We start from the raw sequence: 55,285 nt of genomic DNA on the forward strand, positions 1-55,285 counted from the left end.
GCCGGGCGGGCGGGCGGCAGCGGCGCGCTGGGAGGCGGCGCGATCACGTCAGGTTCTTCCGCCGCCGGGGCTGGCGCCGCCGCGGCCGGAGCGGGAACGCCCGGGGCACCGGGCTGGGCCGCATGGGCCGGATCAGGCTGGGTCACCAGCATGCCGAAGGGGCCCGTGCGCGGCGGCGGTCCCCCGGTCATGCCGCGGTTGCGCGCGTTGCGCTCCCACACCGGAGTATATTTGCTGACGAGGCTGGCGTAGCGCCCCTCGTTCATGTTGGCGATGATGTGCGTCGGATCGCCGAAGATCGCGGCCTGCGGACAATAGCTCACCGTGCAGCCGGAGAAATCCACCAGCGCGGAAGCGACGAGGCCGTAGGGGTCCTGCTCCAGCGGCCGACGCCAGGCGATGATCCGCTCGGTCAGGTAGTCGGCCTTGCGGCGGCGCACGAATTCGAAGGCGTCCTCGACCAGCGCCATGCGGGCGCGCACCATGGCGCGGGCGGCGGCCACCGTGTCCGGCCGCTCGAACAACACCGCCTCGCACACCCCCGTCAGGGATGGATCGGCGCCGATGCAGCCGAGGGCCGGCGCCTGCGCGGCTGCGGAATCAAGGCCGGCGGCGCGGGATTCCAGCGAGCGCGCTTCCGAGATGGCGGCAGCCTGGATGATCTGCTTGACCATGGCGCTGCCCACCGACAGGCCACCCAGCAGGATGCCGATGAGCACGAGCAGGGTCAGCGGGTTTTCATTGGGCTCCGACCGCACGAACAGCACGAAGACGAACACCGCCCCGATGACCATGGCCGCGAGCACGACCCAGCCCGGCACATCGAAATTGCTGTTCAGAATGCTGAGCGTCCGGTTCATCCATTCCAGCATGACGCCCTCCGCGACGCAGCCCTTGGGACGCGGGCGAACGCCTGCGTCCCTGTTCCGGTTCCCGCCCCCACGATACGCCTACGGCTGCCGGTCGGGGCGCGGATCATTGTCCGGTCCGCCGCACAAAGGCAACGCGGCGCACCGGCGCGCAATTCCCATGGTAAAGGAAAACCCGTTCCCCGGCCGCGAAGCCGCCCGGTGTTCCCGGCGGCTGCGTTCAGTGGGGCCGAAGCGCGGAGGCGTCGAAGCCTCCGTAGAGATAGATCACCGCGACAGCGACCAGAAAGACAGCAAGCGCAGTGCGCGCGACGCCCCAGCAGGAGCGGCGATGGGCATAACCTTGGCTGAGATCCATGATGGATAGCGGCTCTTTCGACGAGTCCCCGCGGCACGACGAGCGTCCCGCAACGCAACATTCATTAAGAATTTATGAACGTCCCGGCAAGCCCTGCGTCATGCTTCCTGCGAACGGCTCGCATGCGAGAGCCGGGACTGCCGCAATCCACAGGCCGCCGGATCGGGAGGCGCCGGGTTTGCCCATGCGAAAATGCGCGCAGATGGGGTAGGACTTCCCCATGACCGAGAGCCGCCCCTCCGATTCGACCGCCAGCCCTTCCCCTCTGCCCGACGATGAGGCCGCCGCGGCGCTGCTCCTGCGTCTCGCGGGCGAGGCCGGGCCGGGCAAGAGCATCGGCCCCATGGATGCGGCGCTGGCGCTGATGCCGAAGGACGAATGGCAGCGGGCGCTGCCGGTGGTGCGCCGCGTCGCCGTCCGCCTCGCGCTGGAGGGCCGGCTGATGATCTATCGCAAGGGCAAGGCGGTGGACCCGGCCGATTTCCGCGGCGTCTACCGCATCGGCCTGCCGCGCGACGAATAGCTTACGGCGCCGGAAACAGCGCGCTGGTCTTGCCCGAGAGATAGTAGGCGACGAGACCCACCCACTCCTTGATCGACACATCCGCCATGTCGAGTCCGACCGCCGTGCGCGAGAAGGTCTCGTTGAGCTGGTTCGGGCCGGCGGTACGGAAATCGACGGGATAGGGGATCACGTCGAAGCCCACCTTACGGAAGCAGCCGACCGCACGCGGCATGTGGAACGCGCTCGTCACCAGCAGCCAGCGCTCGCCCGGCTTGGGCGTCAGCAATTCCTTGGCAAACTCCGCATTTTCCGCGGTGTTGCGGGATTTCACCTCGTATTCCACACGGTCCGGGGCGATGCCGAGGTCCGGCAGCGTCATCTGCATCATCCGCGCCTCCGAAGCGACGCCGTCGGAGAACAGCTGTCCGCTGCCGCCGATGAACGCGAGGCGCGCCTCCGGGTGCTTCCGCGCCAGGGCGCCGAAAGCAATGGCCCGCTCCCCGGCATTGGCGAAGGCGGGGACGCCGCGCGCCAGCCCCACCTCCGGCACCTCCGCCCCGCCCAGGAGGACCACGCCGGTGATCGGCTCATCGCCCCGGTAGATGGGAAAGCGCTCCTCCAGCGGGTTGAGGAGATAATTGGACACCGGCGAGAAGCCCAGCACCCCCCAGCCGACAATGGAAACGGCGAGAAGCCCCAGTCCCCACCGCCGCCCGCTGGCGAGCGCCAGAAAGAGGCCGAGGCCGCCAAGCAGCATCAGCAGGTTGGACGGCGCGACGAGGAACCAGAACATCTTGGAGGCGGCGAAAAACGAATCCATTCCACCCTCTGGGAGCGCCCCGTGGCGCCGGTCAGGCCAGCTCCACCACCTTGCCTTCGCGCAGGGTGACGCGCCGGTCCATGCGGGCGGCGAGGTCGAGATTGTGGGTGGCGATCAAGGCCGCCACCCCGGTGGCCCGCACCAGCTCCGACATGGCGCCGAACACGTGGTCGGATGTCTTGGGATCGAGGTTGCCCGTGGGCTCGTCCGCCAGCAGCAGCCGCGGCGCGTTGGCGAGCGCGCGGGCGATGGCGACGCGCTGCTGCTCACCGCCCGACAGTTCCGAGGGGCGATGCGTCAGGCGTGCGCCGAGGCCGAGATAGGAGAGCAGCTCCTTGGCCCGCGTCTCCGATTCCTTCTTGGCGAGGCCGCGGATCATCTGCGGCATGGCCACGTTCTCCAGCGCCGTGAACTCGGGCAGGAGATGATGGAACTGGTAGACGAAGCCGATGGAGAGCCGGCGGATGCGCGTGCGCTCGGCATCCGGCAGGCGGGCGGTGGGCGCGCCGTCGATGAACACCTCTCCGGCGTCCGAATGCTCCAGCAGTCCGGCGATGTGCAGCAGGGTGGATTTTCCGGAGCCGGACGGCGCCACGAGGGCCACCGATTGCCCCTGGGCGATGCCGAGGTCGGCACCGCGCAGGATTTCCAGCGCCCCCTGCCCCTGCGCATAGCGCCGTACGACGCCGGCCAAAGCCAGCGCGAACTGGGGACGGGAGCCGGTGCCGGGGCCGCGGCCGCGACCTTCGGGCGGGGTGGGCATGTCCATCACTCGTACCTCAGGGCTTCCACCGGATCGAGCCGGGCGGCCCGCCAGGACGGATAGAGCGTGGCCAGGAACGAGAGCGCCATTGCCATCAGCACCACGGAGGAGGTTTCGCCGAAATTCATCTGCGCCGGAAGGCGGGACAAATAATAGAGCTCGGGCGAGAACAGCTCCGTGGCGGTGAGCCAGGAGATGAACTGTCGGATGCTCTCGATGTTGAGGCACACGATCACGCCGAGCAGCAGGCCCGAGAGCGTCCCCACCACGCCGATGGAGGCGCCGGTGATGAAGAAGATGCGCATGATGGAGCCCTGCGTCGCGCCCATGGTGCGCAGGATGGCGATGTCGTGCCCCTTGTCCTTCACGAGCATGATGAGGCCGGAGACGATGTTGAGCGCCGCCACCAGCACGATCAGCGTGAGGATCAGGAACATCACGTTCCGCTCCACCTGCAGCGCGCCGAAGAAGGTGGCGTTCCGCACCCGCCAGTCCACGAGATAGACCGGCCGCTCCGCCGCGCTCTGGATGGCGGCACGCAGTTCGCCCACGTCGTCGGGATTGTCGAGGTAGACCTCGATGGCGTTCACGTCGCCGTTGCGGTTGAAATAGGCCTGCGCCTCCGGCAGCGGCATGAAGACGAAGGCGCTGTCGTATTCCGACATGCCCACCTCGAACACCGCGGCGATCTTGTAGACCTTGATGCGGGGAGAGGTGCCCATGGGCGTGACCGCGCCGCGCGGGGCGACGAGGGTGATGTTATCGCCCGCACGCAGGGACAATTGGTCGGCGAGGCGCTTGCCGATGGCGATGCCCTGCCCCTGGTCGAAATTCTCCAGCGTGCCCTGGCGGATGTTGTGGGCGACAGACGGCAGGCCGCGCAAGTCCTTCTCCGCCATGCCGCGCACCAGCACGCCCGAGGCGCCGAAGGGCGATGAGGCGAGCGCCTGCCCTTCCACCAGAGGCACGGCGATGCGGATGCCGTTGAGCGCGGCGATGCGCTGGGCCACCGCCTTGTAATCGGTGAGCGGCGATTCCAGCGGCTGCACCAGCACGTGGCCGTTGAGGCCGAGGATCTTGCCCAGCAGCTCCTGCCGGAAGCCGTTCATCACCGCCATGACGATGATGAGCGTCGCCACCCCCAGCATGATGCCGAGGAAGGAGAAGCCGGCGATGACGGAGATAAAGCCCTCCTTGCGGCGGGCCCTGAGATAACGCAACGACAGCATCCACTCGAACGGCGCGAAGGGGCGCGTACCGGTGGTGTCCCCGCCTGCCCTCGCCGCCGCCGCATGGGTTGCCGTCATGCCTTCAGCCTCTCCACAATGTCGCTCGGGGCGATCAGCTCGCGCGAGCCGTCCACCCGGCGCTTCAGTTCCACCTTGCCCTCGGCGAGGCTCTTCGGCCCGACCAGGATCTGCCACGGCAGGCCGATGAGATCGGCGGTAGCAAACTTGGCGCCAGCGCGCTCCTCGGTGTCGTCGTACAGCACGTCGTAGCCGGCAGCGGTCAATTCCGCGTAAAGGGCGCCGCAGGCCGCCTCGGTCGCGCTGTCCCCGACCTTGAGGTTCAGGATGCCCACCTGGAAGGGCGCGACCGCGTCCGGCCAGATGATGCCGTTCTCATCGTGAGACGCCTCGATCATGGCCGCCACGAGGCGCGAGGGGCCGATGCCGTAGGAGCCCATGTGGATGGTGTGCTCCTTGCCGTCCGGGCCGAGCACCTTGGCGCCGAAGGGCTCGGAATATTTGGTGCCGAAATAGAAGATGTGGCCCACCTCGATGCCGCGCGCGGCGAGACGGCGGTCTTCCGGGATGGCCTCGAAGGCGGCCGTGTCGTGCTTCTCGGAGGTCGCGGCATAAAGCTGCGTCCAGCGGTCGAACACGCCCTGGAGGCCGGCGGGATCGTCGAAGTTCACGTCCGCGGGGGGCGGCGCCATGTCGAGATAGTCGCCATGGCAGAACACCTCGCTCTCGCCGGTGGAGGCGAGGATGATGAACTCGTGGGAGAGGTTGCCGCCGATCGGTCCCGTGTCCGCCACCATCGGAATCGCTTTCAGGCCCATGCGGGCGAAGGTGCGCAGATAAGCGACGAACATCTTGTTGTAGGAATGGCGGGCGCCGGCCGCGTCGAGATCGAAGGAATAGGCGTCCTTCATCAGGAACTCGCGCGAGCGGTAGACGCCGAAGCGCGGGCGCACCTCGTCCCGGAATTTCCACTGGATGTGGTAGAGGTTGAGGGGCAGCGCCTTGTACGACTTCACATAGGCGCGGACGATCTCGGTGATCATCTCCTCGTTGGTGGGGCCGAACAGCATCTCGCGGTCGTGCCGGTCGCGGATGCGCAGCATCTCCTTGCCGTAGTCGTCATAGCGGCCGCTCTCGCGCCAGAGGTCCGCCGACTGGATGGTCGGCATCAGCATCTCGATGGCGCCGGCGCGATTCTGCTCCTCGCGGATGATGTTGCAGACCTTGTTCAGCACGCGCAGGCCGAACGGCAGCCAGGCGTAGATGCCGGCCGATTCCTGCCGGATCATGCCGGCGCGCAGCATCAGCCGGTGCGAGACGATCTCCGCCTCCTTGGGCACCTCGCGCAGAATGGGAAGGAAATAGCGGGACAGTCGCATCGGGTGGCTCGGACTTTTCGTGCGGAGGGAAATCAGGCTGGCGGGAGTGAAAGCGGAAGGGCGGCCAAAACACAAGGGCAGTGGCGCGAATGCGGTGCCATGCAACCATATTGCGACGCAGCGAACGACTTATTGCGGCGCAAGGATGACAAACGACAGATTCTTGTTCTATTTTCCCCCCGCACAAGAAAGGGGACCGTCACCGGCCGGCCAGACGGCGGTGAATGCGGTTCAGGTCTCGGGAGGAGAGGTAAGAAAAAGCCGACCGACGGCCGCCTTTAATGGCGCATACGGAATCGGCATCACGGATTGGCCGCGCAGCCCCCAAAGCGGACTTAGATCTGCAGGCAGCGCTGGAGCCGTGGATTAAAAAAGGCGAGGCCCGCTCGGGGCCTCGCCTTTTTCTTTTGGGGCTTGGCGGTCGCACGACGAGACCTCTCCGCATCACTGATCGTCATCCCCGCCTTGTGCGGGGGATCCACGGTTCGGCCGGGGCGGCTCTTTCCATGATGCACCGGACGAACGGCAAGGTGGATCGCCCGGACGAGCCAGGCGATGACGGCGAATCTGTGCGCTAATAATTCTCCCAGAGCCCAGGGCTGGCGATCTCCGCGAGGTTTCCGTCCGGATCCCGGAAATAGAGGCTCGTGGAGCCCTTCGGCCAATGCACCTCGCCCTCGATGGCAACACCGTGCGCGGTGAGGTGCGCGCGCCAGCGTTCCATGTCGGCGGCTTCGGCGGAAAAGGCGAAGTGCAGGCGGCCGGCGCCATCGTGCGGGGGAATCGCGCCGCCGAAGGGCAACGCGATGGCCGCGTCGGCCGATCCGCGCAGGAACAGCAAAAGCACGGTGCCGCCGACCGGATAGGCGGCGAAACGCGCATCGGCCAGCATGGGCACGAGGCCAAGCACGCCTTCGTAGAAGCCGCGCGCCCGGTCGAGGTCGTCAACATAGAGGCCGGTTTCCAGCACCCGGCCGAGGGGCGGCGCGGTGCGCGCGGTCCCCTGCCCGTCAGGCATGACGCGGGCTCACCACAAGTTGAGCGTGGCGCGGGCTTCCTCGGACATGCGGCCCTGGTCCCACGGCGGATCGAAGGTGATGTCCACCTTCACGTCCGAGATGCCGGGCACGGCCGCGACGGCGCTCTCCACCATGCCGGGCAGTTCGGCGGCGGCGGGGCAGTTCGGCGTGGTGAGCGTCATCTCGACAGCAACGGTGCGGGCATCCGAGATATCGACCTTGTAGATCAGGCCAAGCTCGTAGATGTCCACCGGGATTTCGGGATCGTAGACCGTCTTGAGGGCGATCACGATGTCGTCGGTGAGCCGCGCAAGCTCCGCCTCCGGGATCGGAGACTGAATCTGCGGCTGGTTCGGCGCCTCGATCGACTTGGTATCGGTCATGCGAACAAATCCTGCGCCTTGACGAGGGCGTCAAAGAGACGGTCCACGTCGGCGCGCGTGTTGTAAAGAGCAAACGATGCGCGGCATGTCGCTGTCGCACCATATCGGGCCAAAAGCGGCTGTGCGCAATGGGTGCCGGCCCGTACCGCGACACCGTAGCGGTCGATGATGGTGGCCACGTCGTGGGGATGGGCGCCCTTCATCTCGAAGGAAATGATGGCGCCCTTGTCCGCCGCCGTGCCGATAATCCGCAGGGAATTCAACGCCCTCAAGCGCTCGTGGGCATAGGCCGAGAGATCGTGCTCGTGGGCGGCGATGCGCTCGCGGCCGATGGACTGGACATATTCCATTGCAGCGCCAAGGCCGATGGCCTGAACGATTGGAGGTGTTCCAGCCTCGAAACGGTGCGGAGGTACCCCGTATGTGACGGTCTCCTCCGTCACCTCGCGGATCATCTCGCCGCCGCCCTCATAAGGCGGCATGGCCTCCAGCAGTTCCTTCCTGCCGTAGAGCAGGCCGATGCCGGTGGGGGCATAGAGCTTGTGGCCGGTGACGGCGTAGAAATCGACGTCGAGGTCGCGCACGTCCACCGGCATGTGGACGATGGCCTGGCAGCCATCCACCACCACCTTGGCGCCCACCGCATGGGCCGCCGCCGCGATCTCCTTGATGGGCGTCACCGTGCCCAGCACGTTGGACATGTGGGTGATGGCGACGATCTTGGTGCGCGGACCGAGCAGCGCCTTGAAGGCGTCGAGGTCGAAGGAGCCATCCTCCCGCACCGGCGCCCACTTGATGACGGCGCCCTTGCGCTCGCGCAGGAAGTGCCACGGCACGATGTTGGAATGGTGCTCCATGATGGAGAGCACGATCTCGTCGCCCGGCTCGATGGACTGGCCGAGGGAGGAGGCCACCGTGTTGATGGCGCCGGTGCCGGAACGGGTGAAAATGATCTCGTCGATGCTGCCGGCGTTCAGGAAGGCGCGCGCCGTCTCGCGGGCATGCTCGAACGCCTCGGTGGCGGCGTTGGCGAGATAGTGGAGGCCGCGATGGACGTTGGAATATTCCCGCTCATAGGCGGTCACCATGCGGTCGATGACCTGCCGCGGCTTCTGCGCCGAGGCGGCATTGTCGAGATAGGTGAGCGGATGGCCGTTCACCTCCAGCGACAGGGCCGGAAAGTCCGCGCGCACCCGCTCCACGTCGAAGGAGCCATTGGCGACGGCGGGGTGGGGCTGGGTCATGGCCAAATCCTTCTGGCAACACTCTCAATGAAACGGCGTATCGCCCTCATCGGCCAACGGGAGCCTGGGGCGCACGAACCTTTTGTCGCTGTCACCCTCCGGCTTGTCCGGAGGGTCCACTCATCCGCTGGTCCCGGCGGCGGGGTGGATCCCCCGCACAAGGCGGGGGATGGCGGGGCGCGGAGGCGGTTTCAGCAGCGACGGCCTACGCCGCCCGCTTCTCCAGCCACCCGCTGATCCGCTCGATCAGCAGGTCGCGCAGGTCCGCATTCTCCACATATTCCACCGCCTCGCCGAGGAAGGCCTGGATGAGGAGCATCTCGGCTTCCTTCTCCGGCAGGCCGCGCGAGCGCAGGTAGAACAGCATGGAGCGGTCGAGGGCTCCGGCGGTGGCACCGTGGCCGCACTGGACATCGTCCGCGAAGATTTCCAGCTCCGGCTTGTTGTCCATCTCGGCGCGGTCGGAGAGGAGGAGCGACTGGCTCATCATCCGCCCGTCGGTCTTCTGGGCGGCGCGGCGCACCACGATCTTGCCCTGGAACACGCCGTGGGCGTCGTCGGCGAGCACGGTCTTGAACAGCTCGCGGCTCTCGCCCCCCGCCACCGCATGATCGATGACAAGGGTCGTGTCCGAATGCTGGCGGCCACGGGCGAGGGTCGCGCCGCGGATACCGGCATGGGCGCCTGTGCCCTCGAAGCGGCCATAGACGTTGTAGCGCGCCAGCGCCGCGCCCTGGGCGAGGGCGAACAGGTTCAGCTTCGCCTCGCGTCCCAGCTCCAGCATGAGGGTGCCGAAGTGGAAGGCGGCGTCGCCCTCCTCCTGGATGCGCACGAGGTTCACGACCGCACCGTCGCCCACCACCAGCTCCACCGCGTGGTTGGATTGGTAGGTAACGCCATCACGCCCGGCGAAGGACTCCACCAGCGTCACCTCGGCGCCTTCGCCCACCACCACGACAGTGCGGGTGAAGCCGGAGACGGCTTCGCCGCCCGGAAAGGCATGGGCGATGTGAACCGGCCGCGCCGCCTTCGCCCCGGCATCCACGCGGAGCGCGACGCCCTCGCCGAGGAAGCCGGTGTTGAGGGCCAGCGGCCCGTCATAGCGGCTCGGCGACAGGGCATTGATGCGATCAGCGAGCGGATCGCCGGCAGCGATGGCGGTGTCCAGCGGCAAGGCGGTGACACCTTCCGACAGCGCCGCGAAGTCCGAGCCGGCGCGGGAGAGCACGCCGTTCACGAACAGGATGCGCCCGGCATTGGGCACGGCCGGCACGAATGGCGCAGCTTCCAGATCCTCCACCGTGCCCGGCGCGGGGGCGCGATTGGGGACCTCGCGGATGGCGGCGCGCAGGTCGGTGTACTTCCACTCTTCCACACGGCGGCTGGGCAGGCCGTGGGAGAGGAAGGCATCGCGGGCGGCGCGGCGCAGCTCGGCGATACGCCCCTGCCCCGCCTCGGTGGCGATCGACGCCTCGAGCGCGGCGGCGATGGCCTCTTCCGCCGCCGTTCGGGCGGGTCGGACGTTGATGGTCATGGTGCCGTCCTTCACGCCGCGTCCTGCGCGTAGGCCGCGTAGCCCGACTCTTCCAGCTCCAGCGCCAGCTCCGGCCCGCCGGAGCGGACGATGCGGCCCTTGTGCATCACGTGCACCACATCCGGCACGATATGGTCGAGCAGGCGCTGATAATGGGTGATGACCAGCATGGAGCGCTTAGGGCTGCGCAGCGCATTCACGCCGTGAGACACCACCTTGAGCGCGTCGATGTCGAGGCCGGAATCGGTCTCATCCAGAATGCAGAGCTTGGGCTCCAGCAGGGTCATCTGGAGGATTTCGTTGCGCTTCTTCTCGCCGCCCGAAAAGCCGACATTGACGCCGCGCCGGAGCATGTCCTGCGAGATGCCGAGGTCCGGCGCCTTCGCGCGCACCAGCTTCAGGAAGTCGGGGGTGGAGATTTCCTCCTCGCCGCGCGCCTTGCGCTGGGCGTTCATGGCCGCGCGCAGGAAGGTCATGTTGGCGACGCCGGGGATCTCGATGGGATACTGGAAGGCGAGGAAGACACCCGCTGCCGCCCGCGCGCTGGCGTCGAGCGCGAGCAGGTCCGCGCCGTCGAAGCTCACGCTGCCGTCCGTCACCTCATAATCGGGCTTGCCGGAGAGGACGTAGGAGAGCGTGGACTTGCCGGAGCCGTTCGGCCCCATGATGGCATGCACCTCGCCATCCGGGATGGTGAGGTCGAGGCCCTTGAGAATCTCGTTCTCGCCGATGCGGGCGTGGAGATTGCGGATTTCGAGCATGGTCGGTCCTTGAAATGTCGATCCGCGCGGCTGCGCCCCGAAGGACGCGCTGCGCGAGAAAGGGGGAGGCCGGCGGCGCGCCGGCCGGTTCGTCAGCCCACCGAGCCTTCCAGGCTCACGGCGATCAGCTTCTGCGCCTCGACCGCGAACTCCATGGGCAGTTGCTGGAGCACGTCGCGCACGAAGCCGTTGACGATGAGCGCCACCGCCTCCTCCTGCGAGAGCCCGCGCTGGAGGCAGTAGAACAGCTGGTCCTCGGAGATTTTGGAGGTGGTCGCCTCGTGCTCGAACTGGGCCGAGGCGTTCTTGGCCTCCATGTAGGGCACGGTGTGCGCCCCGCAGAGATCGCCGATGAGGAGCGAGTCGCAGTTGGTGAAGTTGCGCGCGCCGGTGGCCTTGCGATGGGCGGACACCAGTCCGCGATAGGTGTTGTCCGAGTGCCCGGCGGCGATGCCCTTGGAGATGATCCGGCTCGACGTGTTCTTGCCGAGGTGGATCATCTTCGTCCCCGAATCCACCTGCTGGTGGCCGTTGGAGATGGCGATGGAATAGAACTCGCCCTGCGAGTTGTCGCCGCGCAGGATGCAGCTCGGGTACTTCCAGGTGATGGCCGAGCCGGTCTCCACCTGCGTCCAGGAGATCTTGGAATTGTCACCCCGGCAGTCGCCGCGCTTGGTGACGAAATTGTAGATGCCGCCCTTGCCGTCCTTGTCGCCGGGATACCAGTTCTGGACGGTGGAATACTTGATCTCCGCATCCTTCAGCGCCACCAGCTCGACGACCGCCGCATGCAGCTGGTTCTCGTCACGCTGGGGGGCGGTGCAGCCTTCCAGATAGCTCACATAGGCACCTTCATCGGCGATGATGAGGGTGCGCTCGAACTGGCCGGTGTTGCGCTCGTTGATGCGGAAATAGGTGGACAGTTCCATCGGGCAGCGCACGCCCTTCGGCACATAAACGAAGGAGCCGTCCGAGAAGACCGCAGAATTGAGCGTGGCGTAGAAATTGTCGGACACGGGGACCACCGAGCCGAGATACTTCTTCACCAGCTCGGGATGCTCGCGGATGGCTTCCGAGATGGGCATGAAGATCACGCCCGCCTTGGCCAGCTCCTCCTTGAAGGTGGTGGCGACCGACACACTGTCGAACACCGCGTCCACCGCCACCTTCGAGCCGCCCTCGCGCTGGATGCCGAGCAGCGCGTCGCGCTCGCGCAGGGGGATGCCGAGCTTCTCGTAGGTCTTGAGGATTTCCGGGTCGATCTCGTCGATGGACTTCGGCGCCGCTTTGGGGGCCGAGTAATAATAATAGTCCTGGAAATCGATTCTGGGGTAGCTCACCCGCGCCCAGGTGGGCTCTTCCATGGTGAGCCAGCGCCGGTAGGCGTCGAGCCGCCATTCCAGCATCCACTCGGGTTCGTTCTTCCGGGCGGAGATATAGCGAACGGTGTCTTCCGACAGGCCCTTGGGGGCCTTCTCGCTCTCGATGTCGGTGACGAAACCGTACTTGTACTGATCCACGTCGATCGCGCGGACGCGTTCGACGGTCTCCTGAACCGCAGGCATCTCTCTTCTCCTCTCCCACGCGGGGTCAAGGCCCGCGGGTCAAGTCCGTGTGCCGCACATGATGCGCGGCGTAATTCCCCTAACCGCGCAAAGCGCGGCTTAATCCGCTATGCCGCGCGTGAAGCGCGGCTTCTCAGCTGCGGCACGGCCTTTTTCAAGGCTTCGACCGCGGCATCCACATGCTCGATGGTGCTCGACCAGCCGAGCGACAGGCGAATGGCGCCCGCCGCCTCATCTTCCGGCAGTCCCATGGCGAGCAGCACCTGCGAGGCGCCGACCTTGCCGGACGAGCAGGCCGAGCCGGCACTGATGCTTACGTGGGCGAGGTCCAGCGCGATCACCAGTGTCTCGGCCCGAAGTCCGGCGAATGTGACCATGGTGGTGTTGGGCAGGCGATCGGCGCCCGCGCCCACGACCCTCGTACCGGGAACGCCCGCCAGCACCGCCCGTTCCAGACGGTCGCGCAGCACGGCAAGCCGATCCGCCTCGGCGGCAAGCGCTGCTTTCACGGCGGTTGCCGCCGCGCCGAAGCCGACGATGGCCGGCCCGTTCTCGGTGCCCGCGCGCCGGTTGCGCTCCTGCCCGCCGCCGGAGAGCAGCGGCGCGGTGCGATGGTCAGGTCCCGCCGCCACCAGCGCGCCCACGCCGGGGGGGCCGCCGATCTTGTGGGCGGAGAGGGCCAGGAAGTCGGCGCCGAGCGCCGCCATGTCCAGCGGGATGCGGCCGGCGGCCTGCACCGCGTCGCAGAAGACAATGCCGTCCGCCTCGTGCATCAGCCGCGCCGCCTCGGCCACGGGCTGGATCACGCCGGTCTCGTTGTTCGCCGCCATCACCGCCAGCATCGCGCGCCGGCCGGCGGCGCGGTGGCGGGCCAGCGCCTCGGCCAGCGCGGCGAGATCGAGCCGTCCCTCGCCGTCCACCGGCAGGATTTCCAAGGCGTCGGAGGGGAAACGATGGCCCTTGAGCACGGCCGGATGCTCGACGGCGCTTGCGAGCAGCACATCGCAGCGCTTGGCCCGTCCGGCGCTCTCGACTGAGGAATGCAGCGCCAGCGCCGCCGCCTCGGTGGCGCCGGACGTGAAGACCACGCCCCGGACAGGCGCTCCCGCCAACGCCGCGACGGCCGCGCGAGCGGCCTCGATGCGGGCGCGCGCGGCGCGGCCTTCAGCGTGGACGGAAGACGCATTACCGCCCGCATCCAGCGCGGCGACCAGCGCGGCGCGGGCCTCGGGCCGAAGGGGGCTCGTGGCGTTGTGATCGAGATAGGCGCGGCGAGGCACCGGCGGGCGGGAAGCGATGGTCGCCTCAACCGTGCCCGCGATGGTACCCATCTGCCGTGACGCGTCGCCCGCGCTCATCTCCGCCTCCCGGCCGCATGTGCCAAACGCACCCGCGACCCGTGCCAGGCTTGCAATTGCCGGCGATCTCCGTCATAGGTCAAACTTCACCCGTTCTCACAACGCAGCGCCCCTCGGTTCGCGCAGCCGCCGGGAACAAATTAGAATTATTCTAAATAGATAGGTCTCGCGCGTCCGTTAGTCAAGCATTACCGTTCCGGCGTCAAGTCGACAGGGGTCATGCTGACGGGTTCCCGCGCCGGACCCGTCGTCCTATAGGACGGAACGGGCGCGCCGCGCGTCATTGCTACCCAGAGGTTGCAGACTTCCATGCCAGAAGTGATCTTCCCCGGCGAAAAGGGGCGCCTCGAAGGCCGCTACCAGCCCGCCAAGACCCGCAACGCGCCCATCGCCATTATTCTTCATCCGCACCCGCAGTTCGGCGGGACGATGAACAATCCGGTCGTGTACAATCTGTACTACCAGTTCGTGAACCGCGGCTTCTCGGTGCTGCGCTTCAACTTCCGGGGCGTCGGCCGCTCGCAGGGCTCGTTCGACCATGGCCAGGGCGAACTTTCGGACGCCGCCGCCGCGCTCGACTGGGCGCAGTCGGTGAACCCGGACGCCCGCGCCTGCTGGATCGCCGGTTTCTCCTTCGGCGCCTGGATCGGCATGCAGCTGCTGATGCGCCGTCCGGAGGTCGAGGGCTTTATCTCCATCGCCGCGCCGGCGAACCTCTACGACTTCTCCTTCCTCGCCCCCTGCCCCTCCTCCGGCCTGTTCGTCCATGGCGACAAGGATGCGGTGGTGCCCACCTCGGCGGTGCAGACGCTGGTGGAGAAGCTGAAGACCCAGAAGGGCATCGTCATCGAGCAGCAGGTGGTGCCCGGCGCCAACCACTTCTTCGACGGCAAGACCGAGGATCTGATGGGCGTGGTCGGCACCTATCTCGACAAGCGCCTGCCCGGCACCCGCAAGGACAGCGCCGCCTGATTTCGGCTCATTCCGCTTGAACGGCGCGCTTCGGCGCGCCGTTTTTGTTTGGGGGGTGGGTCTGGAGCCAACCGTGCTCCCTCTCCCCTTGCGGGAGAGGGCTGGGGTGAGGGGTATTTCTCCGCTCGCCCAACACTGCGAGGACCGGGCACCAGCCCCCTCACCCCCAACCCCTCTCCCGCAAGGGGAGAGGGGAGGCACAGGCCCCTCACGGCCGGAACAGAACTCCACCCGTCATCGGCGCGGCCACCCCGGTGGTGGTCGGAAACGTCAGCGGCAGGCCCCGCAGCGAGCGCGCGGCGAGATAGCCGAAGGCGTGGGCCTCCAGCGCATCGCCGGACCACCCCACCCGATCGGCCGTCCGCACCTCTGCCCCCAAGCGCTCCGCCAGCATGGCGAGCAGCGTCGGATTGCGCGCGCCGCCCCCCGCGACGATCCACACCGCCGGAGGCCGCGGCAGGAACGGCACGATGGCCGCGACCGTCGCCGCCGTGAGCGCCGTCAGCGTCGCCGCGCCATCCTCGACGGACAGGCCCGCCAGCCCCATCCGCTCCCCGACCGCCCGCCGAAAGGCGTTGCGATCCAGCGACTTGGGTGGCGGCAGTTGGAAGAACGGGTCGGCCAGCACCGCCGCGACGCGCTCCTCATCCACTCGTCCGGCGGCAGCCGCGCGGCCATCTGCGTCGAAGGGGACGCCCGTCCGCTCCTTCAGGAAATCGTCGATCAGGGCATTGCCCGGCCCGGTGTCGCAGGCGATAGGCGGAGCAGCCCCATCAATGACCGTGACATTGGCGACCCCACCCACATTCAGCACCGCCACCGGCTGCGGCAGGGTGAGCCGCCGCACCAGTGCCTGATGGAACACCGGCACCAGCGGCGCCCCCTGCCCGCCCGCCGCCACATCCGCTGCGCGGAAATCCGCCACCACTGGGATGCCCAGCGCGGAGGCGAGGCGCTGGCCCTCGCCGATCTGGACGGTGAGGCGCGCATCGGGCCGGTGGATGACCGTCTGGCCGTGGAAGCCCACGAGGTCGATGTCGCCGGGGGTGAGCCGCAGGGGCTCCAGCAGCGCCCGCACCGCTTCGGCATGAAGATCGGTGATGCGCCGCTCGGCCTCCGCCAGCGCGCCCGGCCTATCGTCCCGATGGTTCACGCCCCGCGCATCTTCCATGGCGGTGACGAGGAGCGCGCGGGTTTCGGCGTCAATGGGGCGGGTGATGGCGGAGCCGAGCCAGGCGACGCTTTCCCCGTCGGTCTCGATCAGGGCGGCGTCGATGCCGTCCATGGAGGTGCCGCTCATCAGCCCGACGACACGCATATCCGCCCCCTCGCCTCACGCACATGCATTCTTACGCCGGACCTGATACACCACCGCTCCTTTCCGGCGCGTGAGCGCCAGCCTCAAGCCTCGATTTGTGTGATGACTTCTCCTTCCTTCCGCTCCGACTTCCTGCGCACGCTTCACGAGCGCGGCTATATCCACCAGTGCTCGGACCTCGAGCGCCTCGATGCCAAGGCCGCGGAAGGACCCATCACCGCCTATATCGGCTTCGACGCCACCGCATCGAGCCTGCATGCGGGGCACCTGCTCTCCATCATGATGCTGCGCACCCTCCAGCGCACCGGCCACCGGCCGATCGCGCTCATGGGCGGCGGCACCACCAAGATCGGCGACCCGTCCGGCAAGGACACACAGCGCCAGATGCTCACCGATGAGCAGATCAACGCCAACATCGCCTCCATCCGCAAGGTCTTCGCGCGCTTCCTCGATTTCGACGGCGGCGCGATCATGGAGAACAATGCGGGCTGGCTGGACGAGCTGAAATACATCCCCCTCCTGCGCGAGGTGGGGCCGCATTTCACCATCAACCGCATGCTGACGTTCGATTCGGTGAAGCTGCGCCTGGAGCGCGAGCAGCCGCTCACCTTCCTCGAATTCAACTACATGATCCTGCAGGCCTATGACTTCGTGGAGCTGAACCGGCGCCACGGCTGCATGCTGCAGATGGGCGGCTCCGACCAGTGGGGCAACATCGTCAACGGCATGGAGCTGGGCCGCCGCATGCACGGCGCCGACCTCTTCGCACTGACGACCCCGCTGCTCACCACCTCTTCCGGCGCCAAGATGGGCAAGACCGCCGGCGGCGCCGTGTGGCTCGATGCCGACCTTCTGAGCCCCTACGAGTACTGGCAGTATTGGCGCAATGCGGGCGATGCGGATGTGGAGCGCTTCCTGAAGCTCTTCACCGAGCTGCCGCTGGATGAGATCGCCCGCCTCGCCGCCCTTCAGGGGCAGGAGATCAACATCGCCAAGGAGGTGCTCGCCACCGAGGCGACCGCGCTCCTGCACGGCCGCGAGGCCGCCGAGAAGGCGAAGGAGACGGCCCGTACCACCTTCGAGCAGGGCGCTCTGGCCGTGGACCTGCCCACCGTCGAGCTGCCCCGCGCGAAGCTGGAGGCGGGCCTTCCCGTTGCCAACGCCTTCGTGGAGGCCGGCCTCGTAGCCTCCACCAGCGAGGCGCGCCGCCAGATCAAGGGCGGGGGCCTGCGCGTGAACGACGCCGTTGTGACCGACGAGAAGGCGGTGATCGACCTTGCCGCGCTCACCCCCGAGGGCGTGGTGAAGCTCTCCATGGGCAAGAAGAAGCATGTACTGCTGAAGCCGGTGTGAGGCGCGGGGCCACGCTCTCTTGCCTCGGCCGACTGGAGCGGAGCGGAAGGAGAGCCGTGGCCCAGCGCAACATGACGCCGAAGGCGGCCTTATCCCTTCGGCGTCGCAGTGGATTGCCGGCTTCGCCGACCTTTCCCCTGGACCCCGGCTCGGCGCTCCGGCTGCGCCGTCGCTGGTCCGGGGAACACGTCCTCCCTCCTTCGGCCACAAAGGCCCGCCAAAGACCCGGCGTTGACGGCCCCGTCGCGCTGCCGTAAGCGCACGCCCTTCGCACAGCCACCTGTTTCAACGCATTTTCGTTACGCGAACCGGTACCCCCCTTCGCTGGAAAATGCTTCAGAAAGAACCTGCCTCCCCATGGCCGAGCCCGCGCCGCGCATCTCCTTCGTCTCCCTCGGCTGCCCGAAGGCGCTGGTGGACAGTGAGCGCATCGTCACGCGCCTGCGCGCCGAGGGTTACGAGCTGACGAAGACCCATCAGGGCGCGGACCTCGTCATCGTCAACACCTGCGGCTTCCTCGACAGCGCCAAGGCGGAGAGCCTGTCCGCCATCGGCGAGGCGCTGGCGGAAAATGGCAAGGTCGTCGTCACCGGCTGCATGGGCGCCGAGCCCGAGCAGATCCGCGAGGTGCACCCCAGCGTCCTCGCCATCACCGGCCCGCAGCAGTACGAGAGCGTGCTCGCCGCCGTTCACGAGGCGGTGCCGCCGCAGCACGATCCGTTCCTCGATCTCGTGCCCGAGCAGGGCGTGAAGCTCACGCCCCGGCACTATGCCTATCTGAAGATCTCCGAAGGCTGCTCCAACCGCTGCACCTTCTGCATCATCCCCCAGCTGCGCGGCGACCTCGTCTCCCGCCCCGCCGCCGACGTGCTGCGCGAGGCCGAGAAGCTGGTGAAGGCGGGCGTGAAGGAACTGCTCGTCATCTCGCAGGACACCTCCGCTTATGGCGTCGACCTGCGCTACGCGCCAAGCCAGTGGGGCGACAAGGAAGTGGCGACCCGCTTCCTCGATCTCGCGTCGGCGCTGGGCGACCTCGGCGCCTGGGTGCGCCTGCACTATGTCTATCCCTATCCGCACGTGGATGCGGTGATGGAGCTGATGGCCGCCGGCAAGGTGCTGCCCTATCTGGACATTCCCTTCCAGCACGCGAGTCCCACCGTGCTGAGGCGCATGAAGCGCCCGGCCTCCCAGGAAAAGACCCTCGCCCGCATCCAGGCGTGGCGGGCGGCGGTGCCGGACCTGACGCTCCGCTCCACCTTCATCGTCGGCTTCCCCGGCGAGACCGAGGCGGAGTTCGAGGAGTTGCTCGCCTTCATGGAAGAGGCCGAGATCGACCGCGCGGGCGCCTTCAAGTTCGAGCCGGTGCGCGGGGCGGATGCCAATGCCCTTCCCGATCCGGTGCCGGACGAGGTGAAGCAGGACCGCTACGACCGCTTCATGCGCACCCAGCAGAAGGTCTCGGCGCGGCGCCTGAAGAAGAAGGTCGGCACCCGCCAGCAGGTCATCATCGACTCCGTGTCGCCCGAAGGCGCCATCGGCCGCACCAAGGGCGATGCGCCGGAGATCGACGGCACGGTGAAGGTCTTCTCCCGCCGCCCGCTGCGCGTGGGTGAGATCGCCACGGTGAAGATCGAGGCCGCCGGGCCTTACGACCTCACCGGCACGGCCGTGGGTTTCTGACCCGGACTGAACCGGGAGCCGGCCGGGCTCCCTCTCCCCTTGCGGGAGAGGGCTGGGGTGAGGGGTGTTTGCCCCGTTGCCCTACCAACCGGAGAAACGGCACCAGCCCCCTCACCCGTCTCGCGGCTGCGCCGCGATCCACCCTCTCCCGCAAGGGGAGAGGGAAGAAGGGAGAGGGCCGCCCCTCACCACGTCGCCTTGAAATTCCGGTAGAGCCGCTCCGCTGCCGCCGCGAAAACCGGCATCCGCTCCTTTGTCGCGGCCTCCAGCAGCGCCTGCCCGCCGGCGCCGGTGATGGCCTCCAGGGCGCAGCGGTATTCGGGAATCACGCCCCATTCGGGCACCGTCGCGTCGGTCAGCTCCACATGATACTGGATGCCGAACGCCTTTTCCCCCACCTGCAGCGCCTGAATGGCGCAATGCTCGTTCTCGGCCAGCGTCACCCCGCCCGGCGGCAGGGCCAGCACGGCGGCGCCATGCCACTGGAGGGTCGGGAAGGTAGGGGCGAGCCCCTTGAACAGGGGGGATTCGCGCCCGGCCGCCGTCAGCGACACGTCCGTGACGCCCACCTCCGGCCGGGGCATGAGGCCGACCTTGCCGCCGAGCGCATCGGCGAGCAGCTGGTGGCCGAGGCAGACGCCGAGATAGGGCTTGCCGGTGGCCATCCAGTCGCGGATGGCGGCCTTCTCGGCGACGAGCCAAGGCAGTTCCTCCTCTTGCCACACGTCCATGGGGCCGCCGAACACCATCAGGGCGTCATAGTCGTCGAAGGCCGGGATGGTCTCGCCCTCATCCAGCTCCACGGCATCCCATTGGACGCCATCGGCACGCATGAAGTCGCGGAAGCGGCCGGGGTGCTCGCAGGCGACATGCTGGAAGACCAGGACTTTCACGAACATTCTCCATGGACGACGCGGCTGTGGCGATGATCGCGCGTGCGGTGGCTGGTGCCCTGATAAGACCAGCCGCGCCACGGCCCGGCAACAGGTTTTCCCCCCAGGCAGATCGCGATTGCGAGTTAGTTGCGCTAAAGAGTTCGGCCCGCGGGTTTACCGCGCTCCTGCGAAGCCGCTATCAGAGGCGCGATCGGGGAGTAGCCACCGCCTGGGAGATGCACCGGGGCGGGGTCGTGCCAACAGGCTTGCGCGAGACTGCGCATGGCGCGACCAGCCGAAGTTTTCGGCCCGGCGAGACCGTGACGCACCGGTTCGCGCGCGGACGGGCCGGATGCGCCAGGGTTCCCAAGCCTCCTCTTCCGCTGGATATATCCATGTCACCCGCCACGATCCTCGTGCTCGCCCTGAGCATGTCCGTCGATGCCTTCGCCGTCAGCGTCGGCCGCGGCGCCGCCGTGGGCCGCCCGCGATTCGCCGAGGCCCTGCGCACCGGCATGGTGTTCGGCCTTGTCGAGGCTGCCACGCCGGTGATCGGCTGGGCGGCGGGGCTTGCCGCCAGCAGTTATGTGGAAGCGGTGGATCACTGGATCGCCTTCGCATTGCTCGGCGGCGTCGGCCTGCACATGCTGGCCTCCGCCTTCACCACGCGGGACGAGGCGGCGCCGCGCGGGCGCTCGCTGCCGGTGCTGCTGGCCACGGCCTTCGGCACCAGCATCGATGCCATGGCGGTGGGCGTCTCGCTCGCCTTCCTCGATGTGAACATCTGGATCACCGCCGCCGCCATCGGCCTCACCACCTTCATCATGTCGTCGGGCGGCATGCTGATCGGGCGCCTCGTGGGCGAGCGTCTCGGGCGGGTGGCGGAGGTGGTCGCGGGCCTCGCCCTGGTCGCCCTCGGTGCGACGATTCTCGTCGAGCACCTCTCCGCCTGAGGGCGAAAAGCGCCGCTGGCGTTGACTCGACACGCTTTCGCGACTAAGAACCCGCCACCTTGCGGGCCGGAAGTGGCCCGCTTGGCGTTTCACGCACCCGTGGCTTCGCAAGGCAGCGCGCCGGGCGAGCCTGTCGGCGAAACGGTCCGGAACCTCTTGGTTCCCAAGCCATTTCGCAGAGGAGGGGCGCGATCCAAACCCGAACGAACCAACAGGGATTCGCGTTACATGAGCAAGCGCATTGCGGCCAAGCACAAGATCGATCGCCGTATGGGCGAGAACATCTGGGGCCGCCCCAAGAGCCCGGTGAACCGTCGTGAGTACGGTCCCGGCCAGCACGGCCAGCGCCGCAAGGGCAAGCTGTCCGACTTCGGCGTGCAGCTGCGCGCCAAGCAGAAGCTGAAGGGCTATTACGGCTCCATCGGCGAGAAGCAGTTCCACAAGGTGTATGTCGAGGCCTCGCGCCTCAAGGGCGACACCGGCGCCAACCTCATCGGCCTGCTGGAGCGCCGCCTGGACGCGGTGGTCTACCGCGCCAAGTTCGTGCCCACCATCTTCGCCGCCCGCCAGTTCGTCTCCCACGGCCACGTGAAGGTGAACGGCAAGCGCGTGAACATCCCGTCCTACCTCGTCAAGGTGGATGACGTGATCGAGGTGAAGGAAGCCTCCCGCCAGCTCGCCATCGTGATCGAGGCGCAGCAGCTCGCCGAGCGTGACGTGCCCGACTACATCGAGCTCGACACCCACAAGCTCACCGCGCGCTTCGCCCGCATCCCGGAGCTGAACGAGGTACCCTACCCGGTTCAGATGGAACCGAACCTCGTGGTCGAGTTCTACTCGCGCTGATCCGGCGCGGGACCCGAAAAAGAAAAGGCCGCCCGGTGGGCGGCCTTTTTGTTTGGCCCGCCGCGTCGCGGGACGCGGCGGGAGACCCTGTGCGGGCTCAGCTGCCGGACTTCACCTCGGCCGCGGCGGCGGCGAGGAACTCGTCCATGTTGCGGCGGATCTGGTGGTCGGAGACGTCCACCTGCTTGGCGTCGAAGTCGGCGCGCAGCTTGCGGAACACGTCCTCGTCACCGGCTTCCTGCAGGTCGGCCTCGACGACGGACTTGGCGTAGGCAAGAGCCTCCTCGCCGGCGAGACCGAGCTTCTCGGCGGCCCACAGGCCGAGCTTCTTGTTCCGGCGGGCGAGCGCCCGGAACCGCGTCTCCTCGTCGAGCGCGAAAGCCTTTTCGAAACCTTCCTCGCGCTTGTCGAACGTGGTCATGGCACCCCTCTTCCTGCGAATGGGCGGCCGGCGGCCGGCCTGATCTGTTTGCGCGGATATGGCTGATTTGGGTTGCCGCTGCACTCACGCAAGGGCAGCCATCGTCCGCACGCGCGCCTTGAATATCCCCCGCCTCATATTAGATCAACGGCAGTGAGGCGCCGTGCCCCCTCCCGGCCATGCGACCTGATGGCCGCCCGGCCTCTTCAAGGGGATGGCGCGGGTGGGCGCATCGGGACGCGCGTTGTATCCAGCCGTCCAATCGGCTAGTGTCCGATCGGGCTTGGGATGTCCTTGAAACAGACATCCCCGGTCCAGCCGAGGAGCGTCACCCGAACGGAGCCTTGGCAAACCCATGGATTTCCTCAATCAGCGGTATATTCCCATGAGCCGCCGCCGCCGAATCTACGAAGGCAAGGCGAAAGTCCTCTATGAAGGACCCGAGCCCGGCACACTCATTCAGCACTTCAAGGACGATGCCACGGCCTTCAATGCGAAGAAGCACGATGTCATCGACGGCAAAGGTGTGCTGAACAACCGGATTTCGGAGTACATCTTCTCCCGGCTGAACGACATCGGGGTGCCGACCCACTTCATCCGCCGCTTGAACATGCGCGAGCAGCTCATCCGGGAAGTGGAGATCATCCCCCTCGAGATCGTGGTGCGCAACGTCGCCGCCGGCTCCATCTCGACCCGCCTCGGGATCGAGGAGGGCACCCAGCTGCCGCGCTCGATCATCGAGTTCTATTACAAGAACGACGCGCTCAACGACCCGATGGTGTCGGAAGAGCACATCACCGCGTTCGGCTGGGCCACCACCCAGGAAATCGACGACATCATCGCGCTCGCGATCCGCGTCAACGACTTCCTGTCCGGCCTCTTCCTCGGCGCCGGCATCCGTCTCATCGACTTCAAGATGGAATGCGGCCGCCTGTGGGAGAACGACATGATGCGGATCGTGGTCGCTGACGAGATCAGCCCCGATTCGTGCCGGCTCTGGGACATCAAGTCCAACGACAAGATGGACAAGGACCGCTTCCGCCGCGACATGGGCGGCCTCGTGGAGGCCTACACCGAGGTTGCGCGCCGGCTCGGAATCCTGATGGAGAACGATCCGACGCAGGGCAAGGGCCCCGTCCTCGTGAAGTGACGCGTCAATTCGGGTGGGGGCGTTGTTTCCCCTACCCGAAAAGTGCTAGGCGGGGGCCGGATCGGCCCCCGTTTTGCGTTGCCGGGCCCTGTGCGGGCCAGGCGGTGCCCGGCGGCGGGCAAGCAACAGCGCGGGCGCAAGCGCGTGCCATGAAGGCGAGGTTTCCATGAAGGCCCGAGTGATCGTCACCCTCAAGTCGGCGGTGCTCGACCCGCAGGGCAAGGCCATCGAAGGCGCGCTGCGGTCGCTGGGTGTGGCCGGCGTGCAGAGCGTGCGGCAGGGGAAGGTGTTCGACGTGGAGCTGGCCGGCAACGACCGCGCCGCCGCCGAGGGCGCCCTCAAGGAAGCCTGCGACAAGCTCCTCGCCAACACCGTGATCGAGACCTACAAGGTCGAATTCGCCGAGTGACGTGCGAAGGATGTTATAGTCTGGCGGCCGCTTCAGGGAGCAAGGCCGCCGAGAGGGCATGATGGCCGAGATCACCAACGAGCTTCTCATCGAGGTTCCGAAGTCGATCCCGCAGGGCGCGGCCCTCGGCGCGCGGGTCCTTGAGGCTCGCAAGGGGCTTGGGGCTCGCCAAAGGCTTGAGGCTCGCGAAGAGGTGATCGCCCGGCGCGATCCCCGACAGGCCTTCGGGCAGGACATGAACACCATATACGGCATGCACGCGGGCCGTGACGCGCGGCTCGCTCGCATCGAACGCAGGCTCGGCCTCGTCGGCATCCACTGAGAGATCATGAAACCAGCCGTCATCCTCTTCCCCGGCTCCAATCGTGAGCAGGACGCCGTGCGCGCGCTGCGGCTCGTCTCCGGCGCCAAGCCCCAGGTGGTCTGGCACGCCGAGCACGAGCTGCCCAAGGGCACCGACCTCGTGGTCCTGCCCGGTGGCTTCTCCTACGGCGATTACCTGCGCTGCGGCGCCATCGCCGCGCGGGCGAACATCATGGAGGCCGTGCGCGCCCATGCCGCTCGCGGCGGTCTGGTGCTCGGCATCTGCAACGGCTTCCAGATCCTGTGCGAGGCGGGGCTGCTGCCCGGCGTGCTGGTGCGCAACGCCCGCCTGCGCTTCGTCTGCCGAGAGGTGCTGCTGCGCGTGGAGCGGGCCGACACCCCCTTCACCAAGGCCTATCGCAAGGGCGAGCTGATCCGCATCCCGGTGGCCCACGGCGAAGGCAATTATACCGCCGACGAGGCCACCATCGCCCGCATCGAGGGCGAAGGCCGCGTCGCCTTCCGCTACGCCCGGCCCGACAGCCGGATCGACGAGACGGACGGCCCCAACGGCGCCATCAACGGGATCGCCGGTATCTATTCCGAGAAGTTCAACGTGCTCGGCATGATGCCCCACCCGGAAAACTACATCGAGCCGGAGATCGGCCCCACCGACGGACGCGGCCTCTTCGAGAGCCTCGCCGGCGCCCTCAAGGCGGCGTGAGCCGCGGCCTCAATTCGGATCGACGCCCGTGAACCTCATTCCCAACACCCCCCGCATCACGCCGGAACTCGTCGCCGAGCACGGTCTGAAGCCGGAGGAGTACGATCACTTCGTGAAGCTGATCGGCCGTGAGCCGACCATCACGGAGCTCGGCATCGTCTCCGCCATGTGGAACGAGCACTGCTCGTACAAGTCCTCCAAGGTCTGGCTGCGCACCCTGCCCACCACCGGCAAGCGCGTCATCCAGGGGCCGGGCGAGAATGCCGGCGTGGTGGACATCGGCGATGGCCTCGCCGTCGTGTTCAAGATGGAGAGCCACAACCACCCCTCCTTCATCGAGCCCTATCAGGGCGCGGGGACGGGCGTGGGCGGCATCCTGCGCGACGTGTTCACCATGGGCGCACGGCCCATCGCGGCGCTCAATGCCCTGCGTTTCGGCGACTGCCACAACCTGAAGACCCGCCGCCTTTTGGCCGGCGTGGTGGCCGGCATCGGTGGCTATGGCAATTCCTTCGGCGTGCCCACGGTGGGCGGCTCGGTGGGCTTCCACAAGCGCTACAACGGCAACATCCTCGTCAACGCCATGGCCGTCGGCCTCGCGAAGACGGACGAGATCTTCTACGCGGCGGCCACCGGCGTCGGCCGGGCCATCGTCTATCTCGGCTCCAAGACCGGCCGCGACGGCATCCACGGCGCCACCATGGCCTCGGCCGAGTTCGGTGCCGACGCCGAGGAGAAGCGCCCGACCGTGCAGGTCGGCGACCCCTTCGCCGAGAAGCTGCTGCTGGAAGCCTGCCTCGAGATCATGCAGGCGGGCTGCGTGGTGGCGATCCAGGACATGGGCGCCGCCGGCCTCACCTGCTCCGCCGTCGAGATGGGCGCCAAGGGCGACCTGGGCGTGGAGCTGAACCTCGACGCCGTGCCCTGCCGCGAAACCGGCATGACCGCGTACGAGATGATGCTGTCGGAGAGCCAGGAGCGCATGCTCATGGTGATCGCCGACGGCAAGGAGGCGGAAGCCGAGGCCATCTTCAAGAAGTGGGGCCTCGACTTCGCCATCGTCGGCCACACCACCGACACCCTGCGCTTCGTGGTGAAGCACAAGGGCCTCGTGGAAGCCGACCTCCCCATCAAGGAGCTGGGCGACGAGGCGCCTGAATACCGCCGTCCCTATGAGGAGCCGGCCCAGCGCCCCGAGATCCTGCCCGCGGACGTGCGCACCACCGCCTCGGTGGCGGACGCGCTGGAGCGGCTCATCGCCTCGCCGGACCTGTGCTCCAAGCGCTGGGTGTGGGAGCAGTACGACCACCTGATCCTCGGCAACACCGTGCAGCGCCCCGGCGGCGATGCCGCCGTGGTGCGTGTGAACGACGGGCCGAAGGCCCTCGCCATGACCACGGACGTGACGCCCCGCTATTGCGAGGCCGGCCCCTTCGAGGGCGGCAAGCAGGCGGTGGCCGAGGCGTGGCGCAACCTGACCGCCGTGGGCGCCACCCCCATCGCCGTCACCGACAATCTGAACTTCGGCAATCCCGAAAAGCCGGAGATCATGGGGCAGTTCGTGGCCTGCGTGAAAGGCATCGGCGCGGCCTGCGAGGCGCTGGACTTCCCGGTCGTCTCCGGCAACGTCAGCCTCTACAACGAGACCAATGGCAAGGCGATCCTGCCCACCCCGACCATCGGCGGCGTCGGCCTGATCGAGGATCTCGACCAGACCATGACCTTGAACTTCAAGGCGGCGGGCGAGCCGGTGCTGCTCATCGGCAAGACCAAGGGCTGGCTGGGCGCCTCCGCGTTCCTCGCCACCGTGTGCGAGCGTGAGGAAGGGGCCCCGCCCCCGGTCGATCTCATCGCCGAGAAGCGCAACGGCGACTTCGTGCGCAACCTCATCCGCGATGGCGTCGCCACCGCCGTGCATGACGTCTCCGACGGCGGCCTGCTCGTGGCGCTGGCCGAGATGGCCATGGCCAGCGGCATCGGCGTCTCGCTGGAAGACGCCCCGGACGGCATGGACCCCTATGCGTGGTGGTTCGGCGAGGATCAGGCGCGCTATGTGGTCACGGTCGCGTCCGGCCAGGGCGCCGAGGTGATCCACAAGGCGGAGATGGCGGGCGTGCCGATCATGAAGATCGGCAAGACCGGCGGCGACCGCTTGATCGTTCCGGACGACCGCTCGATAGTCGTAGAATCGCTGAAGGATCGGCACGAGACGTGGCTGCCCATCTATATGGGCGCTTCGTCCTGACGCTTTCGTGCACAGCAAGGACGTTTCGACCATGCCCATGAATGCCCGCGACATCGAGCAGCTCATCAAGGATGCGCTGCCCGACGCGACCGTGGTGATCGAGGATCTGGCCGGGGATGGCGACCACTACGCCGCCCGCATCGTCTCGGCCTCGTTCCGCGGCAAGAGCCGGGTGCAGCAGCACCAGATGGTCTATGCCGCCCTCAAGGGGAACATGGGCGGCGTGCTGCACGCGCTCGCCCTGCAGACCTCCGCACCCGCCGAATAGGCGGGCCTCCTCTCCTCCCCGCGCCTCGCGTGCGCCGCACCATTGGGGCGTCCCAACACGCGCCTGTGCAAGCGTGTCGCCCCCGGTGCCCTTGCGCTTTGGGCCGCTTGGGCCGATCTTTATGGGCGGAAGGCCGCTGTTCTGGCCGCAGACATTGGATTTGAGACCATGGGCATTCGTGACGATATCGACGCCATCGTGAAGTCCGGCGATGTGGTGCTGTTCATGAAGGGCACGCCGCAGTTCCCGCAGTGCGGCTTCTCCGGCCAGGTGGTGCAGATTCTCGACCACGTGGGCGTCCCCTTCAAGGGCGTGAACGTGCTTGAGAACGACATGATCCGCCAGGGCATCAAGGACTACGCCAACTGGCCGACCATTCCCCAGCTCTACATCAAGGGCGAGTTCGTGGGCGGCTGCGACATCGTCCGCGAGATGTTCCAGTCGGGCGAGCTGATCCCCCTGCTGGAAGAGAAGGGCGTCGCCATCCGCGACCGCGCCATCGGCTGATTCTGGCCGCGTGAGCGCACCGCCATCGGCACCTGAGGCGGCCTTGCCGCCCACTCCGCTCCCGCCGCCGCAAGCGGCGGGCTGGGGGCTCAAGTTCGCCATGGCCTTCGGACTGCTGGCAGATGCCGGCGTCGTCATCCTGCTCATCGCCATTTCCGGCTTCGTCTTCGGCGGGCCGGAAGGCGCGCGCGGCGAGATTCACGCCGTGATGGGATGGGCCGGCGCGGTGGCGACCTTCGTCATTCCGCCTGCGCTCGGTCTCTGGTTCTGGCGGCGCGGCCGGCCCGATGTGGGCGTTGCGCTCGCATGGCTTCCGCCGCTCGCTGCACTGGCCGCCTTGGCCTTCGGGCTGCTCTAAATCCCCTTGCACGGCCAAAAAGCCGGCGGCACGACGCCGCCGGCGCTTTTGCTTGCGAGTCTCAGGCGAGGCCCTTCTGCCGCTTGGCCGCCGTCAGCGTGTTCTGCAGCAGGCAGGCGATGGTCATGGGCCCGACGCCGCCGGGAACCGGGGTGATGAGGCCGGCGATGCCCTGCGCTTCCGCATAGGCCACGTCGCCCACGAGGCGGGTCTTGCCGTCGTCCTTCGGCACCCGGTTGATGCCCACGTCAATCACCGTGGCGCCGGGCTTGATCCAGTCGCCCCGCACCATTTCCGGCCGGCCCACCGCCGCCACCAGGATGTCCGCCGTGCGGCATTCGCCCGGCAGGTCGCGGGTGCGCGAATGGGCGATGGTGACGGTGCAGTCTTCCTTCAGCAGCAGCTGCGCCGCCGGCTTGCCGACGATATTCGAGCGGCCGACCACCACCGCCTTGAGGCCGGACAGGCTGCCGAGGTGGTGCTTGAGCAGCATGATGCAGCCGAGCGGCGTGCACGGCACCAGCGCGTCGAGGCCCACCGCGAGGCGGCCGGCATTCACCACATGGAAGCCGTCTACATCCTTGGCGGGATCGATGGCGGCGATGACCTTGTTGGCGTCGATCTGCGCCGGCAGCGGCAGCTGGACGAGGATGCCGTGCACGGCAGGATCGGCGTTCAGCTTCGCCACAAGGGCGAGAACGTCCGCCTCCGGGGTGTCGGCGGCGAGCTTGTACTCGAAGGAGGCCATGCCGGCCTCGGCCGTCTGGGCCGCCTTGTTGCGCACATAGACCTGGCTGGCGGGGTCCTCGCCCACCAGAACCACGGCGAGGCCGGGGGTGAGGCCGGCGCTGGCCTTGAGGCCGGCAACCTCCTCGGCGATGCGGGCGCGCAGGCCGGCCGCGAAGGCCTTGCCGTCGATGGGTTTGGTCTCGATCACGAAGCACCCCCAGAAATCATCGGGAGCCCGGCGCTGGGCGGCGCGGCTCCGCTCGCTGTTCGGCAATTCCCCGTCCTTGTCGGCAGGCGGGGCGGCTGAGGCAAGAGCAAAAGCATGCCGGAACGCCGCAGCTGTGGTGCTTACAGCGCGCATATGTTTCTTGTAAAGAAAATTGTCTTATCTGACGGAAAGGCTCGGCCTACCCCGCGCCGCCCGCCTTGGCCCGCAACATCCCGTCCGGCAGCGCCTCATCCTGCCGGCGCAGCATGTCGATGGCGGCGGCAATGGGCAGCGGCGGGGCGAACAGGTAGCCTTGCGCGGTCGGCATGCCGATCTCGCGCAGGAAGCGCAGTTGCTCCCGCGTCTCCACCCCTTCCGCCGTCACGTTGATGCGCAGCGACTGGGCGAGCTTGAGCTTGTGCTCGATCACCGCTGCGACGTCCGGATCGCTGCAGGCCTTCACCATGAAGGAGCGGTCGATCTTGATGCGGGTGACGGGGAAGCGGCTCACATGGTGCAGGGAGGCATAGCCGGTGCCGTAATCGTCGAGCGCGACGCCGACCCCCTGCTCCCGCAGCGCCTCGAACGTGCGGCTCAGCTCCGCCGAGCTGTTGAGCACGATGGTTTCCGGCACCTCGATCTCCAGCCGTGCGGGATCGAAGCCCGTCTCCTTGAGGATGGCGCCGATCTGCTGGGCGAAATCCGCCGACCGCATGGTGGAGGGCGCGATGTTGACCGAGATGGACATGCCCGGCAGCGCCGCGGCCTCCATGCAGGCGCGGCGCAGGCCATACAGGTCGAGCCCGCCGATGATGTGCATCTCCTCGGCCATGGCGATGAACTGGGCCGGCAGCAGGCGGCCGAGCTTGGGGTGGTCCCACCGCAGCAGGGTCTCGAAGCCGACCACGCGCCCGCTCGCCACGTCCACCTGCGGCTGGTAGGTGATGACCAGCTCGCCCCGCTCCAGCGCCCCGCCGAGGGCGGTCTCGATCTCGCGGCGGGCGTTGCGCTCGCTCTCGAGCTGGGTCTCGAAGCGGCAGAGGGTATCGCCGCCGCTGTCCTTCGCCCGATAGAGGGCGATGTCCGCCCGGCGCATGAGATCGCTGGCCGTGGCGGCATCCTGTGGCGCCTCGGCGACGCCGATGGAGGCGGAGACGCGCAGTTCGCCGGCTCCGTCCGGCACCGGAGGCCTCAGCGCCGCCTGAAGGCGATCGAGCAGCACGTCGATCTCGCCCGCGTTCGCGGCCGGAAAGAACGCGACGAACTCATCCCCGCCGAACCGCCCCACCACGCCGCGATCGCCGATGGTCAGGGCAACGCGGGTCGCCACCGCCTTCAGCAGCAGGTCGCCGGCGCCGTGGCCGGCGGTGTCGTTGATGAGCTTGAAGTCGTCGAGGTCGATGAACAGCAGCACCAGCCGCGCATCAGGAGCGCGGCCGGCAAGGGCGGATTCCAGCGCCTCGATGAAATAGCCGCGATTGAAGAGGCCGGTGAGGTAGTCGCGGGAAGCCATCTCGCGGGCCTGCGCCTCGCTCGCGGCCAGCGCCGCGGCGACCCGCAGCGCGCGGAACATCATGACGAGGAAGGTTACGGAGAGCAGCGTGGTGAGCACCGCGAGCGCCGGCAGGGCATTGCGCAGCAGGCTGCGGCCGGGCTGTGCGCCGCGCCAGGCCAGTTCCGCCTCGGTGCCGTCGAAGAGATTGGGGACCGCCGTGCCGACGCGGTCGGGATGGTTGGTGGCGGTACGGCCGGTGCGCAGCTGCACGTCGTGCAGGTGGGCGGGCGCGGCGAGGCTTTGCAGCAGCGAATCGTCCAGCAGGTCCACCGTCACCGCCGCCAGCGGCTGCGGGGCCTGGATGTCGTCCGCACGCTCCGAGAAGGGGCGCACCACGAGGATGCCCGCGCCGTCCTTGCTGGCGACGAGGCCGGCGCGGCCGGCGCGGCCCTCCGCCAGCGCCCGCGTGATGGCCGGGCGAATCCACGCAAAGGCCTTCTGCTCCCCCGTCTTCCCGTTCTCGGACGAATAGAGCAGGTTCCCCTTGGCATCGATGATGTAGACGAACTCCAGCCCGAACCCGTCGTTCAGCCGCCGCCCGAAGCGCTCGTGCAGGCGCGCGATGTCGCCGCTGGCGAGCTGGCCGAGCACCTGCCGCTCGTCCTCCGAGGTCGCCATGGCCTGCTGGATGAGTTCCTCGTGGGCGTGGAGCGCGGCGAGCAGCGCAAGCCGCTCGCGCATCCCCGCCTTCTCGTCCTGCTTCATGCCGGCATAGACGAAGACGCCCACGAGCCCGGCCACCAGGAGCGCGAGCGCGCCGAGCCCGGCCAGGAGCGAACGGTGGACGTGACGGCCGGACGGGCGAGAAATGGCGATGCCTCCCTGGAACGCGGTCCAGAAATGTTGCTCCACCGCAGAGCCGCAGATGGCGCCGCTCGGCAGAAAATGCGGCGGTGTCTGCCGGATTTATCTCTATGTCCGATAGATTTGCACCTTGCGCAAGGTCGTTTCGACCTTCTCCAATCTGCGCAGCCGACCGGCGAGCGAGCAACCATCAGGGCTCAACCAGGGGGACGTCATTCCGTTGCGGCGCCACGAATACTGCCGCCCCCCAACCGGCGGGACGGCCTTGCCCCTCAGGCATTCACCTTGCAGTGCAGCACCTTGCACTGCACGCACCGGGCACGGGCGGCACAAAGCAAGGCCGCCCGGCTGATGATGTCTCAGCCGGGCGGCGAAGTATTCCCCAAGGTTAAGCCCCGGCGGCGCTCAGCCGGCCGCGGGCACCAGGAAGCGGTCGGCATCGGCGCGGGTGGCGACGATCTCGGTGAGTTCGTTGACACCTGTCGTGAGCAGCACGCGCTCCACCTGCGGATCGCAGTTGAACAGCACCAGCGTGCCGCCGCGCTTGTGCAGCGACTTGGCGTTGGCGAGGATCAGCCGGATGCCGATGGAGGCGAGGAAGGTCACGCCCGCCATGTCCACCAGGGCCACATGGGCGTGGCTCACCAGGGCGCTGAAGGTGTTCTCGATTTCCGCGGCGCCGGCGATGTCCATGCGGCCGGCGAGGGAAACGAGGATCTGCCCGGAATCGAGCGGAGTGGAGTCGAGTTTCATGGCGGTCCGCCGTGGTTCGCTGGGCCGTGCACCCGGAACCAATGCGGTTCCGGGTTATCCGGCTCCTCTTCCCACCCTGTCTTTACAGTTTTGTGACAACGGCCCGGACCAGCTTCCCGCCCCGGCGGCGTCTGCCGCGCGGTCAGCCGAGGGCGGCAAGGCGGGCGTCCAGCGCCTCCCCTTCGGGCAGGTCCGACACCGCTTCCACGGTGAGGCCACCCGCCGCGAGATGGCGCACCATGAGGAAGAAGCGGTCGGCGCGGCCTTCGCTCCTGGCGAGAGTGTCCACCCAGAGCCTGTCGAACGTATCGAGCACCGGCGCTAGCGGCTCCACGGGAAGCTGCTGGCCGGAATAGCGCGGGAACTTGTTGGTCAGCTTCTTCCAGTCGTCTTTCAATCCGTCGCGCAGCACGGGATCGGCCGTGAGGCGCGCATCGCGGCCGCCGCGCTCGTAGCTCGCGCGGGTTTCCATCAACGACAGCAGCAGCGCATTCGCCCGGCTCCGCAGCAGCGGCCGGAGCCGCTCCACGAACAGACGGCGCAACCAGCCCACGTATTCGGCATCGGCGAGGCCGATCTCATGGATGACCACCCCCGGCCCCGGAGCGAACCGCTCCGCGGCGGCTGCGAAGGGCTCCGCCGGCCAGTCCGCGGCGGGGCGGGACGTGAGCAGAAGGACGACGCCCCCCGGCAGCGCCGCAGCGGCCGGCAGGAGGGAGAGGGTGAGGTCGTCCGCCGCCTCGATCCCGTCGATGCACACAACGAGACGCTTCGCCCCCTGCCCTGCCGCGACGACGGCAAGGGCGGCGAGCCAGCCGGCAAACGCCTCCGGGCTTTCCGATGCGCCCGAAGCCTCGGGCGCGGGCAGGCCGTGCTCGGCCTCGAAGGCCGCCTTCAGGGCCTCCACGAGCGCGGCGGGACTCGCCTGTGCCGTGAGGCCGGCCGCGATGGCGCGGGCACCGCTGGAGATGGCGCTGTCGATCCCCTCCGCGCTGCCGTCCTTGCCCATCCGGCGCGCGATGATGCCGCGCACCAACTGGGTCTTTCCGGCGCCGCCCGGCATGCGGAGCCAGTAGACGCTACGATCGCAGCTCACGAGGAAGGAACGGAACGGCGTCCGCAGATGGGCCGGCGAGACGTAATCCCCGTCGCTATCGAGGGTGAGCGCGAACGGCGCTGCGGCGAACTTCTGGGCGGAAGGCTGCTGGGTCATAGGGGGCACCCGGGGCGAGAGCATGGACCGCCTTGCGGCCGCCCTCGATCCCGGCGGGTTTCGGCCAACGATCCAGATGGAGAAGCCTGAAGCATTTACCGTGCCCCGGCCGCCTCTTCGGGATCGCCTGCCCGACCTTCCGACCTCCGGCGTCAGCGCTTGGGACCGCCGCCGCTGAAATTGCTGGTGTGGCCTTCCTTCGTCGCTTGCGCGCGCCACGCCTTGGCCACCGCCTTCAGCTTCTGGTCGGGCGCGATGCGCGACACCATCTGCTCGGCGCGGGTGCTGCCGCACGAGGGGCAGACGGGCGTGTCGGACGACGAGATGAGGAGTTCGAACTCCTTGTCGCAATCGGGACAATGGAAATTGTAGAGCGGCACGCCGAGCCTCCTGTCCTGTTCCGGGGGCACGTCCGCGCGTCCGGCGCAAGTCCTTGAAAGACCACGCGCAAGCCGCTGCCGACGTGCTGCGGCGCCGCGCTGCCGCCGTCGCCCGGAGCGCGCGCCGGTCTCTCCCAAGCAGGAAGCGGGCCAGATGGCGGGGAGGCGTCCGTCAGCCCACGGTCTCGATGCCGAGCACCTTTTCCAGCACCCCGGCGGGGTCTTCATCCCCCATCAGGGAGGTGCCCATGAGGAGTGCCTTGGCGCCGGCCGCCCCCAGCCGCGCGCGATCCTCGGCGGTACCGAGGCCACCTTCTGCCACCACGAACGCCTTCTCCGGCGGAATGAGCGGCAGCAGCGCCTCGCAGGTGCCGGGCACGAGTTCGAAGGTGTGGATGTTGCGGTTGGTGACGCAGATGAAATCCGCCCCCGCCGCCAGCGCCGTCTCCACGTCCTGCGGGGTATGCACCTGAACCAGCACGTCAAGAGCGATGGAGGATGCGCGCTCGCGATAGGCGGCAAGATCCGGCCCGAGCAGCGCCGCCGACAGCACCACCGCATCCGCCCCGGCGAGGCGCGCCTCCAGGATCTGGTAGACGTCGTAGATGATATCCTGCGCGAGGATGGTGAGGTCCACCGCACCGCGCACGGTGGCGAGGTCCGAATAGGAACCGCGGAAGGACTGCCGCTCCACCGCCACCGAGAGGGCCGCCGCGCCCACCGCCTCGAAATCCTCGGCCAGCGCCTTGTAGGGCACCATGGTCTTCAGCGCCGGCTCGAACGGTGATCCGCCCTTCAATTCGCAGATGATGCCCGGCTTGCCGGTGGCCCGGAAGGCGGCGGCCAGCGCGCCGTGGAAGCCGCGCGTCATGGGCATCTCGCCCACCTTGCCCTGGATCTGGCCCAGCGAGCGGCGGGCCTTGGCCTTGGCGAGCTGATCGCGGCGCTGGAGGAGGAACGGCTTCAGCCGGCTGTTTTCGGGCAGGATCATGAAAGAACGTCCAGAGGCAAAGGTGAAAGGCAAAGGGGCAGGCGAAAGGAGACAGGCACGCGAACGGAGCAAAACGCTCCCGATGAATAAGCACCTACAGCTTCACAGATTTCGCGCGCTTTGGCCATGCCGCTTTCGCACCGCGGCAGAGGCGGCCGCGCGGTTGGCTCTTTCCTCTTGCAGCGCAACGCGCGATGATCCGCTCATTCTTAGCCGATCGAGTTTTTGAAGATGTTCACGCGCGTCTGCAAAGCGGAAACAGTTGCCGAAGGCGGCATGCGGCTGGTGATCGCCGACAGCCACCTCATCGTCCTCGCCTGGCCCGACAATGGGGAGATCCGCGCCTTCCAGGGCGTCTGTCCCCATTCGAACACGCCGCTCAACGAGGCCGAGTTCGACGGCACCGTCCTCACCTGCCCCCTCCATCACTGGACCTGGGACCTGAATTCCGGCGCCCCCGTCGAGCCGCAGGAAAGCGCGCTCGCGGAATATCCGGTGAAGGTGGAAGATGGCGTCGTCTATATCGACACGGAAGGCATAGAGCCCCTGTTCGCCGCGCCCTGAGAGCGCCGCAGCCCGCCCCAATAATCAGTCGAGGCGCCGCGCCGGGTGCATTGCCGGGGTGCGGCCGAAGCCGGAGTTCGACCCGTGACAGATGAGACCGCCGCCCAGACCGCCATCATCGTCGGCGCAGGCAAGGGGCTGTCCGCCTCCCTCGCCCGCCGCCTCGCCCGCGAGGGCTTCCGCATCGCCCTCGTGGCGCGCGACGTGGAGAAGCTCGCCCCCCTCATCGCCGAGACCGGCGCCCGCGCCTGGGCGGCCGATGCCCAGGATGCGGCCGCCGTCGAGGGCGTGTTCGCCGAGGTGGAAAAAGCCTTCGGACCGCCCGACCTCGTGGTGTTCAATGCCGCCATGCGCTATCGCGGCCCGGTGGAAGTGCTGGACCCGGCCGACGTGATGGACGCCTATTCCGTCGGCGCCTTCGCCGGCTTCCTCACCGCGCAGGCGGCGGCGCGGCGGATGCTGGCGCGGGGCAAGGGCTCGCTCTTCTTCACCGGCGCCACCGCCAGCGTGAAGGCCATGCCCCATTCGGTGCCCTTCTCCATGGCCAAGTTCGCCTTGCGCGCGCTGGCCCAGGGCCTCGCCCGCGAACTCGGGCCGCGCGGCATCCATGTGGCCCACTTCATCCTCGACGGCGGCATCGCCTCGTCCTGGGCGACGGCGGGGGAGCCTGGGCCGGCGGACAAGTGGCTCGATCCCGACGCCATCGCCGAGACCTATCTTGCCGTCCACCGCCAGCACCGCTCGGCCTGGACCTGTGAGCTGGACCTGCGGCCCTGGGTGGAGAAGTTCTGAGGCCCCCGCGTTAAGCCTGCCGGCGCCCGTGCATTGTGGCGGGCGGGGCGGCGTGCCATCTTCCGGTCCCAACGACGGGAGGATTTCGTGCCGCATTCCATGGTCAACGGCCGCCAGATCAAGGCCGGCCGCGCCCTGCTCGGCTGGTCGCGCAAGGATCTGGCCGAGCGCACCGGCGTGACCGCCGACACCGTGAAAGTGGTGGAGCAGGATGCCGTCACGCTGGAAGCCCTCTCCTCCACGCGCACCCGCCTGTGCGCCACGCTGGAGGCCGAAGGCATCGCCTTCCTGAACGGCGGCAGCATGGGCGTGCAGATCGTCCCCAGGGACGAAGGCATCCGCGCCCTGGACCTCAACGCCTCCAACGACGACTGACGAGCCCCATGATCCTGCACAAATTCGCCGCCCGCCACTGGATCATCGTGGCGATCATCCTCGTCATCGCAACGCTGGCGTATCTCGGCAGCTGGTCCTGACCGGCTGATCGAAGGCGCGGAACGGCGTCGCCACAATCACCATTGTCATGGCCGGGCTTGTCCCGGCCATCCACGTGGCAAGGCCGGGCACGTCTCCTGCGAGTATCTCGCCATCGGCACGACGTGGATGCCCGGCACAAGGCCGGGCATGACGGCGGTTGATGCGGAGAGAGACGCGCCTTCGCCCGGCGCTCGTACCCGATGCCCCAGCCCTCGTGGATCGGGCCTCCCGCCCTCACTCCACCAGCAGCAACGCAAACCCATCATAGCCCTTGGCACCGACGGTCTGCACCGCCGTGGCGGTGAGGCGCGGCTCCGCGCCCGCGATCTCGTAGGTGCGGCGGATGCCGATGACCGAGGCGTCGGTGCTGTCCGCATCGAGCACCCGCCCCTCCCGCACCACGTTGTCGCAGACGATGAGCGTGCCCGGCCGCGACAGGCGCAGAGCCCAGTCGAGATAGGCGGGATTGCTCGGCTTGTCGGCGTCGATGAAGATGAGGTCGAACGGCCCCGCCCCTTGCGCCTCCAGCACCGGCAGCGTCTCGATAGCTGGGGCGACCCGCAGGTCGATGCGGTCAGACAGTCCCGCGCGGGCGAAATTGGCGCGGGCGACCTCGGCATGGTGGACGTCCGCCTCCAGCGTCACCACCGTGCCGCCCTCAGGCAACGCGCGGGCGAGGAAGAGCGTGCTGTAGCCCCCCAGCGTGCCGATTTCGAGGATGCGTTTCGCGCCCATCATGCGGGCGAAGATGTGGAGCATCTGCCCCTGCGCCGCCGAGACGCTGATGGCGGGAAGGCCGGCGGCCTCCGACGCGGCCTGCACGGCGTCGAGCACCGGGTCCGCCGGCAGCAGCTTCTCGACGATGAAGCCATCCATCTCGGTCCAGAGCGCTTCGTCCATTCCCGCCTCCGTCACAGCATTTGCCGGCGCAAGGAATACCGTTTGCGTGAAGGAAATGCGTCAGGTCCGGACGCTCAGTCCTGGTCGCTCTCCCGCGCGGCGCGGATGGAGAGAACGGCATAGGCCACCACCAGCGCCAGCTCCACCAGCGTGAACAGCATCAGCCGCGTCATGCCCGCCGGCGCCCAGATGCCGAGCACCACCTGCGTCAGCGTCGCCAGCAGCCAGAGCACGATCGCCCAGCCGGCCCGCAGCCACAGCCCGACGCCGGCGATGGGATCGATGATCGCCGCCCAGATCACCGCCGCCTGCGCCGCCATGGGCATGGCCTCGAAGCGGCTCGCCGGCCCGTCGCCGATGCCGAGGATCACCGCCCAGTGGATGATGCCTTCCAGCAGCAGGAAGGCCGCGACGCCGCGCAGGAACAGGAACAGCCGCCGCCGCCAGGGCGAGAGATTTTCCCATTGGGCGCGGGCGCTGGCGTCGATGGGATCGTAATGACTCATGTGCCGGGGGCCAGAAGTTCCAGTTCGTCGGGTATGGGATCGAAATGCGCCGCGATGACGGCCGGGTCCACCTCCGCGAGGGTCGCCGGCTGCCATTGGGGCGCGTTGTCGCGATCGACGAGAACCGCGCGCACCCCTTCGTAGAAATCATGCCCCGCCGCGACGCGGTTCACCACCCGGAACTCCAGCTTCAGACATTGCCCTAGGTCAAGCGCCGGCCCGCGCCGCATCTGCTCCATGGTGATGGAGAGGCTGGTGGGCGACTTGCCGGCGATGTCGGTGAGGAGCGTGGTGGCGAAGGCTGCATGGGGTCCCTCGCCTTCCGCCGCCGCCTGCAGCGCGCCGAGGATGCCGGCGAGATGGCCCCGCCCGAAGGCGTCGGCGATGAAGTCCGCGCGGTCGGCGAACGCGCCGGGACCGGGCTCGATGCGGTGATCGGAGATGATGCGCTCCACGTCGCCGCCCGCGCACAGGGCCTCTTCCAGCGCCGGGAAGGCGGCGCTCGGCACCACGTCCGTCGCAAGACCGCAGGCGAAGGCCTCGGCGGCGCGGATGCGTGTGCCGGTCAGCGCCAGGAACACGCCGAAGGCGCCGGGCAGGCGCGGCAGCACATGGGTGCCGCCCACATCCGGAAACAGGCCGATGTTCACCTCCGGCATGGCGAAGAGATACTTGTCGCCCGCCACGCGATGCGCGCCATGGGCCGAGAGGCCGAAGCCGCCGCCCATGCAGATGCCGTCGATGAGCGCCACATAGGGCTTGGGGAAGCTGCCGATATAGTCGTTGAGGACATATTCCTCGCGCCAGAAGGCGAGCGATTCGGCGGTGTTGCCGGCGCGGCCGAGGTCATAGAGCGTGCGCACGTCGCCGCCGGCGCAGAAGGCCTTCTCACCCGCCGCCTTGATGACCACGCGGGTGACGGCCGGGTCCTGCGCCCATTGCCGCAGGCGCGGCAGAATCTCGCGCACCATGGAGAGGTTCAGCGCATTGAGCGCCTTCGGACGGTTGAGTGTGATGACACCGGCTTCGCCCTTCACCTCGAGCAGGACTTCAGGCTCCGTGGTCATTCCATCCCTCCCTTGCCGCCGCTGAGCGGCGAACGCCCGCCGGCAGGGTTAGACGCGGCCGGAGGGAGCGTCAACGCGGGCCGGCGCACCGTGGTTGTGCGCGGGCGCACCTTGGGCCGTGCGGCGGCGCACACGCTGAACTTGCCGTGACCCTCTGCCGCGCGCCACTCGCGGGCGGCAGGCCGGGGGTCTATAAGGTCCGCTCGGTGCCCGTTCGCGGGCGAACGAAGAACGAGCGCATCATGCCCCTCTCCCAGCCCCGCCTGCATGCCGTTTCCGAAGCCGAGGCCACCGCCAGCCGGCTCGGCCTCGTCCACCGCCCCCGGCGGAACCGGAAGACGGACTGGGCGCGCCGGCTGGTGCGCGAGGCGACGCTGACGGTCGACGATTTGATCTGGCCGATCTTCGTGATGAACGGCCAGGCCACCCGCACCCCCATTCCCTCCATGCCCGGCGTCGAGCGCCTGACGGTGGACGAAGCGGTGCGCGCGGCCGAGATGGCGGCCAAGCTGAAGATCCCGGCCCTCGCCATTTTCCCCTATATCGATCCCTCCCGCCGCGACCCCACCGGCAGCGAGGCGCTGAACGACAACAACCTCGTCTGCCAGACCCTGCGCGCCATCAAGGCCGAGATCCCCAACCTCGGCCTCATCACCGACGTGGCCCTCGACCCCTTCACCAGCCATGGCCATGACGGCCTGCTGGAGGATGGCCGCATTCTTAATGACGAGACGGTGGAACTCCTCGTCCGTCAGGCGCTGGTGCAGGCCGAGGCCGGGGCGGACGTGATCGCCCCCTCGGACATGATGGACGGCCGCGTCGGCGCCATCCGCGCCGGGCTCGACGCCAACGGCTTCGAGGACGTGCAGATCATGTCCTATGCGGCGAAGTACGCTTCCGCCTTCTACGGCCCGTTCCGCGACGCCATCGGCACCGCCAAGACCCTCTCGGGCGACAAGCGCACCTACCAGATGGACCCCGGCAACGGGCTGGAAGCCATCCGCGAGGCGGCCCTCGATGTCGAGGAAGGCGCGGACATGCTGATGGTGAAGCCCGGCCTGCCCTATCTCGACATCGTGTGGCGTCTGAAGGAGACCTTCGGCCTGCCGACCTTCGCCTATCAGGTGTCCGGCGAGTACGCGATGATCGAGGGCGCCATCCGCAACGGCTGGGTGGACGGCGACCGCATCGTCCCGGAGAGCCTGCTCGCCTTCAAGCGCGCCGGCGCCGACGGCATCCTCACCTATTTCGCGCCGCGCGTGGCGCAGGCTCTGGCCGAACGGGGCTGAGGCCCCTCGCGGGAGAAGACTTATGACCGTGCCCGCGACGGCGCTGGAAATCGACCGGGAAAAGGATCTGCCCGTCACGCTGGCGGACGTGGAGGGCGCGTGGCCGCTGGTCCGCGCCTCCGTGCTGCGCACGCCGACCCTGCGCGCCCCGCGCCTCTCCGCCTTCACCGGCGCCGAGGTCTATGTGAAGTACGAGAACCTTCAGGCCACCGCCTCCTTCAAGGAGCGCGGCGCCCTGGTGAAGCTCTCGCGCCTCACGCCGGACGAGGCGCGACGCGGCGCCGTCGCCATGTCGGCCGGCAACCATGCGCAGGCGGTGGCCTATCACGGCACAAGGCTCGGCATCTCCACCCTCATCGTGATGCCGGAGACGACGCCGCAGGTGAAGGTGGCCGCCACCGAGGCCTTCGGCGCCGAGGTGGTGCTGTTCGGCGAGACGGTGGCCGACGCCTATGAGGAGGCCGAGCGCATCTCCAAGGCGCAGGGCCGCGTCTTCGTCCACCCCTATGACGATGTGGACGTGATCGCCGGCCAGGGCTCGGTGGCGCTGGAGATGATCGAGGACGGGCCGGCCTTCGACGCCGTGCTCGTGCCCATCGGCGGCGGCGGGCTCATCGCCGGCATGGCCGTGGCCTTCGCCGGCCGCTCTCCCGCCACGCAGGTGGTGGGCGTCGAGACCCAGCTCTATCCCGCCATGTGGACCGCCATGACCGGCGAGGCCCGCCCCTGTGGCGGCCCCACGCTGGCCGAGGGCATCGCCGTGCGCAATGTGGGGGAGATCACCGCGCAGATCGTGCGGCGCCTCGTGCCCCATGTGGTGCTGGTGGACGAAACCGCGCTGGAGCGGGCGGTGAACGCCTTCCTCATGCACCAGAAGACACTGGCCGAGGGCGCCGGCGCGGCGGGCCTCGCCGCCCTCATCGCCGAGCCGGAGCGCTTCCGGGGCAAGACGGTGGGGCTCGTCGTCTCCGGCGGCAACATCGACCCGCGCATGATCGCCGGCATCCTGCTGCGCGAGCTGGAGCGGGAAGAGCGCATCGTCTCCTTCCGCCTCACCATTCTCGACCGGCCGGGCATGCTGGGGCGCATCGCCACTTTGCTCGGCAAGCTCGGCGCCAACATCCTGGAAGTGCACCACCGCCGCACCTTCCTCGACGTCCCCGCCAAGGGCACCCGCCTCGACCTCACGGTGGAGACGCGCGACCAGGCGCACGCGGAGCTGATCCAGAAGGCGCTGGAGGGTGAGGGGCTCCCGGTGCAGCGGCTGGGGGCCGGCGGGGCGGACTGGTAGGGGGTGTGTCGGGCGCTTTCCGCCGCCCTCTCGGGCGAAGGCGCGTCTCTCTCCGCCTTAACGCCGTCATGCCCGGGCTTGTCCCGGGTATCCACGTCGGGCCGATGGCGCTCCCGGCCGCAGAACTTTTCCCAGCCGCTCCACGTGGATGGCCGAAACCCGCATGTTTGCGGGTTTCGTTCTTGGGGACGGAAGTCGGCAACAGCCGACTTCCGGGACAAGCCCGGCCATGACGGCGGTTCTTCTTCCCGCGCCCCCGCTCGCGTAGGAGCCAATCTCGCATCCCGGCCGACTGGAGCGACAGCGGAAGGAGAGCCGGGAGCCAGCGCAAGCACTTCCGCGAAGCGGACAATTTCCGAGAGCACTGGGGCGAGGAAGCGCCTTCGGCGGACCCTTGCGCTGGGCCCCGGATCAGCGCTCCGGCTATGCCGTCGCTTGTCCGGGGCGCGCGCTCCCTCAAGCCCTCCCGAACACCCGCTTGAAGATGTTGTCCACGTTCTTGAAGTGGTAGCCGAGGTCGAACTTCTCGTTGATGTCCTCCTCGGACAGGTACTTGCGCACGTCCGCGTCTTCCAGAAGGAAGGTGCGGAAGTCGCCCTCGCCGCGCCAGACGCGCATGGCGTTGCGCTGCACGAGGCGGTAGCTGTCCTCGCGGCTGGCGCCCTTCTGGGTGAGGGCGAGGAGCACGCGCTGGGAGTGGATGAGGCCACCCAGCTTGTCCATGTTCTTCTGCATGTTGTCGGTATGGACGACCAGCTTGTCCATCACGCCGGTGAGGCGCGACAAGGCGAAGTCCAGTGTCACGGTGGAATCGGGGCCGATCATGCGCTCGACGGAGGAGTGGGAGATGTCCCGCTCGTGCCACAGGGCCACATTCTCCAGCGCCGGGGTCACATAGGCGCGCACCATGCGGGCAAGACCGGTGAGGTTCTCGGTCAGCACCGGGTTGCGCTTGTGGGGCATGGCCGAGGAGCCCTTCTGCTCGGGGGAGAAATACTCCTCCGCCTCCAGCACCTCGGTGCGCTGGAGATGCCGCACCTCGGTGGCGAGCCTCTCCACGGAGGAGGCGACCACGCCGAGCACGGCGAAGAACATGGCGTGCCGGTCGCGCGGGATGACCTGGGTGGAGACGGTCTCCACCTTCAGCCCCATCTTTTCCGCCACATGGGCCTCAACCGCCGGGTCGATATGGGCGAAGGTGCCCACCGCGCCGGAGATGGCGCAGGTAGCGATCTCCTCCCGCGCCGCCACGAGGCGGGCGCGCGAGCGCTGGAACTCGGCCGCGGCGATGGCGAGCTTCACGCCGAAGGTGGTCGGCTCGGCATGGATGCCGTGGGAGCGGCCCACCGTGGGGGTGAGCTTGAACTCGAACGCCCGGCGCTCCAGCACCACCAGCAGCTTGTCCACGTCGGCGATCAGCAGGTCGGCGGCGCGCGCGAGTTGCACGGCGAGGCAGGTGTCCAGCACGTCGGACGAGGTCATGCCCTGATGGACGAAGCGCGCTTCCGGCCCCACGAACTCGGCGAGGTGGGTGAGGAAGGCGATGACGTCGTGCTTCACCTCGCGCTCGATGGCGTCGATGCGCTCCACGTCGAACTCGGCCTTGCCGCCCAGCTCCCAGATCTTGGCCGCGGCCTCCTTCGGGACGATGCCAAGCTCGGCCATGGCGTCAGCGGCATGGGCCTCGATCTCGAACCAGATGCGGAAGCGGGCCTCGGGGGACCAGATGGAGGCCATTTCCGGCCGGCTGTAACGCGGGATCATGGGGCGGTGCTCGTCAAAATGTCAGGCAGGCGGCTCGTCTAGCAGATGACGGCGGCGGGGGGTAGCCGCGCGGGTCACGCCTTGCGGCGGCCGGCGGCGCTCACACGCCGCGCCAGCGGCAGCATCACCACCGGCAGGAGGTAGATGGGGAATTGCGCTGCCGCAACGTAAAGTCAAGTCTCGTGCGGCAGGACAGCGCCGGTGGCGGCGATCACCACCGCCATGTTGCGATGGCCGCCGCAGAAGCCGAGCATCATCGCATCGCCCGGATCGACGGCGCGGAAGACGAGCGCCGTCGCGCCGAAGCCCATCAGCGAGACGCAGAAAGCCAGCGTCACCAGCCCCGCCATGAAGCCGGGCTGGTCGAGGAATGCGTGGGTCACGCCGTCCATCAGCCCGACGGCAAGCAGGCCGAGCAGCACCACGTTCAGCCCGTCGAGATGGGCGGAAATGGCTTCCACGCGCTTCAGGCCCAAGAGCCGGCGGATGAGAAGGCCGGCCCCCATCGTCCCGCCCACCACCGCCGCGAGCCGCAGCGCCAGCGCCAGCGGATCGAGCGCCAACGCGCCGCCGGAGAAGTGGAACACCAGCCCCGGCGCGGTGAGCGGCGTCAGCGCCATGCCGCCCAGCATGGTCACGAGCACCAGCCGGGCATCGAGGCCGAGCAGCGCCGCGAAGGCGGGGGCCGACATGATGGGCGGGGCCGAGGCCTGCATAATGAGGGCGAGAACGATGGCGTTGGGCTCGCCCAGAAGCCGCGTCACCAGCCCCATCGCCAGCGGCAGCACCAGCATGACCCAGGCGCAGGCCAGCACTGCGATGCCTGCACGACGCGCGGTGAAGGCCCCGGCCATGGAGGTGCGCACGAAGGCCAGAACCAGCAGCGCGAGGATGGTGGGCACCACCAGCGGCTTCGCCAGCGCCGCGAAGGGCGGCACGGCCAGCCCGATGAACACGCTCACCGCCACCGCCGGCGCGCTCCGCCGGCCGAGCCAGGCCAGAAGGCGCGCAAGTGCGACCGCGGGCAGGAGGCCGGGGTTCATGGGGCACTTCTTACGGGGGAAAGCGGCATCGCGCGGGACACATGCCGTTCTAGACCCAGCCGGTACTCAAGGGAACCCTTCCGCATCTCGCCCCGACCTCCTCCCGAACCGGCCAAGCCCCCTCTCCCGCTCCGGCTGCGCCGTCGCTTGTCCGGGGAACGGAGTGCTGGAGGCCCGGGGGCCGCAGCCCCACGGAAACCCACCACTGGCGGCCGGGGCGTGTTCCGGGTAGCGTCCGGATGAAACCGGAAAGACCCATTGCCGAAGCGCCCCACCAAGCCGCCCACCCGCCATTCCAGCAAGGACGGCCACGCCGCCAGGATATCGCGCGCAGACAAGACATCGCGCGCGGAAAAGCCGCTGCGCGCGACGAAATCCCGTGCCGCGCGCAAGCAGGCGGCGGCCGCCCATGAGGCGGCGGCGCTTGCCGTTGCGCCGCTGGCCACCGGCGAGATGCCGACCAAGGCGCAGGTGCTGGCCTTCATCGCGTCCCAGAACGGCGAGGTAGGCAAACGCGAGATCGCCCGCGCCTTCGGCCTCTCGCCGGCGCAGAAAGTGGAACTGAAGCAGCTTCTGCGCGACCTCTCGGAAGAAGGCACGGTGAGCCGCGAGCGCAGGCGCCTGCATGTGCCCGGCGCGCTGCCGGCGGTGGTGCTGGCGGATATCGTCTCCCGCGACGGCGACGGCGAGCTGGTGGCTATTCCGGTGGAATGGGACTCGGAGGCCCAGGGCGAGGCGCCGCCCATCCTCGTCCAGGTGCCGCGCCGCGCCTCCGGCCCCGCGCCGGGACTTGCGGACCGGGTGCTGCTGCGCATCGTGGAAGGCTCCATCGAGCATGCGGTCCCCCATGTGGGCCGCGTCATCAAGGTGCTGGAGAAGGCCCGCAAGCAGACCATGGGCATCTTCCGCGCGGCCCCGCAGGGCGGCGGCGGGCGCATCATCCCCATCGACAAGAAGCAGCTCGGCCGCGAGCTTCAGGTGCCCCCCGGCGCCGAGCATGAGGCGCAGGACGGCGATCTCGTCACCGTCGAATTGATGCGCCAGCGCGTGTTCGGCCTGCCCACCGCGCGGGTGAAGGAAAAGCTCGGCTCGCTGAACTCCGAGAAGGCGGTCAGCCTCATCGCCATCCACGCCCACGGCATCCCCAACGCCTTCCCGGACGTGGTGGTGAAGGAGGCCGAGGCAGCGAAGCAGATCACCGTGCGCGGCCGCGAGGACTGGCGCGATCTGCCCCTCGTCACCATCGATCCGCCCGACGCCAAGGACCATGACGACGCGGTCCACGCGGCGGCCGACGAGGACGGCGGCTATATCGTCACCGTCGCCATCGCCGACGTCTCGGCCTATGTGCGGCCCGGCACGGCGCTGGACCGCGAGGCGCTCATTCGCGGCAATTCGGTCTATTTCCCCGATCGCGTCGTGCCCATGCTGCCGGAGCGCATCTCCAACGACCTGTGCTCCCTGCGCCCCAGCGAGGACCGGCCGGCGCTGGCGGTGCGGCTGGTCATCGGCGCGGATGGGCGCAAGCGCAGCCACAGCTTCCACCGCATCCTCATGCGCTCGGCCGGCAAGCTCGCCTATGCGCAGGCGCAGAACGCCATCGAAGGCCGCACCGACGACATCACCGATCCGCTGGTGGAGGGCGTGCTCAAGCCGCTCTATGCGGCCTATGCCTGCGTGAAGAAGGCGCGCGACGCCCGCCAGCCGCTAGATCTCGACCTTCCCGAGCGCAAGATCATCTTGAAGCCGGACGGCACGGTGGACCGGGTGGTGGTACCCGAGCGCCTCGATGCTCACCGGCTCATCGAGGAGTTCATGATCCTCGCCAACGTCGCCGCCGCCGAGACGCTGGAGGAGAAGAAGACGCCCCTCATCTACCGCGTCCATGACGGCCCGACGCTGGCCAAGCTCTCGGCCCTGCGCGACTTCCTGAAGACGCTGGACATCGGCCTGCCGAAGACCGACCAGGTGCGCCCCTCCCACTTCAACCGCATCCTGGAAGAGGTGAAGGATACGGATGCCGCCCCGCTGGTGAACCAGGTGATCCTGCGCAGCCAGAGCCAGGCGGAGTACGCCTCGGAGAATTACGGCCATTTCGGCCTGAATCTCCGCCGCTACGCCCATTTCACCTCCCCCATCCGGCGCTATGCGGACCTCATCGTCCATCGCGGCCTCGTGCGGGCGCTGGGCGTGGGCAAGGACGGGCTGCCGGAAGACGCGACCGTCGAGAGCCTCGGCGAGGTGGCGGCTGCCATTTCCGTTACGGAACGTCGCGCCATGGCCGCGGAGCGGGAGACGGTGGACCGGCTCATCGCCCATCATCTGGCGGACCAGATCGGCGCGACCTTCAATGCCCGCATCACCGGGGCGACGAAGGCGGGACTCTTCGTCGCGCTCGACATCACCGGGGCGGACGGCTTCATTCCCGCCTCAACCCTGGGCCAGGACTATTACCGGTACGACGAAGTGCGGCAGGCGCTGGTGGGAGACCGTACCGGCGAGATGCACCGCATCGGCGACCGGGTGGAGGTCAAGCTGGTGGAGGCCGCGCCGGTGGCCGGAGCACTGCGGTTTGAGCTTCTGAGCGAAGGCTCCTATGTAAAGGGTCCGCGCGGGGGTGGACCCCAGCGCCGCGGCGCGCCCTCCGGGTTCGCGGGCCGGCCGGGAAGATCCGCGCCGGGCCGTGCGAAAGCGGGCAAGGCAGGTTCCGGAAAGGCCGGCTCCGGCAAGGCCAAGCCGGGACCCGGCAGGCGCTGAGGCGTCCGGCCGATAAAACGTTGGAGAAGCGCGCTCCTCAGGGGCGACCGAGAGGTTCAGGACCGTGACCACGCCGACCGGCATGACCGTGACCCAGAAGCTGGCGACGCCCGAAGAGGCGGCGGCCGGCGAGGCCGCGGGTGCGCCCGGCGGCGCGTTCGAGCTTCCCCCGCCCCGCCGCGAGGTACCCGGCGCCCTGATGCGCGGCGCGCGCGGCCTGTGCCCCGCCTGCGGCGCCGGCCGCATGTTTTCCAGCTACCTGAAGGTCTCGCCCTTCTGCGCCACCTGCGGCGAGGAGCTGTACCACCACCGCGCCGACGACGCGCCGCCCTATGCGGTGATCTTCGTGGTGGGCCACATCGTGGTGCCGCTGATGGTGCTGGTGGAGGAATTGTACCGGCCGGAGCTGTGGGTGCACCTCTCCCTCTGGCTGCCGCTGACGCTGGTGCTCTGCCTCGCCCTGCTACCGCCACTGAAGGGCATGCTGGTGAACCTGCAATGGGCGCTGCGCATGCACGGCTTCGATTCCGGCAGTGAGGAACGTGAGGCGCCCCCCGAGGGTGCCGTCCGCCCCGTCATCCGTGCCGTCCGTCCGATACTCTGAGCATCATGAACGATTTTGCCACCCGCCTGACCGAAGCCGAGCGCCTTCAGGCGTCTCCCAACGTGCGCCCGCGCGACGCCGCCACCCTCATCCTGCTCGACAGCAAGGGCAAGAAGCCCCGCGTGCTGATGGGCCGGCGGCATCCCAAGCTCAAGTTCCTGCCGGGCGTCTACGTGTTTCCCGGCGGCCGGCTGGAGAAGTCCGACAAGGCCATGCCGGTCTATGGCTGCCTCGATCCGGACAGCGAACGCCGGCTGATGGCCCATGTGCAGCGCCCGAGCCTCGGCCGCGCGCGCGGCCTTGCCGCCGCCTCCATCCGCGAGATGTACGAGGAAACCGGCCTGCTCGTCGGCACCAAGGAGTGCGGTGCCCCCGAATCCCCCGGTGACGACTGGCGCGCGTTCGAGGAGCGCGGGGTGTTCCCCGATCTTAGCGCCCTCACCTTCGTCGCCCGTGCCATCACGCCGCCCCGCCGCCCCCGGCGCTTCGACACCCGCTTCTTCATCGCCGACGCCACGGCCGTCTGCGACGAGGTGAAGGGGCTGGTGGGCGAGGAGTCCGAACTCATCGACCTTGCATGGCTGACCTTCGCGGAGACGGAGAAGCAGGAGCTTCCCACCATCACCCGCGTGGTGCTCGAGGAACTGGCCGCCCGCATTGATGCCGGCTTCGGCCCGCGCCTGCCCGTGCCCTCCTACGCCATGGTCCGCGGACGCTTCGTCCGCACCCTCCTGGATTGAAGCCGAACGCGATGCATGCTCCCCACGGGTCCCTCGGCCACATGAGCCGGACGGCCTCCATCGCGGCCGCCATCTCCGCCATCACGGTGGTGGGCGTCGGCATCAGCCTGTCCATTCCCCTGCTGGCGCTGGAGCTGGAATCGCGCGGCGTCACCGGCAAGTGGATCGGCATCAACACGGCGGTGGCCGGCATCGCCACCATCTTCACCGCGCCCTTCGTGCCGCTCATGGTGCGCAAGATCGGGCTGCGCGCGCTGCTGGTGGGGGCCATCGTGCTCGCCGCGGCGAGCCTCGTGGGATTCAAGGCGGCGCCGTCCTTCCTCATGTGGTTCCCGCTGCGCTTCGCCTTCGGCGCGGCGCTGTGCATCCTGTTCGCGGTCTCGGAATTCTGGATCAATGCCCTTGCCCCGCCCAACCGGCGCGGGCTCATCATGGGCATCTACGCCACCGCGCTGTCGCTGGGGGCGGCGCTGGGGCCGACCATGCTCAGCGTGCTCGGCGCCTCCGGCTGGGCGCCCTACCTCGCCGGCGCGGTCGTGCTGCTGCTGGGCGCCATTCCCATCCTGCTGGCGCGGGGAATCACCCCCCGCATCCATGACGACAGCCACCACGGCGTGCTCACCTTCGTGCGGCGCTCGCCCTCGGCGGTGCTGGCGGCGCTGGTGTTCGGCGCCATCGAGACGGCGGTGATGACCTTCCTGCCGCTCTACGGCCTGCGCCTCGGCCTCGCCGAGACCAGCGCCGCCCTGCTGCTGACGGCGGCGGTATTGGGCAACGTCGCCTTCCAGATCCCCATCGGTCTCATCAGCGACAAGGTGGACCGGCGTGTGCTGCTGCTCTGCTGCTCGCTGGCGGGTGCAGCGGGCGCCTTCACTTTGCCCTTCGTGCCGGTGTCGAGCCCGTGGTTCCTGGCCATGATCTTCCTCGCCACGGGCGTGGTGGGCTCGCTCTACACGGTCGGCCTCGCCCATCTGGGCGAGCGATTCCATGGCGCGGACCTCGCAGCCGCCAATGCGGCGTTCGTGATGCTCTATTCCGTGGGCCTCATCGCCGGCCCGCCGCTGGCCGGCGCCGGCATGGATCTTTACAACCCGTATGGCTTCGCCTTCGTCATCTCCACCATGCTCGCCGTCTATGCGGCCATCGTCGCCGTGCGGCTGATGATGCGCGGACGGAGGGAGGCGTGATCCAGCGGAAGGGTCGCCCACCCTTGACATTAGGGGCGCATTGAGAGAGTTTCCGCGCCCACGAGCCGCCGGAGACCGGCAGCGCGTCCGTTCTTCTTTTCGCCACCTCACGGTTTGCAAAAACCAGACGGTCGCACGCCGCACGCGGCACCCAGGGATCAAGACATGGCCAAGGCTGCAACCATCAAGATCAAGCTCCTGTCCTCGGCGGACACGGGCGTGTTCTACGTCACCAAGAAGAATTCCCGCACCAAGACCGACAAGATCGTGCTCAAGAAGTACGACCCGGTGGTGCGCAAGCACGTCGAGTTCCGCGAGACCAAGATCAAGTGATCCGCGCTGCGGCGCTGGACAACGGCGCCGCGCGGCTTACAATCCAAGGTTCATCGTGACTGGACAGGGCACCCTCCGGGTGCCCTTTTCTTTTGGGCGAGTCGCTTTGTGCGTCATGCCCCGGCTTGTCCGGGGCATCCACTTCGCCATTTGGCCGGCGCTCAGAACCTGACGCGCGATCGGCGGAAGAGTGGATCCCCCGCACGAGGCGGGGGATGACAGCGAGACTGAAGGCCTGCAATCCATCCCGGGAGAGCGTTCGCAGCGACGTCTACCGCCCCTGCCGCAGTGCGTTGAGGACGGTGAGCGAGGCGTAGCCGTCCGCCGGCGTGATTCCCGCCTTCTGCTGGAAGGCGCGCACCGCGCGCATGGTGTCGGCGCCCACGCGGCCGTCGGAGCCGCCGGTGTTGAAGCCCGCCGCCGTGAGGCGCTGCTGGATCTCCTGGATCTCCGCCAGCGTCAGCGCCCGCTCGCCGCCGGGCCAGGAGGCGACGAACGGCCCCTCCCCCATCACCCGGTCGCCGAGGTGCACCACCGCCAGCGCGTAGTTGGACGAGGGGTTGTAGGAGCGCACCGCATAGAAATTGTGGAGCAGCAGCAGCGCCGGCCCGCCGGGACCGCCGGGCAGCCAGAGCCGCGCCGGCTCGTCATAGGCGGACAGCGACTGCCCCTCGATGGTGGTGAGGCCGAGTTCCCCCCACTGGGAGAGCGGGCGGCGCGTCTTGTTGTCGGCGAGGTCGGAATTGAAATTGCCGGGCAGCTTCGCCTCGAAGCCCCACGGCTCGCCGCGCCGGTACTTGCCGCGCTTCACCAGATAGTTGGCGGTGCCGGCCAGCGCGTCGTCCGGCTTGCCGAAGGGCGAGATGCGGCCGTCGCCGTCGAAATCCACGCCCATGTTGAGCCACACCTCGGGCATCCACTGGGTGTGGCCCATGGCGCCGGCCCACGAGCCGGTCATCTCCTGCGGCGTGCCCCAGCCGCGCTCGACGATGACGAGGGCGTTGAGAAGCTCCGCCTCCCAGTATTTGCGCCGCCGCGCATCGCCCCACGCCAGCGCCGCCAGCGAATTGAAGATGGGCTTCATGTGCTTGGGATTGTCGAGCACCTCGCCATAGGCGCTCTCCATGCCCCAGTAGCCGAGCATCACCCGGCGATCGACGCCGAACGCCTGCTCGATTCGATCGAACAGGGCGGAATATTGCCGGGCCTTCTGCTTGCCGGTGGCGATGCGCCAATCGGAGACGCGGCGGTTGAGATATTGCCAGGACTGCTCGGTGAACTCTTCCTGGTTGCGGTCCTGCGCATAGACCGAGGTGTCCGGCTTCAGGCCACCGAACACCTTGTTGTAGGTGGCATCCGACACGCCGCGGGCACGCGCCCGGGCGCGGAAGGTCTCGACCCATTTGGGAAAGGGCTGCGCCGCCTGCTGGGCGAAGACGGGCGGGGCGAGAAGCCCGGCACCTGCCAGAAATGCGCTCCCCGCGAGACCGAGGGTGAAGGCGCGGCGGCCGATGAGGAGGCGGGATCGGTCGTCGGTCATGGTTCCTCGGCGGGATCAGCTGGGGGAGGCGAACGGCCGGGCGGAGGCCAGCACCTCGGGATCGGCCACGGTGCGGCCGACGATGGCGGTGACACGCTCCGGCTCGAACGGCCGCAGCGTGGAGATGAGGCGCACCGGCGCCGTATCGGGCGGCGCCACGGCCGGACCGATGAGCTGCGTCACCCGCCGGGCGATGGCGGGCGCGGGATCGATCCAGGTGACGGGCCACGGCGCGAGGCGCTCGAAGCGGTCCACCAGCAGCGGATAATGGGTGCAGGCCAGAACCACCGTGTCGGTGCGCCGGCCGCCGGCGGAGACGAAGCAGGGCGCGATCTCGGCGGCGATGTCCTCATCGTCCACCGGATCGCCCGATATGGCCGCCTCGGCGAGGCCGGCGAGCCGGTCGCTGGGCACGAGGGCCACGTCGCACCCCTGCGCGAACTCGCGCACGAGGCCGGCCGTATAGTCGCGCCGCACGGTGCCAGGGGTGGCGAGCACGCTGACCCGCTTCGTCCGGGAGGCGATGCAGGCGGGCTTGATGGCGGGAACGGTGCCGATGAAGGGCAGCGCATGGCGCGCGCGCAGGCTCGGCAGCGCCAGCGTGGAAATGGTGTTGCAGGCGATGACCACCAGATCGGGCGAAACATCCGCGATCAGCCGGTCCACCACATGGCCGACGCGCTCCAGCATCACGTCGTCGGTGAGCGCGCCGTAGGGAAAGGCCGCATCATCCGCCGCATAGACGAGCCGCGCATCCGGCCGGGCCTTGGCCACCTCGCGGAAGACGGACAGCCCGCCCACCCCCGAATCGAACACAAGAATGGTCGGCGCGACGCCGGGATGGGACGCGGACGCGGTCAGCGGGGCGGCGAGGGAGGTCACGGCGGAACTCTCGATGGCAGCGTGTGCCATGGCTTATCCTCAATAGCGCAGGCGAGATTGTGACCGCGCCATCGTAAAGGAAGGGTGAGCGTGGACGGCGGGACGTTGGTTCTCCCCTCTCCCCTTGCGGGAGAGGGGCCGGGGGTGAGGGGGGCGACCTCTCCACCTGCCCTCCATCGGCCCTTTCCGCACCATACCCCTCACCCCAGCCCTCTCCCGCAAGGGGAGAGGGGGCTCGGTCCGTTGGGGTGAAAAGGGCCGCCCCACCGAAACGTCAGCGCCGTTGACGCTTGACATGCGCTATATCTGAACGAATATAGCTACATTGCCAAAGCGGGGCTGGATCGACGCCATGAAGACCGACGCCATGACGGACGAGAGCCTCCAGCGCGACGACATCATCGGGCAGGATCTCCTGTCGTTCGACGTCGCGGTGGACGGCAGCCGTTTCCGCATGAGCTTCAGCCAGCCGGATGGCTCCAGCGCGTCGCTCAACCTGCCGTCGGACTGCCTGCGCGCGCTGGTGATGACCCTGCCCAAGATGATGGCCGAGGTGCTGCGCGCCCAATACAAGGACGAGAGCCTGCGTCTCGTCTATCCCGCGCACATGGTGCGGGTGGAGCAGGCGTCCGAGCCCTCCACCCTGATCCTCACCCTCGCCACGCCCGACGGCTTCGAGGTGTCGTTTGCCCTTGGTGGTCGCCAGCTCCAGACGCTGGCCGCCGCCCACGCCAACATCCGCCGCACGGGCGAGGCGGCCCCCGTCTTCAACTGATCCCCCCTTTCTGACGAGCGACCGACCCCACCTGATCCGTTTGTTTTTCCGATCTCTTTTTCCCATCTCTCGTGTGGCATCTCGCAACGGAGGCACCGGGAGCCGAAAGGCCCCCGGTGCCATATTTTTGGCCCGTCAGCGGATCGGATAGGGACGCCGCGTCACGTATCGGTGGAAGCCGGTCGCGAGCAGCACGATGGCCATGGCACCCACCGCAACGGGCATCAGGGCGAACGTCCAGGACGCCCCCATGAGCATGGCGACGATGGGATCGGCCCCGGCCGGCGGATGCAGGGTGTCGGTCAGCAGCATCACGGCGATGGCGACACCAACGCCCATGGCCACCGCCCACGGCGCCGCGCCGCAAAAGGACAGCACGACAACGCCAACGGCCGTGGACAGCACATGCCCGCCAACGACATTGCGCGGCCGCGCCAACGGGCTTTGAGGGAGCGCGAAGACGAGGACGCAGCTTGCGCCGAAGGGCGCGATGAGCAGCAGCACGCCGGAGCCATCCTGAGCGAGACCGAGGAGGAGAATCGCCAGGAAGGCCCCGAACCCGGCAAGGCCGGCTTCAAGCGCGCGCCGGGCCAGCGGCGCCCCCTGGCCGGAGGCTCCTGACCCGGAAAAAAGGAACGTCATGGGACAAGCACCCGAAAAGCGGGAGGAAGACGGCGATGGCACGGCGGCGCCCCAGGAGAGCCGCCGCCGCGCCGGCGGATCAGCCCGCTTTCTTGAACTTCGCCGCCTCCTCCGAGCCGCCGGTGGCATTGCCCTTGGAATAAGAATGCGCTCCGACGCCGGCGAGGTTGCCGCCCTCAACGATGAGATATTCGTCGCGGATGGGGCGCCCCTCGAAGAAGCATTCGAGGATTTCACGGGTGCCGGCCGCATAGCGGGCCTGGGCGGTGAGCGAGGTGCCGGACATGTGCGGGGTCATGCCGTTCCACGCCATGGTGCGCCAGGGGTGATCGGCCGGCGCCGGCTGCGGGAACCATACGTCGCCCGCATAGCCCGCGAGCCTGCCGCTCTCCAGCGCCCGGGCGATGGCGTCGCGGTCACACAGCTTGCCGCGCGCGGTGTTGACGATGTAGGCGCCGCGCTTGAACAGCTTCAGCGTCTCCTCGTTCACCATGTGCTCGGTCTCGGGATGCAGCGGGCAGTTCAACGTCACCACATCGCAATGGGGGTACATCTCCTCGCGGGTGGCGTGGAAGGTGAGGTTCAGCTCCTTCTCGATGGCTTCCGGCAGGCGGTGGCGGTCAGTGTAGTGCAGCTCCACGTCGAACGGCGCGAGGCGGCGCAGCACGGCGAGGCCGATGCGGCCGGCAGCCACGGTGCCGACGCTCATGGCTTCCAGATCGTAGGAGTGCTGCACGCAGTCGGCGATGTTCCAGCCACCCTTGCGTGCCCAGTCATGGGCGGGGAGATAGTTGCGCACCAGGCCGAGGATCATCATCACCACGTGCTCGGCGACGCTGATGGAGTTGCAATAGGTGACTTCGGCGACGGTGACGCCCCGGTCGATGGCCGACTGCAGATCCACATGGTCCGAGCCGATGCCGGCGGTGAGCGCGAGCTTGAGGTTCTTCGCCTTGGCGAAGCGCTCGGGCGTCAGATAGGCCGGCCAGAACGGCTGGGAGATGACGATGTCGGCATCCACCAGCTCCCGCTCGAACACCGAATCCGGGCCGTCCTTGTCGGCGGTGACGACCAGCGTGTGGCCGTTGGCTTCCAGATATTTGCGCAGGCCCAGCTCGCCGGAGACGCTGCCGAGCATGGTGCCGGGGATGAAGTCGATGGCCTTCGGCGTCGGCAGGGTCTGGCCGCCGGGATAATGATCGATCTTCGGCAGGTCGTCGCGGGCATAGGTCTTCGGCAGGCCGCCGATGGGGTCGTCGTAGAGAACGCAGAGAACCTTGGCCATGGTTTCCTCCTTGAGGCGATGGAGGCG

Annotated in this window: 55 protein-coding genes and 1 pseudogene; 25 read left to right on the forward strand and 31 right to left on the reverse strand. The window is 68.3% G+C overall.

Going from position 1 to position 55,285, the window contains the following annotated elements:
* The coding region (locus tag ACE3QW_RS03130) for a hypothetical protein (protein ID WP_374250402.1) at positions 1-872 on the reverse strand (872 nt) is incomplete at its 3' end.
* A gap of 217 nt (positions 873-1,089) precedes the next feature.
* A complete protein-coding gene (locus ACE3QW_RS03135; RefSeq protein WP_197023034.1) occupies positions 1,090-1,227 on the reverse strand; it encodes a hypothetical protein in 138 nt (45 codons plus the stop codon).
* Positions 1,228-1,447: 220 nt separating this feature from the next.
* Between ACE3QW_RS03135 and ACE3QW_RS03140 the strand changes: the two genes are divergently transcribed.
* Positions 1,448-1,750 carry a DUF3253 domain-containing protein gene (locus ACE3QW_RS03140; protein ID WP_374250403.1) on the forward strand — a complete coding sequence of 101 codons (303 nt, stop codon included), beginning with the start codon at positions 1,448-1,450 and terminating at the stop codon, positions 1,748-1,750.
* Between the two features lies 1 nt (position 1,751).
* Here the strand turns inward: ACE3QW_RS03140 and ACE3QW_RS03145 are convergent, their stop codons facing one another.
* The 11 genes and pseudogenes from ACE3QW_RS03145 to ACE3QW_RS03195 all read right to left on the reverse strand — a co-directional run bounded on the left by ACE3QW_RS03145 (position 1,752) and on the right by ACE3QW_RS03195 (position 13,727).
* The gene (locus ACE3QW_RS03145) at positions 1,752-2,552 is read right to left on the reverse strand and encodes a YdcF family protein (protein ID WP_374250404.1); all 801 of its coding nucleotides are present in this window, start codon (positions 2,550-2,552) and stop codon (positions 1,752-1,754) included.
* A 184-nt stretch (positions 2,553-2,736) separates the two neighbouring features.
* A pseudogene (locus ACE3QW_RS03150) lies at positions 2,737-3,321 on the reverse strand (ABC transporter ATP-binding protein); the annotation flags it as partial.
* Positions 3,321-4,622 (reverse strand): lipoprotein-releasing ABC transporter permease subunit, encoded by a 1,302-nt coding sequence (locus tag ACE3QW_RS03155; protein WP_051679273.1) that lies wholly within the window; start codon positions 4,620-4,622, stop codon positions 3,321-3,323. The gene ACE3QW_RS03155 and the pseudogene ACE3QW_RS03150, both read right to left, overlap by 1 nt.
* Positions 4,619-5,941: a proline--tRNA ligase gene (gene proS, locus ACE3QW_RS03160; RefSeq protein WP_250165744.1), complete on the reverse strand. Its 1,323-nt coding sequence runs from the start codon at positions 5,939-5,941 to the stop codon at positions 4,619-4,621. Before proS ends, ACE3QW_RS03155 begins: the two co-directional genes overlap by 4 nt.
* Positions 5,942-6,515: 574 nt before the next feature.
* A complete protein-coding gene (locus ACE3QW_RS03165; protein WP_374250406.1) occupies positions 6,516-6,959 on the reverse strand; it encodes a VOC family protein in 444 nt (147 codons plus the stop codon).
* A gap of 9 nt (positions 6,960-6,968) precedes the next feature.
* Positions 6,969-7,343: an SUF system Fe-S cluster assembly protein gene (locus tag ACE3QW_RS03170; RefSeq protein ID WP_024278828.1), complete on the reverse strand. Its 375-nt coding sequence runs from the start codon at positions 7,341-7,343 to the stop codon at positions 6,969-6,971.
* A complete protein-coding gene (locus ACE3QW_RS03175; protein ID WP_374250407.1) occupies positions 7,340-8,587 on the reverse strand; it encodes a cysteine desulfurase in 1,248 nt (415 codons plus the stop codon). Before ACE3QW_RS03175 ends, ACE3QW_RS03170 begins: the two co-directional genes overlap by 4 nt.
* Before the next feature lie 205 nt (positions 8,588-8,792).
* Positions 8,793-10,121: a Fe-S cluster assembly protein SufD gene (sufD, locus tag ACE3QW_RS03180; protein ID WP_374250408.1), complete on the reverse strand. Its 1,329-nt coding sequence runs from the start codon at positions 10,119-10,121 to the stop codon at positions 8,793-8,795.
* A gap of 11 nt (positions 10,122-10,132) precedes the next feature.
* Positions 10,133-10,882 (reverse strand): Fe-S cluster assembly ATPase SufC, encoded by a 750-nt coding sequence (sufC, locus tag ACE3QW_RS03185; RefSeq protein WP_250165740.1) that lies wholly within the window; start codon positions 10,880-10,882, stop codon positions 10,133-10,135.
* 92 nt (positions 10,883-10,974) lie between these two features.
* Entirely contained in the window at positions 10,975-12,447 is a 1,473-nt protein-coding gene (sufB, locus tag ACE3QW_RS03190; RefSeq protein WP_250165739.1) for a Fe-S cluster assembly protein SufB, read from the reverse strand.
* Between the two features lie 107 nt (positions 12,448-12,554).
* Positions 12,555-13,727 carry a cysteine desulfurase family protein gene (locus tag ACE3QW_RS03195; RefSeq protein ID WP_374250435.1) on the reverse strand — a complete coding sequence of 391 codons (1,173 nt, stop codon included), beginning with the start codon at positions 13,725-13,727 and terminating at the stop codon, positions 12,555-12,557.
* 387 nt (positions 13,728-14,114) lie between these two features.
* Between ACE3QW_RS03195 and ACE3QW_RS03200 the strand changes: the two genes are divergently transcribed.
* Positions 14,115-14,777: an alpha/beta hydrolase gene (locus ACE3QW_RS03200; protein ID WP_024278822.1), complete on the forward strand. Its 663-nt coding sequence runs from the start codon at positions 14,115-14,117 to the stop codon at positions 14,775-14,777.
* 208 nt (positions 14,778-14,985) lie between these two features.
* On the opposite strand, the gene ACE3QW_RS03205 is transcribed toward ACE3QW_RS03200, so the two are convergent.
* Positions 14,986-16,095 (reverse strand): anhydro-N-acetylmuramic acid kinase, encoded by a 1,110-nt coding sequence (locus ACE3QW_RS03205; protein WP_374250409.1) that lies wholly within the window; start codon positions 16,093-16,095, stop codon positions 14,986-14,988.
* Positions 16,096-16,197: 102 nt separating this feature from the next.
* Between ACE3QW_RS03205 and tyrS the strand changes: the two genes are divergently transcribed.
* Entirely contained in the window at positions 16,198-17,448 is a 1,251-nt protein-coding gene (tyrS, locus tag ACE3QW_RS03210; RefSeq protein ID WP_374250410.1) for a tyrosine--tRNA ligase, read from the forward strand.
* Between the two features lie 357 nt (positions 17,449-17,805).
* Positions 17,806-19,128 carry a 30S ribosomal protein S12 methylthiotransferase RimO gene (gene rimO, locus ACE3QW_RS03215; protein ID WP_374250411.1) on the forward strand — a complete coding sequence of 441 codons (1,323 nt, stop codon included), beginning with the start codon at positions 17,806-17,808 and terminating at the stop codon, positions 19,126-19,128.
* A gap of 185 nt (positions 19,129-19,313) precedes the next feature.
* Here the strand turns inward: rimO and ACE3QW_RS03220 are convergent, their stop codons facing one another.
* A complete protein-coding gene (locus ACE3QW_RS03220; protein ID WP_374250412.1) occupies positions 19,314-20,021 on the reverse strand; it encodes a type 1 glutamine amidotransferase in 708 nt (235 codons plus the stop codon).
* Between the two features lie 377 nt (positions 20,022-20,398).
* Between ACE3QW_RS03220 and ACE3QW_RS03225 the strand changes: the two genes are divergently transcribed.
* Positions 20,399-20,956, forward strand: coding sequence for a manganese efflux pump MntP family protein (locus ACE3QW_RS03225; protein WP_374250413.1), 558 nt, complete (start codon positions 20,399-20,401; stop codon positions 20,954-20,956).
* Between the two features lie 228 nt (positions 20,957-21,184).
* Positions 21,185-21,802 carry a 30S ribosomal protein S4 gene (rpsD, locus tag ACE3QW_RS03230; RefSeq protein ID WP_024278816.1) on the forward strand — a complete coding sequence of 206 codons (618 nt, stop codon included), beginning with the start codon at positions 21,185-21,187 and terminating at the stop codon, positions 21,800-21,802.
* Positions 21,803-21,899: 97 nt separating this feature from the next.
* Here the strand turns inward: rpsD and ACE3QW_RS03235 are convergent, their stop codons facing one another.
* Complete coding sequence (locus ACE3QW_RS03235) at positions 21,900-22,223, reverse strand: DUF1476 domain-containing protein (RefSeq protein WP_029558714.1); 324 nt, start codon at positions 22,221-22,223, stop codon at positions 21,900-21,902.
* A 355-nt stretch (positions 22,224-22,578) separates the two neighbouring features.
* On the opposite strand from ACE3QW_RS03235, the gene purC reads away from it, so the two are divergent.
* The 8 genes from purC to ACE3QW_RS03275 all read left to right on the forward strand — a co-directional run bounded on the left by purC (position 22,579) and on the right by ACE3QW_RS03275 (position 28,187).
* The gene (gene purC, locus ACE3QW_RS03240; RefSeq protein ID WP_024278814.1) at positions 22,579-23,373 is read left to right on the forward strand and encodes a phosphoribosylaminoimidazolesuccinocarboxamide synthase; all 795 of its coding nucleotides are present in this window, start codon (positions 22,579-22,581) and stop codon (positions 23,371-23,373) included.
* Between the two features lie 166 nt (positions 23,374-23,539).
* Entirely contained in the window at positions 23,540-23,782 is a 243-nt protein-coding gene (gene purS / locus ACE3QW_RS03245; protein WP_024278813.1) for a phosphoribosylformylglycinamidine synthase subunit PurS, read from the forward strand.
* 58 nt (positions 23,783-23,840) lie between these two features.
* A complete protein-coding gene (locus tag ACE3QW_RS03250; RefSeq protein WP_029558715.1) occupies positions 23,841-24,104 on the forward strand; it encodes a hypothetical protein in 264 nt (87 codons plus the stop codon).
* A 6-nt stretch (positions 24,105-24,110) separates the two neighbouring features.
* Complete coding sequence (gene purQ / locus ACE3QW_RS03255) at positions 24,111-24,809, forward strand: phosphoribosylformylglycinamidine synthase subunit PurQ (protein WP_024278811.1); 699 nt, start codon at positions 24,111-24,113, stop codon at positions 24,807-24,809.
* A gap of 28 nt (positions 24,810-24,837) precedes the next feature.
* Positions 24,838-27,054 (forward strand): phosphoribosylformylglycinamidine synthase subunit PurL, encoded by a 2,217-nt coding sequence (gene purL / locus ACE3QW_RS03260; RefSeq protein WP_374250414.1) that lies wholly within the window; start codon positions 24,838-24,840, stop codon positions 27,052-27,054.
* A 31-nt stretch (positions 27,055-27,085) separates the two neighbouring features.
* Positions 27,086-27,322, forward strand: a complete 237-nt coding sequence (locus tag ACE3QW_RS03265; protein ID WP_024278809.1) for a BolA family protein — start codon at positions 27,086-27,088, stop codon at positions 27,320-27,322.
* 168 nt (positions 27,323-27,490) lie between these two features.
* Entirely contained in the window at positions 27,491-27,829 is a 339-nt protein-coding gene (gene grxD / locus ACE3QW_RS03270; protein WP_024278808.1) for a Grx4 family monothiol glutaredoxin, read from the forward strand.
* A gap of 43 nt (positions 27,830-27,872) precedes the next feature.
* The gene (locus ACE3QW_RS03275) at positions 27,873-28,187 is read left to right on the forward strand and encodes a hypothetical protein (RefSeq protein WP_374250415.1); all 315 of its coding nucleotides are present in this window, start codon (positions 27,873-27,875) and stop codon (positions 28,185-28,187) included.
* 61 nt (positions 28,188-28,248) lie between these two features.
* Here the strand turns inward: ACE3QW_RS03275 and folD are convergent, their stop codons facing one another.
* The 6 genes from folD to ACE3QW_RS03305 all read right to left on the reverse strand — a co-directional run bounded on the left by folD (position 28,249) and on the right by ACE3QW_RS03305 (position 34,820).
* Positions 28,249-29,121: a bifunctional methylenetetrahydrofolate dehydrogenase/methenyltetrahydrofolate cyclohydrolase FolD gene (gene folD, locus ACE3QW_RS03280; RefSeq protein WP_374250436.1), complete on the reverse strand. Its 873-nt coding sequence runs from the start codon at positions 29,119-29,121 to the stop codon at positions 28,249-28,251.
* A 202-nt stretch (positions 29,122-29,323) separates the two neighbouring features.
* The gene (locus tag ACE3QW_RS03285; RefSeq protein WP_374250416.1) at positions 29,324-31,531 is read right to left on the reverse strand and encodes a putative bifunctional diguanylate cyclase/phosphodiesterase; all 2,208 of its coding nucleotides are present in this window, start codon (positions 31,529-31,531) and stop codon (positions 29,324-29,326) included.
* A 357-nt stretch (positions 31,532-31,888) separates the two neighbouring features.
* The gene (locus tag ACE3QW_RS03290) at positions 31,889-32,236 is read right to left on the reverse strand and encodes an STAS domain-containing protein (RefSeq protein ID WP_250165733.1); all 348 of its coding nucleotides are present in this window, start codon (positions 32,234-32,236) and stop codon (positions 31,889-31,891) included.
* A 142-nt stretch (positions 32,237-32,378) separates the two neighbouring features.
* Positions 32,379-33,449, reverse strand: coding sequence for a hypothetical protein (locus ACE3QW_RS03295; RefSeq protein ID WP_374250417.1), 1,071 nt, complete (start codon positions 33,447-33,449; stop codon positions 32,379-32,381).
* A gap of 152 nt (positions 33,450-33,601) precedes the next feature.
* Positions 33,602-33,859, reverse strand: a complete 258-nt coding sequence (locus ACE3QW_RS03300; protein WP_374250418.1) for a zinc ribbon domain-containing protein — start codon at positions 33,857-33,859, stop codon at positions 33,602-33,604.
* A 142-nt stretch (positions 33,860-34,001) separates the two neighbouring features.
* On the reverse strand, positions 34,002-34,820 hold the full coding sequence (locus tag ACE3QW_RS03305; protein WP_374250419.1) for an indole-3-glycerol-phosphate synthase: 819 nt from the start codon (positions 34,818-34,820) through the stop codon (positions 34,002-34,004).
* Between the two features lie 231 nt (positions 34,821-35,051).
* Between ACE3QW_RS03305 and ACE3QW_RS03310 the strand changes: the two genes are divergently transcribed.
* From ACE3QW_RS03310 to ACE3QW_RS03320, 3 genes are all read left to right on the forward strand, one after another.
* Positions 35,052-35,384, forward strand: a complete 333-nt coding sequence (locus tag ACE3QW_RS03310) for a Rieske 2Fe-2S domain-containing protein (RefSeq protein ID WP_024278800.1) — start codon at positions 35,052-35,054, stop codon at positions 35,382-35,384.
* Positions 35,385-35,468: 84 nt separating this feature from the next.
* Positions 35,469-36,176, forward strand: coding sequence for an SDR family NAD(P)-dependent oxidoreductase (locus tag ACE3QW_RS03315; protein ID WP_374250420.1), 708 nt, complete (start codon positions 35,469-35,471; stop codon positions 36,174-36,176).
* 87 nt (positions 36,177-36,263) lie between these two features.
* Positions 36,264-36,551: a multiprotein-bridging factor 1 family protein gene (locus tag ACE3QW_RS03320; RefSeq protein WP_374250421.1), complete on the forward strand. Its 288-nt coding sequence runs from the start codon at positions 36,264-36,266 to the stop codon at positions 36,549-36,551.
* Positions 36,552-36,887: 336 nt separating this feature from the next.
* Here the strand turns inward: ACE3QW_RS03320 and ACE3QW_RS03325 are convergent, their stop codons facing one another.
* The 3 genes from ACE3QW_RS03325 to ACE3QW_RS03335 all read right to left on the reverse strand — a co-directional run bounded on the left by ACE3QW_RS03325 (position 36,888) and on the right by ACE3QW_RS03335 (position 39,126).
* Positions 36,888-37,553: an O-methyltransferase gene (locus ACE3QW_RS03325; protein WP_374250422.1), complete on the reverse strand. Its 666-nt coding sequence runs from the start codon at positions 37,551-37,553 to the stop codon at positions 36,888-36,890.
* Positions 37,554-37,627: 74 nt separating this feature from the next.
* Positions 37,628-38,059 (reverse strand): DUF6163 family protein, encoded by a 432-nt coding sequence (locus ACE3QW_RS03330; RefSeq protein WP_024278796.1) that lies wholly within the window; start codon positions 38,057-38,059, stop codon positions 37,628-37,630.
* Positions 38,056-39,126: an enoyl-CoA hydratase/isomerase family protein gene (locus ACE3QW_RS03335; RefSeq protein WP_374250423.1), complete on the reverse strand. Its 1,071-nt coding sequence runs from the start codon at positions 39,124-39,126 to the stop codon at positions 38,056-38,058. Before ACE3QW_RS03335 ends, ACE3QW_RS03330 begins: the two co-directional genes overlap by 4 nt.
* A gap of 242 nt (positions 39,127-39,368) precedes the next feature.
* Here ACE3QW_RS03335 and hemB point away from each other — a divergent pair, with 242 nt between their 5' ends.
* Positions 39,369-40,415, forward strand: a complete 1,047-nt coding sequence (hemB, locus tag ACE3QW_RS03340) for a porphobilinogen synthase (protein ID WP_024278794.1) — start codon at positions 39,369-39,371, stop codon at positions 40,413-40,415.
* A 22-nt stretch (positions 40,416-40,437) separates the two neighbouring features.
* Complete coding sequence (locus tag ACE3QW_RS03345; RefSeq protein WP_374250424.1) at positions 40,438-41,706, forward strand: threonine ammonia-lyase; 1,269 nt, start codon at positions 40,438-40,440, stop codon at positions 41,704-41,706.
* A 456-nt stretch (positions 41,707-42,162) separates the two neighbouring features.
* Here the strand turns inward: ACE3QW_RS03345 and purB are convergent, their stop codons facing one another.
* Positions 42,163-43,470, reverse strand: a complete 1,308-nt coding sequence (gene purB / locus ACE3QW_RS03350; RefSeq protein ID WP_374250426.1) for an adenylosuccinate lyase — start codon at positions 43,468-43,470, stop codon at positions 42,163-42,165.
* Positions 43,471-43,643: 173 nt separating this feature from the next.
* Positions 43,644-44,513, reverse strand: coding sequence for a Na+-dependent transporter (locus ACE3QW_RS03355; RefSeq protein WP_374250427.1), 870 nt, complete (start codon positions 44,511-44,513; stop codon positions 43,644-43,646).
* Between the two features lie 453 nt (positions 44,514-44,966).
* Between ACE3QW_RS03355 and rnr the strand changes: the two genes are divergently transcribed.
* From rnr to rpmG, 5 genes are all read left to right on the forward strand, one after another.
* Positions 44,967-47,270, forward strand: a complete 2,304-nt coding sequence (gene rnr / locus ACE3QW_RS03360) for a ribonuclease R (protein ID WP_374250437.1) — start codon at positions 44,967-44,969, stop codon at positions 47,268-47,270.
* A gap of 64 nt (positions 47,271-47,334) precedes the next feature.
* Positions 47,335-47,874, forward strand: a complete 540-nt coding sequence (locus ACE3QW_RS03365; protein WP_024278789.1) for a DUF983 domain-containing protein — start codon at positions 47,335-47,337, stop codon at positions 47,872-47,874.
* Positions 47,875-47,879: 5 nt separating this feature from the next.
* Positions 47,880-48,614: an NUDIX hydrolase gene (locus tag ACE3QW_RS03370; protein ID WP_374250428.1), complete on the forward strand. Its 735-nt coding sequence runs from the start codon at positions 47,880-47,882 to the stop codon at positions 48,612-48,614.
* 11 nt (positions 48,615-48,625) lie between these two features.
* Positions 48,626-49,801 carry an MFS transporter gene (locus tag ACE3QW_RS03375; RefSeq protein ID WP_029558734.1) on the forward strand — a complete coding sequence of 392 codons (1,176 nt, stop codon included), beginning with the start codon at positions 48,626-48,628 and terminating at the stop codon, positions 49,799-49,801.
* 165 nt (positions 49,802-49,966) lie between these two features.
* Entirely contained in the window at positions 49,967-50,134 is a 168-nt protein-coding gene (gene rpmG / locus ACE3QW_RS03380) for a 50S ribosomal protein L33 (RefSeq protein ID WP_012115832.1), read from the forward strand.
* Positions 50,135-50,405: 271 nt separating this feature from the next.
* Here the strand turns inward: rpmG and ACE3QW_RS03385 are convergent, their stop codons facing one another.
* Together ACE3QW_RS03385 and murI are read right to left on the reverse strand one after the other, a co-directional pair.
* The gene (locus ACE3QW_RS03385) at positions 50,406-51,674 is read right to left on the reverse strand and encodes a lytic murein transglycosylase (RefSeq protein WP_374250429.1); all 1,269 of its coding nucleotides are present in this window, start codon (positions 51,672-51,674) and stop codon (positions 50,406-50,408) included.
* 15 nt (positions 51,675-51,689) lie between these two features.
* Positions 51,690-52,586, reverse strand: coding sequence for a glutamate racemase (gene murI / locus ACE3QW_RS03390; RefSeq protein WP_374250430.1), 897 nt, complete (start codon positions 52,584-52,586; stop codon positions 51,690-51,692).
* A gap of 322 nt (positions 52,587-52,908) precedes the next feature.
* On the opposite strand from murI, the gene ACE3QW_RS03395 reads away from it, so the two are divergent.
* Positions 52,909-53,331 (forward strand): hypothetical protein, encoded by a 423-nt coding sequence (locus ACE3QW_RS03395; protein WP_374250431.1) that lies wholly within the window; start codon positions 52,909-52,911, stop codon positions 53,329-53,331.
* Between the two features lie 135 nt (positions 53,332-53,466).
* On the opposite strand, the gene ACE3QW_RS03400 is transcribed toward ACE3QW_RS03395, so the two are convergent.
* Both ACE3QW_RS03400 and ACE3QW_RS03405 read right to left on the reverse strand, forming a co-directional pair.
* Entirely contained in the window at positions 53,467-53,973 is a 507-nt protein-coding gene (locus tag ACE3QW_RS03400) for an HPP family protein (protein ID WP_374250432.1), read from the reverse strand.
* Between the two features lie 79 nt (positions 53,974-54,052).
* Complete coding sequence (locus ACE3QW_RS03405; protein ID WP_374250433.1) at positions 54,053-55,258, reverse strand: NAD-dependent formate dehydrogenase; 1,206 nt, start codon at positions 55,256-55,258, stop codon at positions 54,053-54,055.
* Positions 55,259-55,285 lie beyond the last annotated feature (27 nt).

It is taken from the genome of Xanthobacter sp. (assembly GCF_041911315.1).
Lineage (GTDB): Bacteria > Pseudomonadota > Alphaproteobacteria > Rhizobiales > Xanthobacteraceae > Xanthobacter > Xanthobacter aminoxidans.

Coding starts and splice junctions, on each gene's coding strand:
- tyrS (WP_374250410.1), top strand. CDS start 16,198: ATGACTTCTCCTTCCTTCCGCTCCGACTTCCTGCGCACGCTTCACGAG.
- ACE3QW_RS03165 (WP_374250406.1), bottom strand. CDS start 6,959: ATGCCTGACGGGCAGGGGACCGCGCGCACCGCGCCGCCCCTCGGCCGG.
- ACE3QW_RS03295 (WP_374250417.1), bottom strand. CDS start 33,449: ATGACCCAGCAGCCTTCCGCCCAGAAGTTCGCCGCAGCGCCGTTCGCG.
- grxD (WP_024278808.1), top strand. CDS start 27,491: ATGGGCATTCGTGACGATATCGACGCCATCGTGAAGTCCGGCGATGTG.
- ACE3QW_RS03205 (WP_374250409.1), bottom strand. CDS start 16,095: ATGCGTGTCGTCGGGCTGATGAGCGGCACCTCCATGGACGGCATCGAC.
- ACE3QW_RS03145 (WP_374250404.1), bottom strand. CDS start 2,552: ATGGATTCGTTTTTCGCCGCCTCCAAGATGTTCTGGTTCCTCGTCGCG.
- rnr (WP_374250437.1), top strand. CDS start 44,967: ATGCCGACCAAGGCGCAGGTGCTGGCCTTCATCGCGTCCCAGAACGGC.
- proS (WP_250165744.1), bottom strand. CDS start 5,941: ATGCGACTGTCCCGCTATTTCCTTCCCATTCTGCGCGAGGTGCCCAAG.
- ACE3QW_RS03200 (WP_024278822.1), top strand. CDS start 14,115: ATGCCAGAAGTGATCTTCCCCGGCGAAAAGGGGCGCCTCGAAGGCCGC.
- hemB (WP_024278794.1), top strand. CDS start 39,369: ATGCCCCTCTCCCAGCCCCGCCTGCATGCCGTTTCCGAAGCCGAGGCC.
- ACE3QW_RS03155 (WP_051679273.1), bottom strand. CDS start 4,622: ATGACGGCAACCCATGCGGCGGCGGCGAGGGCAGGCGGGGACACCACC.
- ACE3QW_RS03140 (WP_374250403.1), top strand. CDS start 1,448: ATGACCGAGAGCCGCCCCTCCGATTCGACCGCCAGCCCTTCCCCTCTG.
- ACE3QW_RS03175 (WP_374250407.1), bottom strand. CDS start 8,587: ATGACCCAGCCCCACCCCGCCGTCGCCAATGGCTCCTTCGACGTGGAG.
- ACE3QW_RS03400 (WP_374250432.1), bottom strand. CDS start 53,973: ATGACGTTCCTTTTTTCCGGGTCAGGAGCCTCCGGCCAGGGGGCGCCG.
- ACE3QW_RS03265 (WP_024278809.1), top strand. CDS start 27,086: ATGCCCATGAATGCCCGCGACATCGAGCAGCTCATCAAGGATGCGCTG.
- rpmG (WP_012115832.1), top strand. CDS start 49,967: ATGGCCAAGGCTGCAACCATCAAGATCAAGCTCCTGTCCTCGGCGGAC.
- ACE3QW_RS03135 (WP_197023034.1), bottom strand. CDS start 1,227: ATGGATCTCAGCCAAGGTTATGCCCATCGCCGCTCCTGCTGGGGCGTC.
- ACE3QW_RS03405 (WP_374250433.1), bottom strand. CDS start 55,258: ATGGCCAAGGTTCTCTGCGTTCTCTACGACGACCCCATCGGCGGCCTG.
- ACE3QW_RS03310 (WP_024278800.1), top strand. CDS start 35,052: ATGTTCACGCGCGTCTGCAAAGCGGAAACAGTTGCCGAAGGCGGCATG.
- ACE3QW_RS03395 (WP_374250431.1), top strand. CDS start 52,909: ATGAAGACCGACGCCATGACGGACGAGAGCCTCCAGCGCGACGACATC.
- ACE3QW_RS03170 (WP_024278828.1), bottom strand. CDS start 7,343: ATGACCGATACCAAGTCGATCGAGGCGCCGAACCAGCCGCAGATTCAG.
- ACE3QW_RS03355 (WP_374250427.1), bottom strand. CDS start 44,513: ATGAACCCCGGCCTCCTGCCCGCGGTCGCACTTGCGCGCCTTCTGGCC.
- ACE3QW_RS03235 (WP_029558714.1), bottom strand. CDS start 22,223: ATGACCACGTTCGACAAGCGCGAGGAAGGTTTCGAAAAGGCTTTCGCG.
- purS (WP_024278813.1), top strand. CDS start 23,540: ATGAAGGCCCGAGTGATCGTCACCCTCAAGTCGGCGGTGCTCGACCCG.
- ACE3QW_RS03330 (WP_024278796.1), bottom strand. CDS start 38,059: ATGAGTCATTACGATCCCATCGACGCCAGCGCCCGCGCCCAATGGGAA.
- ACE3QW_RS03305 (WP_374250419.1), bottom strand. CDS start 34,820: ATGATCCTGCCCGAAAACAGCCGGCTGAAGCCGTTCCTCCTCCAGCGC.
- ACE3QW_RS03325 (WP_374250422.1), bottom strand. CDS start 37,553: ATGGACGAAGCGCTCTGGACCGAGATGGATGGCTTCATCGTCGAGAAG.
- purB (WP_374250426.1), bottom strand. CDS start 43,470: ATGATCCCGCGTTACAGCCGGCCGGAAATGGCCTCCATCTGGTCCCCC.
- ACE3QW_RS03250 (WP_029558715.1), top strand. CDS start 23,841: ATGATGGCCGAGATCACCAACGAGCTTCTCATCGAGGTTCCGAAGTCG.
- purQ (WP_024278811.1), top strand. CDS start 24,111: ATGAAACCAGCCGTCATCCTCTTCCCCGGCTCCAATCGTGAGCAGGAC.
- ACE3QW_RS03335 (WP_374250423.1), bottom strand. CDS start 39,126: ATGACCACGGAGCCTGAAGTCCTGCTCGAGGTGAAGGGCGAAGCCGGT.
- ACE3QW_RS03385 (WP_374250429.1), bottom strand. CDS start 51,674: ATGACCGACGACCGATCCCGCCTCCTCATCGGCCGCCGCGCCTTCACC.
- murI (WP_374250430.1), bottom strand. CDS start 52,586: ATGGCACACGCTGCCATCGAGAGTTCCGCCGTGACCTCCCTCGCCGCC.
- rpsD (WP_024278816.1), top strand. CDS start 21,185: ATGAGCAAGCGCATTGCGGCCAAGCACAAGATCGATCGCCGTATGGGC.
- sufD (WP_374250408.1), bottom strand. CDS start 10,121: ATGACCATCAACGTCCGACCCGCCCGAACGGCGGCGGAAGAGGCCATC.
- ACE3QW_RS03375 (WP_029558734.1), top strand. CDS start 48,626: ATGCATGCTCCCCACGGGTCCCTCGGCCACATGAGCCGGACGGCCTCC.
- ACE3QW_RS03290 (WP_250165733.1), bottom strand. CDS start 32,236: ATGAAACTCGACTCCACTCCGCTCGATTCCGGGCAGATCCTCGTTTCC.
- ACE3QW_RS03345 (WP_374250424.1), top strand. CDS start 40,438: ATGACCGTGCCCGCGACGGCGCTGGAAATCGACCGGGAAAAGGATCTG.
- sufB (WP_250165739.1), bottom strand. CDS start 12,447: ATGCCTGCGGTTCAGGAGACCGTCGAACGCGTCCGCGCGATCGACGTG.
- rimO (WP_374250411.1), top strand. CDS start 17,806: ATGGCCGAGCCCGCGCCGCGCATCTCCTTCGTCTCCCTCGGCTGCCCG.
- ACE3QW_RS03225 (WP_374250413.1), top strand. CDS start 20,399: ATGTCACCCGCCACGATCCTCGTGCTCGCCCTGAGCATGTCCGTCGAT.
- purC (WP_024278814.1), top strand. CDS start 22,579: ATGGATTTCCTCAATCAGCGGTATATTCCCATGAGCCGCCGCCGCCGA.
- ACE3QW_RS03370 (WP_374250428.1), top strand. CDS start 47,880: ATGAACGATTTTGCCACCCGCCTGACCGAAGCCGAGCGCCTTCAGGCG.
- sufC (WP_250165740.1), bottom strand. CDS start 10,882: ATGCTCGAAATCCGCAATCTCCACGCCCGCATCGGCGAGAACGAGATT.